We start from the raw sequence: 57,671 nt of genomic DNA on the forward strand, positions 1-57,671 counted from the left end.
GACCTCGGCCTCCGGGGTGGCCGGCAGCGGCAGGACCACGGTGTTGAAGCGGCGGCGCAGCGCGCTGGAGAGGTCGTTGACCCCCCGGTCCCGGTCATTGGCCGTGGCGATCAGATTGAAACCCCGGACGGCCTGCACCTCTTGTCCCAGCTCGGGGACCGGCAGGGTCTTCTCCGACAGGATCGTGATGAGTGAGTCCTGCACATCGGCGGGGATACGGGTCAGCTCCTCGACGCGCGCGGTCATCCCCTCCGACATGGCCCGCATCACCGGACTGGGCACCAGCGCGTCACGGCTGGGGCCGTGGGCGAGCAGCCGCGCGTAGTTCCAGCCGTAGCGGATCGCCTCCTCGGGCGTGCCGGCCGTGCCCTGCACGAGCAGGGTCGAGTCGCCGCTGACGGCCGCCGCGAGATGCTCGGACACCCAGGTCTTGGCGGTGCCCGGCACGCCGAGGAGCAGCAGCGCCCGGTCGGTGGCGAGTGTGGTGACCGCGACTTCGACGATCCGCCGCGGTCCCACGTACTTCGGTGTGATCACCGTCCCGTCGGCCAGCGTGCCACCGAGCAGATACGTGGCCACGGCCCACGGCGACAGCCGCCACCTGACGGGCCGCTGCCGGTCGTCGGCCGCGGCCAGCGCCTTCAGCTCGTCGGCGAACGCGTCCTCGGCGTGCGGGCGCAGCGCCGCCTCGGTCCCGGCGGGCGCGGTGTTTTCGGGCACGGTCATGGATCCCCCTCCAGATCGGTCGACCGGATGTGAGTTCCACGGTGCACCACGCCACTGACAATCGGCCGTCGCCGCGGGCCGGGCGCGACCTCGCGGACGCGCCCGCGTACGAGGGGAGTTACCCGGCGATCGGGGACACCGCGATGCAGCCGCCCGCCGCGGCCTTGCCCGCGTCCGTCTCCTCCTTGATGACCTCACCCTTGTAGATGATCTTGCAGGTGACCTCGGCGCCGGACGGGTCCAGGGCGGTCGGCATGACACCGGGCGGCATGATGCCGCGCAGCGTGACCGTCTTCGTCCAGGGCAGCGTGGGCTTCTCGACCGTCTCGATCTTGGGCTCCATGGCCTCGCCGCCCCCGCCGTGGTAGTCGATCGTGTCGATGTTCTTGCCCGTGACCTCGTAGGTGACCTCGTAGGTCTCGTTGACGGCCTTGTCGACCTCGTCGGTCACGGCCTTGTCGACCCGCTCCGCGGCCTCGGAGCAGGCGCCGAGGCCCAGCGCGAGGCCGGTGACGGCGAGAGTGGAGAGGGCTGTGCGGACAGTGCGGTTCATTGGTGATCCCCCGGATCGTGGCGTAGGAAGCTCGCACGATATAGCAAAGGCAAAGTAAGGTCATACTGCCGCTTGTTCATTGAATCCGCAGGTCAGAGCGATTGTCAGTGGGGCGCTCTAACGTCGTGGACATGAATCAAACGGGGGTGCGCTGGACGACGGAACAGGTGCTCGCTCTGGCTCCTGACGAAGCGTCACGTAAAGCGGGCAACAAACTGGGCGCGGCCGGGCCGTGGTCGGAGACGGGCAGCGGCTCCGCGGGGGCCGTGTGGGGTCTGTGCAAGGGCAGCGGCAGTAAGCCGTATCAGACCATTGTGGACACAACGGGCCCCGCCTACAAGTGCAGTTGCCCGAGCCGGAAGTTTCCGTGCAAGCACGCGCTGGGGCTGCTGCTGCTCTGGGCGGCGGACGAGCGGAGCGTGCCGGAGACGGCGGAGGAGCCCGGCTGGGCCGGGGAATGGCTCGAAGGGCGCCGGAAGCGGGGCGAGGAGCGGGACGAGGGGGAAGCCGGCGCGGCCGGGTCCGGGAAGCCCGCCGATCCCGAGGCCGCGCGGCGCAGGGCGGAGCGCAGGGCCACCCGGATCAGCGCGGGCGCCTCGGAGCTCGAACAGCGGCTGACGGATCTCCTGCGCGGCGGGCTGGCCTCCGCGGAGCAGTCGGGGTACGGGCTGTGGGAGGAGACGGCGGCGCGCATGGTCGACGCGCAGGCACCGGGGCTCGCGGGCCGGGTGCGGGAGCTGGGAGCCATCCCCGGCTCGGGCCCCGGCTGGCCGGTGCGGCTGCTGGAGGAGTCCGCTCTGCTGCATCTGCTGACCACGGCGTGGCTCGGCCGCGACCGGCTGCCGGAGCCGCTGGCGACGACGGTGCGTACGAGGATCGGCCTCCCGTCGCCGGCCGGTGGTCCGCCGGTCAGGGACCACTGGCTGGTGCTGGCGCAGTACGACTCCTCGGACGGCAAGCTCCTCACCCGCCGGATCCGGTTGTACGGACGGGACTCGGGGCGTTCCGCGCTGCTGCTCGCCTTCGGCGCGGCGGGGCGCTCCCCTCAGCTGGGGCTGCCGGTGGGCCTGATGATCGAGGCCGAGATCACCCCGCACGGCGGAGCGGGGCAGCTACGGGCCGACTGGGGGCAGCAGTTCGGCGCCCCGGCCCCGATACCGGGACCGCCGCCCGGCGGCTCCACGACAGCGGCGATAGAGGCGTACGGCGCGGCGCTGCGCGCGGATCCCTGGCTGGACGCGTGGCCGGTGACGCTGACGGACGTCATTCCCGTGCCCGCGCCGGGCGGCGGCTGGCAACTGGCCGACGCGGACGGGGAATCCGCGCTGCCCATCACGGGCTCGGCCCTCTCCCGGCCCGGTCTGTGGAAGCTGGCCGCGCTGTCCGGCGGCGGTCCTGTCACGGTCTTCGGCGAGTGCGGCCACCGCGGCTTCCATCCGCTCGCGGCCTGGGCCGAGGACGGCGCCGCTCAGCCGCCGGTCCCGCTGACCTGACGGTCCCGCCGCCCCGAGGGCCCCGCTGACCCGACGGCCCCGCTCACCCACTGGTCCCGCTCAGCCGACCGCGCCGACAACGGAGGGCTCCATGACGGACACGACTCGCACCATCGCCCCGGCCGGCCCCACCGGCACGCCCCGCGCCACGACTCCCTGGGAAGGACTCGTCACCTCCGCGCTGCTCGGTACGGAGCGCCGCACCCCGCCCGCGGAGATCCTGGCCCCGGGCAAGGAGGCGCCGGTGGCCCTGCTGGACGCCGCCGCGCTGCACACCGTACGGCGCAGGGCCGGGCTCCTTCCGGCGCGCGCCGCCGCCCGCCCGGAGCCCGCGCCCCACGACGGCCGCGCGCGGCTGCCGGAGGCGGCCGGACGACGGCTCGGCCGGCTGCTGGCCGACCGCTCGGGGTCCTCGGGCGGCGGAGGGCGGCGCGGCGCGGCGCCCGACCTCACCGAGCTGCTCCCGCAGTGGCTCGCCGCCGCGAACGAGCACGGCTACCGCGCGCCCGCCGTCGTACTGCCCGCGCTGCTCGACGCGGCCCGCGCGCGTACCGATCTCCGGCCGCAGGCGCTGACGTTCGCCGGGCCGCGCGGGCTCTGGCTGGCCCGGCTCAACCCGGAGTGGAAGTTCGCGCTGCGGGGTGCGTCCGGCGGCGCCCTGCTGCCCGATCCCCGGGACGCCGAGGCGGTCCGACTGCTCTGGGAGGAGGGCCTGTTCGCCGAGCGGGTCGCGCTGCTCGCCGCCGTACGGGCCCACGACGCGGAGGCTTCCCGGGCGCTGCTCGCCTCGACCTGGACCACCGAGCGCGCCGAGGACCGGCTGATGTTCCTCGACTCGCTGCGCACGGGGCTGTCGGCGGCCGACGAGCCGTTTCTGGACCGGGGCCTGTCGGACCGCAGCCGCAATGTCCGCCACACCGCCGCCGAGTTGCTCTCCGCGCTGCCGGGCTCCGCCCTCGCGGCAAGGATGGCGGCCCGCGCCGCGACCTGCGTCAGTATGGACCGTACGGGCGGCGGACAGGTCATCTCGGTCGAGGCGCCGCATGAGTGCGACGCGGACATGCAGCGCGACGGCGTGGTCCCGGCCCCGCCCGCCGGCCGGGGGGAACGGTCCTGGTGGCTCGGCCAGTTGGTCGAGGCGGCCCCGCTGGCCACCTGGCCCGCCAGGCTCGGCGGCCGTACCCCCGAGGAGATCGTCGCGCTGCCCGTCCTGGACGACTGGGCCGCCGAGCTGCACGCCGCGTGGTGCCGAGCGGCCGTACGGCAGCGGGACGCGCGCTGGTCCACCGCCCTGCTGGGCGCCCCGGCCACCTCCCCGGCCGCCGGTCCCGGCACCTCGTCGCTGGCGGAACGGGCGAAGCTCCTGGCCACGCTGGAGCCCGCCGAACGGGCCTCCTGGGTGGCCGCGTTCATAGCCGCCCACGGTCTCTCGGAGGCGTTCCAGCTGCTCGGCGTCTGCGCGGTGCCGTGGGCGGAGCCCCTGGGCCGTGCGGTCGTGGACGCGCTGGACATCGCCCGGGACGCGGGAAGCTACCCCTGGAGCTTCAGCGGGGTCATGGGGCTCGCCGAGCGATGCCTCGACCCCGCCGAGGCGGGCCGGCTGGAGCTGCTCACCGCGGCCCAGGACGAGCCGGAGGACGCGTCACCGGGCGCGGGCGGCTACTGGTCGGAAGCCTTCCTGCGGCTGGTCTCCACGCTGCGGCTGCGCGCCTCGATGCTGGCGGAGCTCAAGGGGCTCAACGGGTCCGGCGACCCCGGTCACGTCACCGAACCCACCGAACCAGCGGCGCCATGAGCGACGCCGCGCGTCACGCGCCCGCGGGCTGGCGGACGTTGGCGTTGACCCACGTGACGATGGAGGTCGTCGTCGCCCCGGGAGTGAAGATCTCGGCCACGCCCAGCTCCTTGAGCGGGGCGATGTCCGCCTCCGGGATGATGCCGCCGCCGAAGACCTTGATGTCCGCCGCGTCCCGCTCCTTGAGCAGTTCGATCACCTTCGCGAAGAGCGTGTTGTGCGCCCCGGAGAGAATCGACAGACCGATCGCCTCGGCGTCCTCCTGGATCGCGGTGTCCACGATCTGCTCGGGCGTCTGATGGAGCCCCGTGTAGATGACCTCCATCCCCGCGTCCCGCAGCGCTCGCGCGATCACCTTGGCCCCGCGGTCGTGTCCGTCGAGTCCCGGCTTCGCCACCACCACCCGGATCGGACCGCCGGCCGCGTGCGCTCCGCTCGTCCCGTCCTGGCTCCGCGACTGATTCTCCGGATGCTGATTCTCCGGATCCCAGGCCACACCCATCACTGCCTCCACATACCGACCGCACTGTCATTGGCACGGGTCCCCGCGCCCCGGTCCGGTCGGGACCGGGCACACGGAAGTGAACGAACGTTATCCACAGCATCCCGCACGCGACTGTTTCGCGGAGGACGGCGAGGGGGAAATCACACGTGGGACATGTTCGCTTTGCGTCGTTCCGGTATGACTCGGCATACCCGGCCGGGTCGGGACGACCGCAAGGGGAGCCGCAGAAGGAGTCGCCACACGGGCGCCGTTCCACCGTGCCGCCAGCCGCGCGGCGCGGTGGCACGGCTCGCGTGTGTAGCGACCCCGGCACTCAGGCGTGCCGGAAGCCATCCGACCCGCCCGGCGGCGCCCCATGAGGGCACTGGGGGTCAGAGCCGCCCCCCGGGTGCCGTTCGGAGGTCGGCCATGAAGGTTTCGCCGTTCTTGCCGCTCTTTCCCTTCGTTCCGCCGCTCCTGCGCCAGGCCGGCCGCGTGTGGAACGCCACGCCGGCCGCCGACCTGCTCCGCGCCACCGCGCTCGATCTGGCGGTGCTCAGCGGCCATCTCGTCCTCTACCCGGCCGGGATCGTCCAGGAGCGCCGCGCCGAGCCCCTGCCCCCGGAAACCGGCCGGCCGCCCACCGAGGGCCACGCACACCCCCCTGTCGTCCTGCTCCACGGCCTCGTCGACAACCGGTCCGTCTTCGTCCTGCTGCGCCGCTCCCTCGCCCGGCACGGCTGGACCCGTCTTGTATCGCTCAACTACTCGCCGCTGACCTGCGACATCCGCACCGCGGCCGAGTCGCTCGCCCAGTGCGTCGAGGAGATCTGCGCCCGCACGGGCCACCGCCAGGTCGATGTGATCGGGCACAGCCTCGGCGGCCTGATCGCGCGGTATTACGTACAGCGTCTGGGCGGTGACACACGGGTACGTACGCTGGTCACGATCGCCACGCCGCACGAGGGCACGGCCGTCGTCCCGCTGGCGAACGCCCACCCCGTCGTACGGCAGATGCGGCCCGGTTCTGACCTGATCGAGGAGCTGCGGCTGCCCGCGCCCGGCTGCCGTACGCGGTTCGTGAGCTTCTGGAGCGATCTCGACCAGTTGATGGCGCCGGCCCTCACCGCGCGTATCACGCACCCCGATCTGCTCGCGGAGAACGTGCTGGTGAGCGGAGTGGGACATCTCGCCATGACGGTGCACCCCGGAGTCGCGGCCGGCATCCGGCACGCGCTCGAATCTCCCGGGCACATAGGCGAATCCGGCCTGGACTCCGCCGCCTGACGCGTGACTTCTGACGCGTGACTTCTGTCGCCTGACGAGCGGGGCTCCCTCGAAATCGCCCCTCGAATTCCCGCTCCCTTCTCGAACAAATTTCGAACGTAGGGCCAAGTCTGCGCCCGTCGTCCGCCGAAACACGGCCGAATGCCCGTTTCAACGGAACGCAAAACCTGCCGAAGATTGTCGCCGTCCTATACCGCCGGGTACAGTCGCGGCCACTGCTTTCACTCAGGGGCCCTGTCCATCTGGCAGGCTCCCGGAGGAAACCCTGGTTCTGCTGCCGAGGCGAGAGAGAAGTTGGTGAACGACCAGCACGCCCACGCCGGGTACGCCGCATATGACGGCTACCAGACCGGCAGCTTCGAGACCGACCCGCTCTTCGGCACCCTGCCGGACGGCTCGGGAGGTTACGAGAACCCCCAGGCCTCCACCGGCCAGTACGACAGCACTCAGTGGCAGACCGGCGCCCATCAGACGACCGGCTACGACGCGTACGCCACACCGCAGTACGACACCAGCGGTCAGTGGGCCACCGTCACCACCGCGCCCGACAACGGTTATCAGCAGACCCCGGGCATCCCGGACCAGTCGGCGGAGCCGGATGTCACGGGCCAGTGGGACGCCGACGCCTGGAACCAGGCGAACCACGCGAACCAGCCGAACCACGCGCATCAGGCCGAGCAGCTGAACGGGACCGGCGGGACAGGCCAGTTCGACTCCACGCAGTTCGACTCGACGCAATTCGATTCCACGCAGTTCGGTTCCACGCAGTTCGGTTACGGCGTCTCGGAGCACACCGCGGCGGCACCGTTCGACCCCGCCGCACAATTCGCGGACGCACAGTTCGAGACCGCGCAGTTCGAGGCGGCGCAGTTCGGGTACGAAGCGACCACGCAGTGGGCGGCGGCGCCCGCGTTCGACACCGGCGCGTACGACGCGACCGCCTGGAACTCCTCCGGTACGGCGGCCGATGCCTCGTACGACGCCGCGCGGGAGCAGTACCCCCAGCAGGACGGCGGCACCGGCTCGTACGAGCAGTACGACCTCTCCCCCGGCGCCGAATACGGCGCTCCGGGACCGGAGCCTGAACACGCCTTCGACGCGGAGCCCGGCTACGAAGCCGAGACCGGCACGGAGAGCGACGCCCACACCGAGGCCGAAAAGGCCGGGCACGAAGGCGATTCGGAAGCGGACTCCGCGCCCGAGGCCGAATCGCTGCACATGGCGGCGACGATGACCACCCCCGCCGTCAGCCTCCCTCCCCGCGGCGAACGCCGTCCCGGCGGCGGCTCGTCCGGCGGGCGGAGCCGGCGCCGTAGCCCCGCCAAGCGCTCCGCGCTCCTCACCGTCGCCGTCCCCTCCGCCTGTGTGATGGGCGTCGCCGGTGTCGCCGCCGCCTCCGTCGGTGGCCTCGGCGCGGGCGAGGAGCCCCAGGCCGACAAGACCACGACCGCCGCGGCCGCCGATCCCGGCTCCGTGAAGCCCGTGGCCGCCAACAACAAGCTGGACACCCAACTCGCCGCGCTCAACGCGGACGCCCGTGACTTCGGTGACCGGGCCAGCCGTACGCAGGAGCGCATCGACCTCCAGGCGCGGCAGGAAGCGGAGAAGAAGAAGCGCGAGGCGGAGGCGGCCCGCAAGGAGGCCGAGCGCCCCAAGTTCGTCCTCCCCGTCTCGCAGCACGGACTCAGCGCGTACTACGGCCAGGCCGGGGTCAACTGGATGTCCATGCACACCGGGATCGACTTCCCCGTGTCGTACGGTACGCCGGTGATGGCCGCGACGGACGGCACCGTACGCACGCAGTACAACAGCGCCTACGGCAACATGGCCATCGTGACCTCGCCCGATGGCACCGAGACCTGGTACTGCCATCTCAGCACCACGAAGATCCGCTCCGGTTCGGTCAAGGCCGGCGATGTGATCGCGTATTCGGGGAACTCGGGCAACTCCACCGGACCGCACCTGCACTTCGAGGTACGGCCCGGCGGTGGCGCCGCGATCGACCCGCTGGCCTGGCTCCGCAGCCACGGCGTCGACCCGACGTAAGCGCGGCCCGGCGCGCTCGGCATCGCCGGGTAAGGCCCGCGCCCGGCGCACGCCGAGCCCCGGCGCACGCCCGGCCCGGGCCGGCCCCTACAGCTTCTCGACGGGCGCGTACCGCAGCAGCAGCCGCTTGGGCTTCGTGTCCCCGAAGTCGACCGTCGCCTGTGTGTCCGCGCCCGCACCCGTCACCGCCATGACCGTGCCGAGGCCGAACTGGTCGTGTGTGACGCGGTCCCCGACCGCCAGCGCGATCACCGGCTTCTCGGTGGTGCGCCGCGTGGCGAAGCCCGAGGGGCCGCCGCCCGACCTCGACCGCGAGGCGGCCGACAAGGACGACGACAGCGAGGACGTGACCCCGGAGGTGGGCCCCGCCGGGATCTGCGCGCCGGTCCGCTTCCACTCCAGATGGTGTCCCGGGATCTCCTCCAGGAACCTCGACGGCGGGTTGTACGAGGGCTGGCCCCACGCGCTCCGCATCGACGACCGGGTCAGGTAAAGACGCTCGCGGGCGCGGGTGATGCCCACGTACGCGAGCCGCCGCTCCTCCTCCAGCTCCTTCGTCTGGCCGAGGGCGCGCATATGCGGGAAGACGCCGTCCTCCATGCCCGACAGGAACACGACAGGGAATTCAAGGCCCTTGGCGGTGTGCAGCGTCATCAGCGTGATGACACCGGAGCCGTCCTCGTCCTCGTCGGGGATCTGGTCGGAGTCGGCGACGAGCGCCACCTTCTCCAGGAATTCGGCGAGCGTACCGGTCGTACCGGTCGCGGCGGCGGTCCCGGCGGCACCAGCGGCGCCAGCCGCACCCTCGCCGCCCGTCGTGCCCTCGCCCGCCGCGTCGCCGTCCGTCGCCTCCGCGGCAGCCTGGCCGCGCTCCTGCTCGAACTCCAGCGCCACCGCGGCCAGTTCCTGAAGGTTCTCGATACGCGTCTCGTCCTGCGGATCGGTCGACGCCTGCAACTCGGCGAGATAGCCGGTCCGTTCGAGCACGGCCTCCAGGATCGTCGCGGGCCCGGCGCCCGACTCGACGACCGTACGCAACTCCTCCATCAGCGTGTTGAACCGCTTGACGGCGTTGGCCGAACGGGCGGCCATTCCGTACGCCTCGTCCACCCGCCGCAGCGCCTGCGGGAAGGTGATCTTCTCGCGCAGCGCGAGCGCGTCGATCATCGCCTCGGCGCGGTCCCCGATACCGCGCTTGGGCACATTGAGGATCCGGCGCAGCGGGACATTGTCCTCCGGGTTGGCCAGAACACGCAGATAGGCCAGCACATCGCGGACCTCCTTGCGCTCGTAGAAGCGCACTCCGCCGACGACCTTGTACGGCAGGCCGACCCGGATGAAGATCTCCTCGAAGACACGGGACTGCGCGTTCGTACGGTAGAAGACCGCGACATCGCCCGCCTTGGCCTCGCCCGCGTCCGTCAGCCGGTCGATCTCGTCGGCGACGAACTGCGCCTCGTCGTGCTCCGTGTCCGCGACATAGCCGGTGATCTGGGCGCCCGCGCCGGCCTTCGTCCACAGATTCTTCGGGCGGCGGCTCTCGTTCCGCTCGATGACCGCGTTGGCGGCGCTCAGAATCGTCTGCGTGGAGCGGTAGTTCTGCTCCAGCAAAATGGTCGTCGCGTCCGGGTAGTCCTCCTCGAACTGGAGGATGTTACGGATCGTGGCGCCCCGGAAGGCGTAGATCGACTGGTCGGCGTCTCCGACGACACACAGCTCCGCCGGGTCGTGCTCCTCGCCGGAGGGGCCCACCAGCTCGCGTACGAGGGTGTACTGCGCGTGGTTGGTGTCCTGGTACTCGTCCACCAGGACATGCCGGAAGCGCCGCCGGTAGTGCTCGGCGACATCGGGGAACGCCTGGAGCAGATGGACGGTGGTCATGATGATGTCGTCGAAGTCCAGCGCGTTGGCCTCGCGCAGCCGCGCCTGGTACATCCGGTAGGCCTCGGCGAGCATCTTCTCGAAGCCGTCGGTGGCCTGGTCGGCGAAGGTCTCCTCGTCGATCAGCTCGTTCTTCAGATTCGAGATCTTGGCGCTGAAGGACTTGGGCGGGTAGCGCTTGGGGTCGAGGTCCAGATCACGGCAGACCAGGGCCATCAGACGCTTGGAGTCGGCGGCGTCGTAGATGGAGAACGACGAGGTGAACCCGAGCCTCTTCGACTCGCGCCGCAGGATCCGTACGCAGGCGCTGTGGAACGTCATGACCCACATGGCGTTGGCGCGCGGGCCGACGAGCTGGCCGACGCGCTCCTTCATCTCGCCCGCGGCCTTGTTCGTGAAGGTGATCGCCAGTATCTGACCGGGATGGGCGCCGCGGCTGCCCAGCAGATACGCGATCCGGTGGGTCAGCACCCGGGTCTTGCCCGACCCGGCCCCGGCCACGATGAGCAGCGGCGTGCCGGTGTGCACGACGGCCGCGCGCTGCTCCTCGTTCAGCCCTTCGAGCAGCGCGGCGGGGTCCACGACCGTGCGCGGGGCGCCGTCGCGGTGGTACTGGTCCCGCGTGGGAGGCATGTCATAGGCCCCCTGGAAGAGGTCGTCGGGCACCTGCTCCGGTGCGTGCTCGGTGTCGTCCTCGGGCGGCGGTGGATGCTCGTCGCCGGAGGGCTGGAGGTCCGCCAGGAAACTGTCGTCAAAGAGGCTGCTCATCGCTCTCCGAGTCTAGGCCCTGTCTGACAAATCCCGCCTGGCTCGCGACGCCTGGCACGCACGCTCGCCGCGTTGTCGGGATCACCCCAGTACGTCCAGTACAGGGGAGACCCTCCGCCTTGCGATCGCACGCACCAGACGCCGCGAGCCCCACCCTTCGGGCGGACGGCGCTATTTGCCAGACAGGACCTAGGCCGCCCTACTGACACACCGCGCCCGGCTCCAGAATTCCCCGGCATGCCCCACCCGTACGGTCACTCGCCTCGCCATCACCACGGGCGGCGCCCCGGTCACTCATCGTGGCGGAAAAGCGTCGCCGACCCGTTTCACACATCGCACGCGCAAATGGTCACGAAAATGTATCGGGCATATCGGCCATCGACCTTCACACCAGCACCACACTTTGGCTAGCGTGCTCGATCAGGCAGCCCGTACCCCCAACGGCGACCCACGCCAAGCGGGCGGCCCACGCCGAATTCGGACTTTCCCCAAGGAAGTTCGAAACCGGGGACCCACAGTGCACAACCGGGGTGAATCGGGCCTTTCGCTCAAGGCCCGTAGGGCAACCTTCCGTTCCGCCCGAACCCGACAGCTAACCCGGTAGGCGGTCCACGGAAGGAGATGCAGACCTTGGCGTCGCATCGCAAGCCGCGCAGTCTCAGCGGAGTACGTACCGCCTCTCCCGCTGTCGGGCTCACGACAGCCGCGCTCGCCTCGGTCACGTTGCTCTCGGCGCAGAGCGCGAGCGCCGCGCCCGTCGAGCCGAAGCCGTCCATGGAGGAGGTACAGAAGAAGGTCGACGATCTGTACCGCCAGGCCGGCAGTGAGACACAGAAGTACAACAGGGCGAAAGAGGCCACGCAGAAGCAGAAGCGCGCGGTCGACCGCGTGCTCGACGAGGTCGCCAAGCGCGCGGACAAGCTGAATGAGGCCCGGCGTACGCTCGGCTCGTTCGCAGCCGCGCAGTACCGGGAAGGCGCGGTCACCCCGACCGCCGCCCTGCTCTTCGCGGACAGCCCGCAGGCGTTCTTCGAGCAGAAGCAGGTGACGGACCGGCTGACGGAGCGTCAGCGCGGTGTCCTCACCGACTACCAGACACAGCAGGCCGCCGCCGCGAAGCAGCGGGCGCGGGCGTCGAAGGACCTGGAGTCGCTCACCGCCTCGCAGGCCGCGCTGCGTACCAGCAAGCAGGGCGTGCAGCAGAAGCTCGGCGCGGCGCGTGCGCTGCTGTCGAAGCTGACCACGGAGGAGAAGGCGCGGCTGGCCGCGCTGGAGCGCAAGAAGGAAGAGGAGGCCCGCCGCAAGGCGGAGGCGCGGGCCAAACTGGAGGCCCGCGCGAAGACGGAGGCCGAGCGCAAGCGCAAGGAACAGCAGGCCAGGACCCCGTCGACCGGCACGGGGACGGGCTCGGGCCAGAGCGGCACAGGCTCAGGCACGGACACCGGCACCGGAACGGGAACGGGCACAGGAACAGGCGCAGGCAGCGGCACAAGCGGCGGCACCGGAGCCTCCGACGGCAGCTACGCCACCAAGGCCGCCAAGGTCCTCTCCTTCGCCCGCGCCCAGATAGGCAAGCCGTACGTCTGGGGCGCCACGGGCCCCAGCTCGTACGACTGCTCGGGCCTGACCCAGGCCGCCTGGAAGGAGGCGGGCGTGGAGCTGCCGCGCACCACCTGGGAACAGGTGAAGGCCGGCACGCGCGTCGCGACCGACGATCTGCTCCCCGGTGACCTGGTCTTCTTCTACGACGACATCAGCCATGTCGGGATCTATATCGGCGACGGCATGATGATCCACGCCCCCAAGCCGGGCGCGAACGTTCGCGAGGAGTCGATCTACTACATGCCGATCTACGGAAGCATCCGCCCCGCCTGACAGCCGGCGAGCGGAGTAGGGCCGCTGGGGACCTGTCGGATTCCCGGCGATCTGTGTCGTCAACTCGCCGTCTGCGACAGCTCGCTCCGAAACCGAAGTGCGGGCCGTTGGGGAGCGCCGGTCCCAGAAAGTTCCGCCACATCAAGAACTGCCTGCGCGGAGCGTGCGTCTGACCTCATGTACAACGTGCGCAGAGCAGAGCTGACGGCCTGTCGGCCGGGGCTCCTCCGCGCGATGAACCGAGGCCCTCAGGCGTGCGAGCCCGGCGCGACATCGATCGGTCACCACGTCGTGTCTCCTCGTGCTGCGGCTTGAGGCATGGGTACGACATAGGGAAGTTCATGCGATTTCGTACATCGATCCCCGCGATAGCTCTCGGGGTGGTGTCACTGACGACGCCCCTCGCCGTCGCGGGAACCAGCACCGCGGCGACGGCGCTTGAGGCGACGGCGGCGGATTCCTCTCAGGTCGAGGACACCACGCTCACCGACAACGTTGGCAAGCCCTCCGGCGTCCTGTCGGCGAAGGCGGGATCAGGGGCCGGGAAGGTGTTCTCCACCGGGGAGATCACCGGGGAGAGCTTCTCCTCGATCGGCCTCAGCTGGAAGAAGGGATCCGCCGTCGACGAGGGGCTGACCGCGGAGACGCGGATCCACCGCGACGGGGCCTGGGAGTCGTGGCGGGAGGTTCCCCTGGAGCTTGACGAGGGCGTGGCCGAGGAGGCGAAGCGGGCCGGCGCGCCCGCCTTCTACACGGACGACGCGGACGGGGTGGAGGTCCGCTTCACCTCCCCGAAGGGCAGCCTGCCGCAGGACCTGCGGCTGTCGTTCATCGACCCGGCCCAGAGCCCGGCCGCCTCTTCCCCGGACAACCAGCCGCGGTCCGCGCGGACCGGACAGCCGGACATCAAGCTGCGGAAGGACTGGGGCGCGGACGAGGCGCTGGCCGATCCCGGGTACAAGACCCAGCCCTCGATCAAGGCCGCCGTCGTCCATCACACCGTGACGGGGAACAACTCCTACACCCAGGAGCAGGTGCCGCAGATCATCAACGGCATCTACGTCCAGCACATCAAGGTCCTGGGCTACGGCGACTTCCCCTACCACTTCATCGTCGACCGCTTCGGCGGCATCTGGGAAGGCCGCAAGGGCTCCATCGAGATGCAGCCCGGCACCGCGATTCCCGGCATCCTCGGCGGCCACGCGTCCGGCTTCAACACCAACACCTTCGGTGTCGCGATGCTCGGCAACTTCGAGCCGAACAACAGCGAGGGCGGCGAGGACACCGGCCCCGACCCGAAGCCGACCGAAGCCATGATCAAGAGCCTGGCCGACCTGCTCGCCTGGAAGAGCGGCCAGTACCAGCTGGACCCGGAAGGCTCCACGCAGCTCGTCTCGGCCGGCGGAGGGGGCACCAACCCGCACCCGGTGGGCACGGTGCTCGACGTACCGGTCATCTCCAGCCACCGTGACGTGAACGTGACGGCCTGCCCGGGCGCCAAGCTCTACGAAGTGCTTCCCGACCTGCGCGAGCAGGTGGCCGACCAGCTCGGCTGAGAAGCGTCAGGGGCGCCTGTGTTCCTCCGGGACACGGGCGTCTCGGCCCGGATCCGAGCGAGGGAGAGCCGCTCCCTCCCGGTATCAGGTCCAGAGCGTGGCGATGAAGATGTTGGCCATCGTCAGCCCGCCCACCGCGCCGAACAGCGGCTTCGGGGCGGTCTCGTCGTCGCGCTTCACGTACACCACGGCCAGGATCACGACCAGCACCGCGAGCTTGATGCCGATCTTGATGTTGTTCACCGTCTGGTCGTCGGCCTGGTTGAGGCCCACCAGGGCCACCCCCGTGACGAGCATCGTCAGCGCGCCGTGCAGCATCGCCTTGTTGAAGCGGGCCGTGCCCGTGCTCATCGACTTCATCTGGGTGAGAAAGCCGCCGAGCAGCGAGGCTATGCCGATGATGTGGAGCGCGACGAAGACATTGATGAGTACGTCCATGCCTGGAGCCTATCGAGAGCCGTATCACCGCCGAGCGGGGAGGTGGGGCTCTGTTCCGATATCGGTCGGGTCCGGCCGGAAAGGCATGCCGAGTTCGCGATCACGCCGGTCATAAGACGGTCCTGTTCTGCCACCTCTCGCCAATACCGGCCATGCCGAGGCCGGACTGTGACCTTGCGCCCTAGCGTCCTTCTCCTGGCGACCGGCCATGACCCACCGTGACCGACTAGGGAAGAGGATCCACCCCCGTGGCAGCGCACCGAAAGCCCAGACAGCGCACGCTCACCGGCCCCGCCGGCCGTACCGCCGCCACCCTCGCGCTCGCCGGAGCCGCGACCGCCACCGCCCTCGACGGCGCCGCACACGCCGAGCCCCAGCTCACCGCTGCCCAGGTGAAGGCCGAGGCCGACGCGTTGTACGAGCAGGCGGAGACCGCCACCGAGCGGTACAACGGCACGAAGGTGGCGGCGGACAAGGCCCGTACCGCGCTCACGCGGCTGCGGGACGAGGCCACGCGCAGGACGGAACGGCTCAACAGCTCGCGCAACGCGCTCGGTTCGATCGCCTCCGCGCAGTACCGGGCCGGTGGGCTCGACCCCGCCGTACAGCTCGCGCTCAGCTCATCGCCCGAGGAGTACCTGGAAGGCGCCTCGCTGGCCGAACGGGCCGGTTCCCGGCAGGCCGCCAGGATCACCGCGATCCGCAAGGAACTCGCCCGGATCGCCGAACTGCGCACCCGGGCCGACGGGCGGCTCACGGAGCTGAGGGCCTCTCAGTCCGAGCTGGCCCGGCACAAGTCCGCCATCCAGGAGAAGATCGGCTCGGCCCAGCGGCTGCTCGACCGCCTCACCGCGCCGCAGCGTGCCCAGTACGGCCAGGGGCAGGACGGCCGGGCCCCGGGCGCCGCGTCCATGGCCCCCGGTGCGGTGCGGGCGCCGAACGCCCGTGCCGCCGCGGCCGTCGCCTTCGCCTACGGGGCGATCGGCAAGCCGTACGTCTGGGGCGCGACCGGCCCCGGTGCCTTCGACTGCTCCGGGCTCACCCAGGCCGCCTGGCGCTCCGCGGGCGTCGCCCTGCCCCGTACCACCTACACCCAGATCAACACGGGACAGCGGGTCTCACGCGGCGATCTCGCCCCCGGCGACCTGGTGTTCTTCTTCTCCGGCATCAGCCATGTGGGGATCTATGTCGGCGGCGGGCAGATGGTGCACGCCCCCCGGCCCGGCTCGGCGGTCCGGCTGGCGCCGATCGACCAGATGCCCTTCGCCGGCGCGAGCCGGCCGGCCTAGAGACACCGGCCGGACCGGGCCGGAAACGCCGGCCGCAGCAGCCCCGAAAAGTTCTCACGGACCCTGCTTAGCCGAACGGCCCACGCCGGAGTGCCGGTTCGCCCTCCCCGGGTCACTATGGCAGCAGTATCCCGTCTGCCCTGAAGGGGGAGCCGTGAGACGTGCCACCGCCGTCAGAGGAACGGTTCTCGCCGTGGGCGCCGTTCTCGTCCTGGCGCCCGTCGGCCTCACCCCCCGGGGGTGCGGCGATCTCTCCGGCGGCCGGCTCTGTATCGAGGGCCCGGTGGGCGGCGCGGGACCGTTCACCGTGCGCTATGTCCAGTACCCGGGCCACCCCAGTGTCGCCGTACGCCTCGGCTACCAGCGCAAGGACGACCGCATCACCGCGTTCCCCGGCTGGCTCGGCACCCAGCAGACATGGCACGGCCGCGCCGAGCAGACCGGCAGCCTCGACACCGCGGCGGGTGAGTGCATCCGCGGCGTGATGGAGCACCGGGACCGGACGTACGTCACCGAGTGGCACTGCTCATAGAGCGGACCTCGCGGACCTCGCGGAGTCGGGGAGTCGCGGAGTCCAGGAGCCTCAGACCAACCGGCGCGCCGTCGCCCACCGCGTCAGTTCGTGCCGGTTGGAGAGCTGGAGCTTCCTCAGTACCGCCGAGACATGGGACTCCACGGTCTTCACCGAGATGAAGAGCTGCTTGGCGATCTCCTTGTACGCGTACCCGCGCGCGATGAGCCGCAGCACCTCGCGCTCGCGCTGCGTCAGCCGGTCCAGGTCCTCGTCCACCGGCGGCGCGTCCGTCGAGGCGAAGGCGTCCAGGACGAAGCCGGCCAGCCGGGGCGAGAAGACCGCGTCGCCCTCCTGGACCCGGAAGATCGAGTCGACCAGGTCCGTGCCGGTGATCGTCTTGGTGACATAGCCGCGGGCGCCGCCCCTGATCACCCCGATCACATCCTCGGCGGCGTCCGAGACCGACAGCGCCAGGAAGCGCACCGGATTCTCGCCCGCCCCCATCATCGGCGCGCAGCGGCGCAGTACCTCCACCCCGCCGCCGCCCGGGAGATGGACATCGAGGAGCACGACCTCGGGCCGGGTGGCCGTGATGACGGTGACCGCCTGGTCGACATCGGCGGCCTCGCCGACGACCTCGACGCCCGTTTCCTCCGTACGGCCGATCTCGGCCTGCACTCCGGTACGGAACATCCGGTGGTCGTCGACGAGCACGACCCGTACGCGCCGGCCGTCCCCTGTCGCGCCGCCGCTCTCCGCACCGGTCGCCCCGGCCTGTGCGCCCTCGCTCATGGTCTCTGCCCCTCGCCCTAGTCGTTCATCGGTCCGTACGGGTCCGGCCCGTACGGACCCGTGCACGCCGTACGCCCGTAAGCGCCCGTCCTCAGTCTGCCCGTTCCATCTCCAGCTCGACCTCCGTGCCGTTGCCGGGTACCGACCGCAGCCGGGCCGTGCCGCCGTTGCGCTGCATCCGGCCGATGATCGATTCTCGTACGCCCATCCGGTCGGCGGGCACCGCGTCCAGGTCGAAGCCGGGGCCGCGGTCCCGTACGGAGAGGAAGACCGTACGGCCCTCCACCTCCGCGAAGACCTGTACCGCGCCGCCCTCGCCACCGTACTTGGCGGCGTTCACCATCGCCTCGCGCGCGGCCTGCATCTGCGCGGCCAGCTTCTCGTCGAGCGGGCAGTCGCCCACGACCACGACCTCGATCGGGACCCCGTGGTAGTCCTCCACCTCCGCCGCCGTGCGCTTCACCGCCTCGGCGAGGGTGGTGGGTTCGTCCTCCTCGTCCTTGCCCGTGCCCTCGGGTTTGTAGAGCCAGGCGCGCAGCTCGCGTTCCTGGGCGCGGGCGAGCCTGCGGACCTCGCCCCCGTCGTCGGCGTTGCGCTGGATGAGCGTGAGGGTGTGCAGCACGGAGTCATGGACATGCGCGGCGACCTCGGCCCGTTCCTGCGCGCGTATGCGCATCAGCCGTTCCTCGGAGAGGTCCTGCGTCATCCGTACGAGCCAGGGCCCGGCGAGCAGCGCGACTCCGGCGACGACCGCGATCGCCCCCGTCAGAATGTTGCCGAACTGGGCCGTCGCGCCACGCACCACCATGAAGACGGCCAGCCCGAGGCCGACCAGCGCGACGCCCGCGAAGCCGCGGGCGAGCTGGAAGATCCGGCGGCGTCTGCCGACCTCGGTCCAGCGGGCACGGCGGGCGTTGTCCGCCTGCCGCCAGACCAGGACGACTCCCGCGCCGATCAGCAGGGTGGGCCAGATATAGCGGTCGGCCTGGCTGCGGCCCAGATTGACGTTGCCGACGAAGACGGACGCGCCGATCAGCAGCGCGATGAGGGCGAAGATCTGGCCCTTGTCGGGTTTACGGAGCCGCCGCCGGCCGTCCGGGCTGATCTCGAAGAGGGAGCGCGGCTGGCTCGCCGTACCGCCGACACCGAGCGGTACGACGATCCAGAAGACGGCGTAGAGCAGCGCGCCGAGGCCCTCGCCGAAGAAGAGGCCGAGGAAGACCAGCCGTACCCAGACGACGGGCAGCCCCAGATGCCCGGCCAGCCCGCGCGCGACACCGCCGAGCATCCGGCCGTCCGCGCTGCGGTAGAGCTTGCGCGGGGCCTGTTCCTCGGGCACCGGGGCGCGGGGGGCTGAGGTCGCGGCGCGTGGCGGGGCGGCTGGCATGTCATCGATGGTCACATGGCGCGGTGTGCGGGGACATCAGGGTCGGGCCCCTGAGGCAACCCTGATCCCTCGGGGATACCTCGGGGACACCTGGGGCGATGTCCGAAGGGGTCCAGGGTGGTGTCGGCTCTGGTACCTAGGGCGAGTCCTGGCCAATATCAGGGACAGACCGGGGTCGGGGCCGCTTGGAGCCCCCGCCCCCGCGCCGTCACCATGGACGTATGACCCAGCCGCCCCCCGCGCCGCCCGCCGCGCCGCCCCCGGCATCGGCCCCAGGCCCCGGCCCCGCGCCGTCTCATACCCTCGCCCAGGACCTGCGGCGCAGCCCCCGGCAGAAGATGGTCGCCGGGGTGTGCGGCGGCCTGGGCCGGTACTGCGACATCGATCCGGTGATCTTCCGGATCGTGATCGGGGTGCTCACGGTGACCGGCGGCATCGGGCTGATCTTCTACGGCTTCGCCTGGCTCCTGATCCCGCTGGAGGGCGAGGACGAGAACGAGCTCCGCAGGCTGCTGTCGGGCCGGGTCGACGGCTCGTCGCTGATCGCGGTGCTTGTCGCGCTGGTCGGCTGCGGACTGCTCCTGTCGACGCTGGGCAACGACGGCACGCTCTCCTTCGCCGTGATGCTGTCGGTCGCGGTCGCGGGCTCGGCCGTCTGGTCGCAGCGCCGCCGCCTCATCGCCTCCGACGGCGCCACCGCCGCCTCCGCGCACGCGCACGCGGCGCCGGAGGCGCCCCCCGAGACCATGGCGCCGCCGACGCCCGGCGGCACCTCTTCGTGGTGGCGTGACCCGATCGTCAAGGACGGCACCACGGGCCGCTCCGCCGACGCTTCCTATCTGTGGGGTCCGCGGGAAGCCGCCGAGGAGCGTACGGGTCGGCGCGATGGCGCGACCCCGCTGCTGAAAGGGGTGCCACGCCCCCGGGGTCCGCGCGGGATCGGCGGCACCGTACTCCTGCTCGCCCTGCTGGCGGGCGGGCTCGGCACGGGCCTGACATGGGACAGCCGGCCGTTCGGTACGAGCCTGGAGATCGGTCTGGCCGCCGCGCTCGCGGTCTTCGGTCTCGGAATGGTCGTCAGCAGCTTCCTGGGCCGTACCGGCCTGGGCACGATCTTTCTGGCGGTGGTCACGGCCGGGCTGCTCGCGGCGAGCGCGGCGGTGCCGAAGGACATCACCACGGACTGGGGCCGCAAGCGGTGGACGCCTGTGTCGATCGCGTCCGTGGAGCCCCGGTACACGCTGGGCTCCGGTATCGGCACCCTCGATCTGGGCGGTCTCGCCGTGCCCGAGGGGCAAACGGTCCGTACGTCCGCCGAGGTGGGCGCCGGGCAGCTCAAAGTCGTCGTACCGGAAGGAGTGACCGTGAAGGTGCGCGCCACGGCCGGTCTCGGGGACGTCCGGCTCCCCGGGGAGCCGCCGAACGATGTGGACATCTCCCCGGACCAGTCACGCGAGCGCACGCTGTCGCCGCGCGCCGGGTCCGCTCCGGCGGGCACTCTGGAACTGCTGCTCGAAGTCGGCCTCGGCCAGGTGGAGGTGACCCGTGTTGCTTCATGACTTCAGGCCGGGACGGCTGCTCATCGGAGTGACGGCGCTCGGCACGGCCGCCGTCTACGCGGGCGACAGCGCGGGCGCCTGGCACACACCGTGGTACGTGGCCTTTCCGCTGGTCTTCGGCGGCCTCTTCGTGGCATCCGTCGTGGCCTGGACCCACTACCGCATCGGCCGCCGCCGGGCGGCCAGGGCCGCGTCCAGGGAGAACATCGGCGCACCGGCCAGCACCAGCGGAAGCCAGGCCATCAGATAGGCGAGGTCATTGCCGTAGTAGTACGGCGTGCTCTGCCAGCTGACCGTCAGCCACAGGCTCAGCGAGATCAGCGCGCCGCCGAACGCGGCGAGCCGGGCGAGCACTCCGAACAGGGTGCCCAGGCCCACGGCGAGTTCGCCGATGGCGATGGCGTATCCGAACCCCGAGGGGCTCTTGAGCGCCAGATCCACCAGCGCGGGGACGGCCGAGCTGTCCCGGACGGCCCGCATCATCTCGCCGACGGATCCCGCGCCGGTCGCCGAGAAGAACCCGCTCTGGGTCAGTTTGTCGATCCCCGCGTAGATGAAGGTGACGCCGAGGAAGATCCGCAGCGGCAGCAGCGCGTGGCGCGAGGCGTTCTCGCGCCACCCCGTCCGCTCGCCGCCGAGCCGCCCATAGGTGTCCGTCCGGTAGCCGTGCGTCATCGCCGGTCCGCCTCTCCGTGTCCCGCGCCGTTGCCGCGAGGGCGACTGTCCCCGCGTGCCTTGTCCATGCATACGCAGCAGGACACGTCCGGCACTCAGTGAACCAGCCAACAGCCTGTCGGAATCGGACAGTCCTCAACAGACCTTGAACGGTATGCGGCCGGATACGTTCACTACCTGACCCGACCGTTCATAACGCTCGTGATCAATACACCTAGTCCATGACCTCGACGATCACACGGTTGGTCTCGATTCCGGCCGCCGTCACCACCTGCACCTCGACGGGGCCCGGCTCCACATCCACCGGTACGGGCACGGTGAGCGAGGTGTCCGACGGATTGGCGAAGCCGCCGGGGACCGGCACCAGCGGGACATGGACATGGACCGCGCCGATCCTGACGACCATCCGGGCCAGCCGGTCCGGGGTGCCCGCGCCCGGCGGTACGAAACCGGCCCCGCGGATCTCGATGTCGTCGCCGGTACGGATCGGGGCGTCCAGATCGCCCGCCTCCCTGGCCCGTACGACCGACAGGACGACGGGCCTGCCGCCCTCCGCGTACTTCCCCGCGAAGTAGGTGGCGGCGGAGACCGCGACCAGCAGCGCCAGCGCCCAGGGCAGATCGGGCAGTTGCTCGGGCCGCCGGGCCAGCCGGACCGCGGAGAAGACCACGGCGACCGCGCTCACCAGCGTGTACTGCACATCCGTGAAGCTGCCGCGCCCGGCGTCGTCGCAGAGCAGATCGGCCAGTCGAGGCCGCTCCGCCCGTACCTTCTGGAGCCGCTGGCCGAGGACCCGTACGGCCACCACCCGGCGGACGACCACGGCGATGGCGCACACCACGGCCAGTACGGTCACCAGGCCCGCGCCCCGGGCCAGTTCGAGGCCGGCGATCAGCTCGTCGCGCCGGCCGGGGCCGGCGGCGCCGGCCAGCTGGAGCGCGAGGACGAGCACGGAGAAGACGGCGAGCAGGACCCAGGCGGAGGCGACGGTCCGCGAGGTCGACAGCCGGTTGTCCTCGCCGATCAGCGGCGCGAGCAGCCCGCCGCGGCTCCGGTGCAGCCGGGCGGCGGCGGTCAGCAGCCCGGCGACGACCAGGGCGGCGAGCAGTCCGGCCGTACGCGCGAGCGTCCAGCCGGCCCCTATCGCGGTCGCGCACTGGACCAGCGCGAGCAGGACGACCCCGCCCCACACCATCAGCAGCGTGCGCCGCCGGACGGCGTGCAGCCAGGCGTCGCCCGCCTCCCGGCTGCGGTCGGCCACCGCGTTGGCGGACTGGGTGAGTTCGTCGGAGACCCACTGGCGGGAGGCCCCCGCCGAGTGCGCCACCGCGGCGGGCAGTCCCTGTCCCGCGGCCAGTTCGTCCCGCTTCACCAGGAACGCGGCCACCGCCCGTCGGTGCCCCTCCCGCGCTCCGTGCGGGCAGTCCCCGCACGTGCAGCCTCCGCCGTGCGCGCCCTGCCTCGCCTCTTGCACCGCCACGCCGAACGCCGCCTTCCCCGCCCCGTCCACCGAACTTCCTTGCAACGCAAGGGAATTCTGCCGCACGGAGGGCAACCCGCGTGCCGTAGAGGCGGCCCGGGCGGGTGACAACAGCGTTACGGTGTTGACGCCGGAGGCGCCTGGCCCGTCACTCCCACTCGATGGTGCCCGGCGGCTTGCTCGTCACATCGAGGACCACGCGGTTGACCTCCGCGACCTCGTTGGTGATCCGCGTGGAGATCCGCGCCAGCACCTCGTACGGCATCCGCGTCCAGTCGGCGGTCATCGCGTCCTCGGACGAGACGGGCCTGAGCACGATCGGATGGCCGTACGTACGCCCGTCGCCCTGCACACCCACGGACCGCACATCCGCGAGGAGGACCACCGGGCACTGCCAGATGTCCCGGTCGAGCCCGGCCGCGGTCAGCTCCTCGCGGGCGATCGCGTCGGCCTCGCGCAGCAGATCGAGCCGTTCGCGGGTGACCTCGCCGACGATCCTGATACCGAGGCCGGGGCCCGGGAAGGGCTGGCGCTGGACGATCTCGTCCGGCAGCCCCAGCTGCTGGCCGACCATCCTGACCTCGTCCTTGAACAGCTTGCGCAGCGGCTCGACGAGCTCGAACTCGATGTCGTCGGGGAGCCCGCCGACATTGTGGTGGGACTTGATGTTGGCGGTGCCGGTGCCGCCGCCCGACTCGACCACGTCCGGGTACAGCGTGCCCTGGACGAGGAACGCGACGTCCTCGCCCTCCGCGCCCGCCTCGGCGACGATCTCGGCCTGCGCCTGCTCGAAGACCCGGATGAACTCACGGCCGATGATCTTCCGCTTCTGCTCGGGGTCGGACACCCCGGCCAGCGCGGCGAGGAACCGCTCCTCGGCGTCGACGACCCTGAGCTGTACACCGGTGGCGGCGACGAAGTCCTTCTCGACCTGCTCGGTCTCGCCCTTGCGCATCAGCCCGTGGTCGACATACACGCAGGTCAGCTGGGAACCGATGGCCTTCTGTACGAGGGCGGCGGCCACGGCCGAGTCCACCCCGCCCGACAGCCCGCAGATGGCGCGCTTGGTGCCGACCCGCTCACGGATGAGGGCGACCTGCTCGTCCACCACATTGGCGGTGGTCCAGGTCGGCTCGATCCCGGCGCCCCGGTAGAGGAAGTGCTCCAGGACCTGCTGGCCGTAGGTGGAGTGCATGACCTCGGGGTGGTGCTGCACCCCGTACAGCCTCTTCTCGTCGTTCTCGAACGCGGCGACGGGGACGACATCGGTGGAGGCCGTGACGGTGAACCCGGCGGGCGCGGCGGAGCAGGCGTCGCCGTGCGACATCCAGACGGACTGCTCGGCCGGGGTGCCCTCGAAGAGGGTGGAGCCGGTCTTGGAGACCCGCAGCTCCGTACGGCCGTACTCGCGCGCGCCCGTGTTGTCGACGGTGCCGCCGAGCGAGGTCGCCATCAGCTGGAAGCCGTAACACATGCCGAAGACGGGGACGCCGGCCTCGAAGAGCGCGCGGTCGACGCTCGGGGCGTTCTCCGCGTACACGGAGGACGGGCCGCCGGAGAGGATGATCGCCCGGGGGTTCTTGGCCAGCATCTCGGCCACCGGCATCGAGGACGGGACGATCTCGCTGTAGACCCGTGCCTCGCGCACGCGGCGGGCGATGAGCTGGGCGTACTGCGCGCCGAAGTCGACGACGAGTACGACGTCGGGAGCGGCGGCGGGGGGTGCTGCTGGCACGGGGGCGGCCTTCCGGCGGTGATGGAACGATGAACGAACGTGGGATGTCGTGCTGCCAATTCTAACGGGGGGCGCGTACCGGCCCGGGACGCCTTCTCGTCTCACCATCCGAACCCGCGTTGCCGCGCGCGGGTGCGCGGGGTCCATACTGTCCGTATGCACACGCAGCTGACCTTCGTCTTTACCTATGGCACCGGCCCGTCCGGCTGCCATGGTCGTGCTGCTTGAGCTGACAAGCGACCTCCCAGGCGCCCCGGGCCGACAAGGCCCGGGGCGTCTGTCGCGTTCGGGGCCCTGTGGCCGCCGGGGCGTCCGACTCCCGACCACTCCCCGAGAAGGAACCCCGCATGACCGTCACGGAGAACACCGGCGCCCGTACCGAAGAGGCCGCCACACTCATCGCGGACGCGCGCGAACGCGTCGACGCGCTGGACGACCGGATCATCGGTCTCGTCCAGGAACGGATGGCGGTCTCGGCCGTCATCCAGGACGCCCGGATCACCTCCGGTGGCCGCCGCGTCAATCTCTCCCGCGAGATGGAGATCCTCGGCCGCTACCGCGAAGCCCTCGGCAAACCGGGTACGGCGCTGGCGATGACCCTGCTCGAACTGAGCCGGGGCCGTGTCTGAGCCGGGCCTGAACCCTGTCGGGGCCGGGCCGCGTCCCCTGGCCTGCCGCATCTGAGTTCGGGTGCCGCTCTCACCCGTACGGCGCGTGACCGGGTCCCGCGAGCCTTCGTTGGACCGTGCGTCCGTGCCCAGCCAGGGGCGGCGAGCGTGCAGGAAATGTTGAGGAAGGCCACGCGTGGCTCCGCCGGGGCGTGCGACGTACCGCAGGTGCGTCGTGGGACCTCGCCCCGGTGTCCGTGACCGGTCGGCAGGGGACAGCAGCCCGGTCACCCATGGGCGGTCGGCTCCGGGGACGCCCGGAACCGACCGCCCTTTCGCGGTCCTGAGCGCTCCGGGCGCTCCGAGCACTCCGAGCGCTTCGGGCGCTTCGGACGCTCATTTCTGTGAAATCCCTGTGACACAGGCCACTTAAAGATTCTGTGAAGAACGCGGCAACCATTCCCACACGTCACAGGTCTTGCTTGCGAAAACAACGGCCTCGCCTGTGAACCCCACGTCTGGGAAGGCCCCACGACTCGCACCGCCCCGGCGGTGTGCCGTACTTCGCTGAGGTCTTCATGAAGCTCCGCCGTGCCATGGCCGTCGCCGCCGCGACCGCCGTCATAGCCCCCGCCGCCTTCTTCTCCGCCCCGGCCGCTTTCGCGACCGACGGGGAGAGCACCCCGCCGCCCGCCACGAGCGACGCCCCCCGGGCGCCCGGGGCCCCCGAGCCCACCGGGTCGGAGACCACCGGGGCGAGCGTGCCCCCGCCCGCCACCGGCGAGACCCCCGAGGCCCCGGAGGCGGGCGATGAGGGTCCGCGCTCCGACGAGGAGACCCCCGCGCCCGGAACGGAAGCCTTCGAGGCGGAGGGTACGAAGCCCGCCAAGCCGACGCCCACGTCGACCGGCGTGGCGACGGAGCCGGGCGACGAGCCCAGCGACGGCCCGGTCGAATGCGTCGAGACCGACGAGGGCATCTTCGACGACCAGCTCAGGACCAGCCTCTCCGGACTGCCTGAGCGCGTGGTCGCGGGCAGCGGCTTCCAGTCCTTCGAGCTCAATGTCTCGAACAAGGGCGAGCACGACTACGAGCGCGTCGACCTCGGTGTCTTCGCGTTCCAGATCGACGAGACGTCCTGGGACCTGAGCACCGGTTATCTCACGCTCCAGTACAAGGACCCCGAGTCCGGCGTCTGGACGCCCATCTCCCTGGGCGAGGACGACGAGGGCTCCGGCTATCTCGGCTACACGGACGTCAAGGCGAAGGAGTCGTTCTCCGTCGACCTGCGTCTGAGCGTGGCCAAGTCCGCCCCGGCCGGGCTCGGTTACGCCTTCAGCGTCGGTGTCTACGCCGACGACGAGGGCAACTGCGTCTCCTCGGGCGACGAGTCGTTCTACGAGTTCGAGATCGTCGCCGCCGGTACGGACCCGGGTGACCCGAACGAGGCCAAGCCCCAGGAGGGCGGCAAGAAGCCCATCCCCGCCAAGCCGGCCGGCAACATCGAGATCAAGCCGCAGGGGCACCTCGCCGAGACCGGCTCGTCCTCGGTGGTTCCCGTCATCGGCATGGCCGGTGGCATCGCCATCGTGGCGGGCGCCGGAGTGATGTTCGCGATGAAGCGCCGCAGGAGCGACGCCGCCGCGTAACGCGCGACAGCGACGCGCACGCACGCACACGCACACGCACAACAAGACGCCACGTCACACAGAGGCCCAGTGAGGCGCTGCACTCGGAGGGGGGTGCAGCGCCTCGCTGCACCCCGCCGTACCCCGGCGCACACCGCCGTACGCCGCCCGCCGTCACGCCCGCTTCGGCGGGACCTTCGGCATCGCCACGAACGGCAGCCGCAGCGCCCCGAACGCCTCCTCCGGCACCGCCGGGAACACCGGCGCGACCGGAGCCTGTCTGACGTACGCGGCCCCCTGCTCGGGACGGGGGTCGGGCTCACCCTTGTTCGGCCAGAACGACATCGCGCGTTCGGCCTGGGCCGTGATCGTCAGGGACGGGTTCACCCCCAGGTTCGCCGAGACCGCGGAGCCGTCGACCACCGAGATGCCGGGGTGTCCGTACAGCCGGTGGTACGGGTCGATCACGCCCTCCTCCGCCGAGGCTCCGATGGCACAGCCGCCCAGGAAGTGCGCGGTCAGCGGCGTACCCATCAGCTCGCCCACATTGCTGCCCGCGAAGCCGTTGATCTCCTCCGCGATCAGCGTCGCGGCCCGGGTCGCCTCGGGTATCTGCTTCGGGTTGGGGGCGCCGTGCCCCTGGCGCGCGGTGAGCAGCCCCTTTCCCACGCCGCCCGGTTTCCGGTAGGTCGTCAGGGAGTTGTCCAGCGACTGCATGACGAGACCGATGATGGTCCGCTCCGACCAGCGGCGGTTGGAGAGCGAACGGAGCAGCAGCAGGGGGTGTCCGGCCGCGTTCCCGAGCCAGCTCCGCACCCGCCGTTCGCTGTACGGCACCTGAAGGAGCGTCAGCAGGCCCATCGCGTTGGAGCCCTTGCCGTAGCGCACCGGCTCGATATGGGTGGTGTCGTTCGGATGGATCGAGGACGTGATGGCGACGCCCCGCGTGAAGTCGGCCTTCGACGCGCCGTGCCGCGCGCGGTAGCGCCGGTTGTCGGTCTGCGCGCCCACCAGGGCCTCGGAGTTGCTCCGGGTCAGCTCGCCGAGCCGGGCCGACAGGCGCGGCAGCAGTCCTCGGTCCCGCATGGTGTGCAGGAGCGTCTGAGTGCCGTACGTACCGGCGGCGATCACCACCCGGCGGGCGCGCAGCACGCGCGCCCTGCCCTTCTGGCGGCCCTTCCCGCGCACCCGCGTGGGTACCGTCGTCACCCGGAAGCCGCCCTCCCCGTCCTCCGTCACCGCGACGACCGAGGTCATCGGGTGGACGACCGCCCCGGCGCGCTCGGCCAGATACAGATAGTTCTCGTTGAGGGTGTTCTTGGCGCCGTGCCGGCAGCCCGTCATGCACTCGCCGCACTGCCGGCAGGCGTTGCGCGAGGGGCCCGCCCCGCCGAAGTACGGGTCGTCCACGGCCGCCCCGGGCCGGGTCCTCGCCGTACCGTCGGCGTCCTCGCCGTCCCCGAAGAAGACCCCGACCGGCGCGAGATGGAAGCTCTCACCGACGCCCATCGCCTCGGCCACCGCTTTCAGATGGACGTCAGAGGGGGTCATGGCCGGGTTGAGCCGTACGCCGAGCATCCGGCGCGCCTGGTCGTAGTACGGCTTCAACTCCTCCTGCCAGTCGGTGATGGCGGCCCACTGCGGGTCGTCGAAGAACGCGGCGGGCGGTACGTACAGCGTGTTGGCGTAGTTGAGGGAGCCGCCGCCGACCCCGGCGCCCGCGAGCACCATCACATTGCCGAGGAGATGGACGCGCTGGATGCCGTACAGGCCGAGGGCGGGGGCCCACAGATAGTTCTTGAGGTCCCAGGAGTTCTTGGGGAGGGTGGCGCGGGTGAAGCGGCGGCCCGCCTCCAGGACGCCGACGCGATACCCCTTCTCGGTCAGCCGCAGCGCGGAGACCGACCCGCCGAAGCCGGAGCCGACGACGATCACGTCGTAGTCGTATGTGGCGTCGTCGTACTGTCCGTCGCGGCCGTCGCGCACCGCGTCCTGATGCTGGGCATGGCTGTCCTGTGCCACTGGCTCTCCTCATTGAGAACGACCGTGTGCTGAACCACCGCGTCACGAACCACCGCGTCACGGACTACCGCAGCCGCAGTGCCTTCATGATCCGCAGACTGCGGCTCATGAGAGCCGCGTGCCTCTCGTCGTCCATCCCGAAGGACGGCGCCATGGGCAGGATCCGCTGCTGGGCGACCGTCTGGGCCTCGGTGAACTTGAGGATCCCCTCGGCGCCGTGCCGCCGGCCGAGACCGGAATCCTTCATGCCGCCCATCGGCGCCCGCACGCTGCCGTACGCCGGCGCGTATCCCTCGTTGATGTTGACCGTGCCCGTGCGCAGCCGGGCCGCGACCGCGTGGCCGCGCCGGGAGTCCTTCGTCCACACGCTCGCGTTGAGGCCGTACGGCGTGGCGTTGGCGAGGCCGATCACCTCGTCCTCGTCGCTGAACCGGTAGACGGAGACGACCGGGCCGAACGTCTCCTCCGCGCACACCGCCATCGGCGCGTCGACCCCGTCCAGGATGGTCGGCTCGTAGAAGAGCGGCCCGATATCGGGCCGCGCGACCCCGCCCGCGATGACCGTGGCGCCCTTGGCGACGGCCTCCTCGACATGGCGGGTGACCGTCTCCAGCTGGCGTTCGCCCACCAGGGAGCCCATGTCGGCGCCGTACGCGAGGGAGTTGCCGAGCCGCATGGCCTTCGTACGGGCGGCGAACCGCTGGAGGAACACATCGGCGACCGAGTCATGGACGTACAGCCGCTCGATGGAGATACAGAGCTGTCCGGCGGAGGAGAAGCAGGCGCGCACCGCGCCCGCCGCCGCCTTCTCCACATCGGCGTCCGCGAGGACCAGCATGGCGTTCTTGCCGCCGAGTTCGAGCGAGACGCCGACGAGCCGGTCTGCGGCTCCCCTGGCGACCTCGCGGCCGGTACGGGTCGAACCGGTGAAGGACACATAGTCGGCGTGCCTGACGACCTCCGGGCCGATGACCGGGCCCTCGCCGAGCACCACCAGGAACACCTCGGGCGGCAGCCCGGCCTCGATCAGCAGATCACGGGCCCACAGCGCGGTGAGCGCGGTCTCGGTGTCGGGCTTCATCACGACGGCGTTGCCCGCCACGAACGCGGGCAGCGCGTCGCCCGCGGACAGCTCCAAGGGGTAGTTCCAGGGCGCGATCTGGCCGATGACACCGCGCGGCTGACGCAGCTCGGTGACCTTCGTCAGGGTCGGTACGACGCCGGTGTGGCGCTTCGGCCGCAGATATGACGCCGCGGCCCGCCCGTAGTGCCGGGCTTCGACGGCCAGCCCCTGGACCTCTTCGTGCGCGTGCAGCCTGGCCTTGCCGGTCTCCAGCTGGATCAGATCGAGCACCTCGGCCTGGCGCTCCAGCAGGAGATCGTGGAAGCGCAGCAGCACCGCGGCCCGCTGCCTGATGGGCAGCGCCGCCCAGTGGGGCTGGGCCGCGCGGGCGCGCTCGAAGGCCGTCACCACGTCCTCGGGCGTGGACTCGGGCAGCTCCGCCAGCCGCTCCCCGGTGAAGGGGGCGTGGTTGGCGGTACGGCCGGAGCCCACGACACCGCGTATGAGCCGGGCGACCACCTCGGGGGTGACCACATCGGCCGCGGTGCGCACTCCGGCCGGAGCGGTGGCCACCGGATTGGTGCCGAGGGAGCCGGAGGGGGCGGCGGAGGGGGCGGTGGATGCCTGCGAGTCCGTCATGGGCCGAGCGTATGCCGCATCCGAAACTTTGGATACCCGGCGGTAACACCCTCGTTGCCCTTGCTGCCCTTGCTGTTGCCCATGCGGCCCTCGCTGCCCTCGTCGCTCAGGACTCCTCGACGACAAGATGATCGACGACGTCCGAGAACAGTTCCTCGCCGTCCCGCACGGCCGCGCCCTCCGCGGGCATGGCCACCCTCAGCCGCAGATAGGTGTTGTCCTTGCCGGGGATGACCAGTTCGTGCCAGCGGTGGCGGACGGGAAAGTCGTCCGAATCGCTGTAGTCGGTGAAGTCGGTGACCGTCTCGAAGCCCGGTTTGCCCTGGTGCTCGACATCCTTGGTGGTGACCTCGGCGTCCTTGATCTCCGTACCGTTCTTGCCACCGCGCTCGTAGTGCCTCTGCCAGACGTCCGCCTTCGGTTCCAGCAGATCGTCGTCCGGCAGCTTCTGCTGCCGCTCGATGAAGATGCCGAAGACGCCACTGGGGTCGTAGTACGTGACGCCGGTGTCATCGGTCGTCTGCTCGCGTCGGTAGTCGCTGGGCACCCCGACGTTCGCGCGGAGGATCTCCTTCTCCGGACGGACCCCCCAGCCCTCCGGGAGCTCGCCGCCGCCGAAGGGGTTGGCGAGGATCAGTACGAGGGCGACGGCCACGGCCAGCACCCCCGCGCCCAGCCCGTACCGCGCCGGACGGCTCCGCCGAAGCACCGGCGGTACCCAGCCGCCGAGGCCCGTGGGAACGGGCTCGGCGCCGCTCCCCGCGTACGGCCGGGCCGCGGCCGACGGGCGCGCCTCCGACTCCAGGATCGCCCGGATCTCCGCCGAGTCCGGCCGCGCCGCCGGGTCCTTGCGCAGCAGCCTCATCACGAGCGTGCCGAACGCCCCCGCCCCGCGCGCGGGCATCTGCGGCTCCGCCGACAGCACGGCCTGGAGCGTGGCCGGGACGTTGGAGCGGCGGTACGGCGACATGCCCTCGACCGCCGCGTACAGCACGACACCGAGCGACCACAGGTCCGACTCCGGCCCCGGCTGCCGGCCGAGCACCCGCTCGGGCGCGATGAACTCGGGCGAGCCGACGAACGCGCCGGTCTCGGTCAGCCCCTGCTCGCCCTCGACCTGCGCGATCCCGAAGTCGCTGAGGACGACCCGGTCGCCGCGTCCGAGGAGCACGTTGTCCGGCTTGACGTCACGGTGCAGTACGCCCTTCTCGTGGGCCGCCGTGAGCGCGTCCAGTACGGCGAGCCCGATCCTGGCCGCCTCGCGCGGGTCGAGCGTGCCCTCCTGGAGCCGGTCGGCGAGCGACTGACCGCGCACCAGCTCCATCACGATCCACGGCTTGGCGTCCTCGATCACCACATCGTGCATGGTGACGACGGCGGGGTGCTCGATCCTGGCGGCGGCACGGGCCTCTCGCCGCATCCGCAGATACACCCGGTCCCGGTCGCGGGCGCCCACGTTGTCCGGGACCCGCGGCTCCTTGATCGCCACCTCGCGGTCCACGACCTCGTCGTGTGCCAGCCAGACCGTGCCCATCCCGCCGTGTCCGAGCCGGGAGACCAGCCGGTAGCGGTCGCCGAGCAGACGGCGGGCGGCCGGGTCGGCCGAGTGGGCGGCGGCCGGCGCGGGGGCCGACGCGGCGGCCTGTGCGGCTGCCGGTGTGGGTGCCTGCGAGTGTTCCGGGTGGTGCGGGTGTTCCGGGTGGTGCGGGTGGTGCGCGGCCTGCGTGGCCGGATATCCGGCCTGTCCTGCCGGCTCGGCGGCCTGTGGCGGCGCTTGTGACGGCACCTGCGGCGGTACCTGTGGCGCGCCCGGCGGCCTCAGTTCGTAACTCGTGGGCTCGTTCACCCGTCCCCCGTCGTCGGTCATGTACTCAGGGCCTTTCGAATTCCGGCCGCGATCGCGCGGCGTTATCACTGGCCCGTATCGCTCGGTGGCGCCTGCCAGCTGCGCAGTACGGCGTCGAACTGCTTGCGCGTCGTCTCCCAGTCCTCCTCGGGACCGGCCATATAGATCGCGTACTCCGTACCGCTGTCGTCGGAGAAGTAGATCTGGTCGATCGCGTGCCGCTTGCCGGGCTGCCCGGTCTTCTCGGTCCAGGTGAACTCCCAGAGAGCGGCCTTCGCCTTGTCGCGGTAGGCGTTGGGGGCCAGTTCGAGCCTGAGGTAGTCCGGAAACTTCTGGACGGTCTTCTCCATGCTCAGCAAGTGCAGATACGGAGTCTCGAAGTCGGGTGAGCCGATGCTGATCCGTATGAGATGACGGCCGTTGTCCGGAGTGAAGTCGATCTGGTCGCCGCTCGTCCGGCGTTCCCAGCCCTCGGGGACGTTGAGGCTGAAGCCCTCCTCGGCCTCGACACGGGTCCAGCCCTCGGGCGCGGTCCCGCCGCCGGCGTCTCCCGCACCCGCCGTATCGCCCGCAGCGCCGTCGGCCGTGCCACCGTCCGCCGTGGTGTCGTCCGCCGCACTGTCCTTTGCCGGGACGTCGTTGGCGGACCGGCCGCCCGCGCTGTCGGCGGAGGCACCGTCATCGGCGTACTTCAGCGCGGCGAAGCCGATGCCGCCGCCGAGGACCGCCGCGACGACCACGGCCGCCAGCGTCGTACGCCAACGGCCCCGGCGGCGGCCGGTGCCCGAGGGCGCGGCCGACTGCGCGGGGAGCGTCGGGGAGGAGCCCGGAGCGGAGCCGGTGGCGACATGTGCCGGGCCGGTGGTGGCGTAGGCCGGGCCGGTGGTGGAGTACGCCGGGCCGGTGGCGACAGGCGCGGTGCCGGACTCGGCGGACGTGACGGACGTGACGGACGGTCCGGCGGGCGGCGGCTGCGAGGCGGCCGACTGCCGCTCCCCGTACGGGAGATGGCGCGTCGTCGCGTGCTCCTCCTCCCCGGCGGCCGTCCGGCCCTCGGACACATCGCGCAGCATGCGCACGGTCCGCTCGGCGTCGGGCCGTCCGTCCGGGTCCTTGCGCAGCAGCCCGGCGATGACGGGCGCGAGCGGACCGGCCTGGTCGGGGTGGTCGGGCTCGTCCGTCACCACGGCCTGCATGGTGGTCAGCGGTGAACTCCGGCGGAACGGCGAGACCCCCTGCACCGCCGTGTAGAGCGTCGCCCCGAGCGACCAGAGGTCGGAGGCGGGGCCGGGATCGCCGCCCCGTACCCGCTCGGGCGCCAGATAGTCGATGGAGCCGACGAGTTCACCGGTCCTGGTGATGGTCGAGTCGCCCTCTATCGCCGCGATCCCGAAGTCGGTGAGCAGCACCCGGCCGTCGCGCGCGAGCAGGACATTGCCCGGCTTCACATCGCGGTGCAGCACCCCGGCCGCGTGCGCCGCGCGCAGCGCGTCGAGGACCGCGAGACCGATCCTGGCCGCCTCGCGGTAGTCGACCGGGCCGGACTCCTTCGCGGCGTCGGCGAGCGAGGGGCCGTCGACGTACTGCATGACGATCCAGGGCCGGCCGTCGTGCTCCAGCACATCGTGGACGGTGACGACACCCGGGTGGCTGATCCGGGCCGCGGCCCGCGCCTCCTTCTGGGTCCGCTGGTGCAGTACGGCACGGTCGGCCTCGGAGACATAGCGCCCCGCCGTCAACTCCTTGATGGCGACGACCCGGTGGAGCACTTCGTCATGTGCCCGCCACACCTTGCCCATGCCGCCGCGGCCGATGCACTCGGCCAGTCGGTAACGCCCGGCGAGCAGCGGCCCCGCGCCGCTCGCGTCCCCGTCCGAGCCCGCGCCCGCGCTCGTCCCCGTGCTCTGTATGTGCTCCACGTCCCAGCCCCGATCCTTGGGATCACAGATTACGGAGGGGGTATACGGACACGGAACCTCGGGTCGGTCACGGAAACCGCACTGTGATGCGTAACCGGCGTTGTACGGGGCACAAGTTGGGACTCTTGCCTCAGCGGGTGATCCGGTAGGCGCCGGTCGCCTGCTGGTAGATCTCGTCGACCTTGTCCCGCTGCCCGTCCGGGCCGATGACCTGGATGACGTGATACCGGCCGTCGACGATCATCGCGAGATTCCGTACGAACACCGGGCGCCCGCTGCTGTCCTGCCAGGTGTACTGCCCCTCCGCCATGGCCTGCCGGCCCACATCGATCCGGCGTACACCGGAGGCGCTGGACCAGGACGAGTCACGGAACGGCTGCAACTCCCGCTCCGTGTCGCGCTGGTAGGCGATCGGGTCGTCGCCGTTCTCCGCCACGCTGTCCCGGCCGGGGACGACGATCAGGGTGAAGTCGCCCCCGACATAGCGGACTTGCCCGCTGTCGTTGATGGGGCGTCGCTGCCAGCTCTTGTCGACCCCGATCCGGAAGCCCTCGGAGTCCGTACGCAGGACATAGCCGTCGGCGAGATCGGCGTCGGACCCCGAGGTCTGGGGCGCGGAGGCATTGGACGGGGTCGATCCCGTACTGCCGGGAGCCGGTGTTTCCGGCGCGGCGGACGAGCTGGGGCCCGCCTCACCGACGCTCTGGCTCTGCTGCCCCTGATCCGCCTTGGGCAGGAACAGCACGGCGTAGACGATGGCCGCCACGAGCAGCAACAGGATCAGGATGAGCAGGTTCCGGCCGAGGGAACGGGGGCCGCGGCCGGGGCCCTTCCCGTCCCTGTCGAACCGGTCCGCGCTCTCGAACCGTTCCGCACCGTCGAACCTGTCCGTACCGTCGGACCGGCCGGACCTGCCGGACCTGCCGGACCTTTCCGACCGGTCCGCCCGGTCCGCTCTGTCGAGCCGCTCCGGTCCCGCCGTTCGCTCGGGCCCGTCCAGCAGGCTGTCCAGTCGTTCCGTGATCTCGCGTTCCGCGCGCTCGTGGGGCGCGTCGGCCCCGAGCGCGTGCCCGTGCTCCTGCTCGTACTGCCGTCGCTCGTCGAGACCGGCCCCCCGGCCGCCCTTCTCCTTGCGCTCCTTGCCCTTCTTGTGGCGGTGGCGTCCGCCCAGATCGCGGCCACGCCCGCGGCGCCTGCGCACCAGCTCGCCCCGGCGGCGCACGATCGGCAGCCGGGTCTCGTCCGCCGGCAGCGGTACGACATCGAGACCGGCCTCCGGCTCGGGCGCGGACCGTACGAGCGAGCGCAGCCAGCCGCGCAGCTCCTCGAAGTCCGGCCGCTCGGTCGGGTCCTGACGCAGCAGCGACTCGACGACGGGGCGCAGCGGGCCGCACTCCTCGGCGAAGGCGGGCGGTTCGGCGCAGACGAGCTGCACCAGTTCGATGGCGCTCTCCTCGGGGTACGGGGCATGGCCCTGCACCGCGCGGTAGAGGAGCGCACCGAGGGCCCAGAGGTCGGTGGCGGGCCCGATGGGCGGTGCCAGCTGCCAGTTCTCATGGACGGGACCGGCCTGCTCGGGCGCCCAGCGCTCGGTGACGGCGCCGACGACCGCGATACGGGCCTGCCGGGCGCGTTCGGCGGCGAGCGGGGTGGCGGGGCCGCGGTACGCGGGCAGTGAGCCGCTCGCGACTATCTCGTCCCAGCGCCCGGCGCCCGCACCCTGCCCGGCGACGGCGGGCAGGTGGGCGGACTGCCGCTGCGAGTCGGCGCGGAACGCGTCGCGCGCCCCGCCGGCCTGCCAGTTGCCGCTTCCTCCGCCGCTGCCGCTGCCGGGTCCGGAGTAGGGGGTGTCGCCACCGCGGGCCACGACGGCACCGGAACCGGTACCGGAACCGGCACCGGACCCGCCGGGCGGCAGCGCGGGAATGCCGGACGTACCACCGGCGGACGTGCCACCGGCGCTTCTACCACCGGCGTTTCTGCCACCGGCGTTCGTTCCCTCGCCGCCCGCGCCGGAGCCGCCCCCGAAGGGGCCCGCGGAGTCCGGGCCGTACGGGCTGCCGCCGCCGCCCGCCGGTACGGAGCCCGAGGCGTCGTTCCAGGGAGCCGGGCCGTCGCGCCAGACACCGGCCAGCTGGGCACGGTAGGGGGTGGGCGGGTCGTCGTCCTCGTCGGTATCGGCGTCGGCGTCCGTGTCCGCGAAGGTGCGTGGCCGGGCCCACCAGTCCGGGTCGAGGCTCGCGCCCTGCGGACCGCTGCCGGTGCCGCTCCGGGGAGGTTCCTGCGCATCCGAACCGGCGGTCGTACCCGCCGTGCCCGCCGTACCCCCCGTCGTGCCCGCCGTACCGCCCGAGGCTCCCGGGACAGCCGGGACGCCCGTACCGCCCGTACCGCTCGTACCAGAAACCTGGTCCTCGGTGGCGCGCGCGGCGGCGCGCGCCCCGGCGCGGTACGCGGCGATGGCTCCGGCGCGCGCGGCGCGGATATCGCCGGAAGCGCTCCCGCCCGGCAGCGCCGGCTGACCGCCGTACGGCGCCGGGATCCCGGGGGTGCCGTGATGCGGACGCGGCATCGCGCCGGACGTACCGGACGAGGTGCCGTCGTCGTAGGGACTGTCCGCGCCGTGGCCCGTCCCCAGGGCGGCGCGGCCCGGCGCGCCCGGCACCCCCGCCGTCGGCCCGGGGTCGTACGGCAGCGAGGCCGTCCGCGAACCGGAGGGCCCTTCCGTCGGCGCGTACTGTCCGGGCGCCCCGAGCTGTTCGTAGGGGCCCTGTTCTCCCCGCGCCCCCAGCTCCTCGTGCGGCGCGTGGGGCTCATGCAGTCCGTGGGGCTCATGGAGTCCGTGAGGCTCCCGCTGTCCCTGGTGGTCCGGCTCCTCGAACCGGTCCGGCGGCTCGGGCACCGGCGCGTATCCGCACAGCGCCTCTTCCGCCGCACCCGCGGCGAGCCCGGTCAGCACCACGCGCCCGTCGTCGCAGACGAGCACCGTACGGACGGTGATGTTCCGGTGCGTCCAGCCGTGCGCGTGCACCACCCGTACCGCGGTCAGCACATCGGAGGCGATCTCGGCGGCCCGGAAGGGGTTCAGCGGACGCTCGGCGAGCAGCGCGGCGAGCGGCCTGGCCGCGACCAGTTCACTCACTATCCACAGCGAACCGGCCTCCGCGAACACGTCGAAGACCTGGTCGAGCCGGGGATGATCGGGGATCTGGGCGGCGCTCTGCGCGGCCTCGATGGCCCGCCGTACCGCTGGATCCGTATGCCGGCGTGCCGAGCGCCCCGACGTCCGGCGCGGCGCCGCGGCGCCGTCCGCGTCCACCACCTCCGCGTCCACGACCTCCGGCAGCGGCACCTGCCTGACGAGGACTTCCTGCCCGCTGTACGTATCGAAGGCGCGGGTCTCGACGAGGTCGTACTCATCGGAGGGTGGCAACGGCAGGCGATAGCGGTCGGCGAGCACCCGTCCCGCGTAGTCGTCCACAACGCCTCCCCACCACACGCCGTCTCCCGGTACCGGAGACCCGCGAAACCGCCAATTCCGGTCGTTTACCGGCTCATTGTGGATGCGTACGGTTCGCGAGCTCTCACGATACGTGGCCACGGGCCAACATGCCGCCGGGTCACGGTAACCCGCTGCGTAACGTTCCGCTCTCCTACGCCGAACTACCCACCACAGCGGCCGGAACTCATCGCTCCGCCCACTTGCTCGTCACCATTCAGGGCAGCCAGACGGTCACTCAGGCCATCGCTCAGGCCGTCGGCTCAAATGTCTCGAACGCCGTCTTGCGCAGCGTCTCGCACTCCGAGTCGCTCCACTCGCTCGCCTCGCAGCTGACCATGATCGAGTAGCCGCGCTTGGCATCGATCTTGAAGCCCCGGTTGAGGACCCTGATCCGCTCGCCGCGCTGATCGCGCTCGAACTCCCAGTCGGCGACGGTCTGATAGCCGTTGTAGTCGACCTTCTTGATGCCGAGCAGCTTGTAGTTGTCGCTGCTGCCCCTGACCGCCGACTGGAGCCCCCGCCAGGCCGCCACCGCGTCATCGGTCGGGCTGTCGTTGAAGTCGACCTGGACCCGGGGGAATTCGCCGTCCTCGCTGTAGATGCCGCCGGAGTTGCTGCCCGCTATGCCGGTTCTATGGAACCCCTCGGGCATCGCCATCGAGAAGCGGAACCGGTCGTCGGCGACCTTGGCATAACCGTCGGGCAGCGCGCCGCCCTTCTTTCCGCCGCCCTCCTTCCCGCCGCCCGAGTCGCCCGACGGATCGGAACCGGAACCGGAATCGCGGGACCCCTGCCCGTTCGTGGCGGCGGTGTCCCCCTGGCCGTCCCCCGCCGCGCTCGCGCCCGGCGCCGGGCTCTGCCCCTTGCCGTCGCCCGACGCGTCCTCACCGGCGGTGGCCCCGGCCGAGGCGGTCGAGGGGTCCTTGCCCTGGTTGCTCCCTGACGAGTCGTCGGAGTTCCCGTTCAGCGCGACGATCAGGACGGTGGAGATGAGCGCGAGCGCCGCGACAACCGCGATGATCACCAGCGTGCGCCGGGGCACCACATCGGTGAGCGACGCGCGCGGCGGCGCGGGCCGCTGCGGAACAGCGGACTCCGGGGCCGGCCGGCTCTCGGGCCTGCCGGCCGCCGCGTTCCGCACGGAGCGCAGCGCGCCGCGCACCCGGTCCGCGTCCCCGGCGGAGCCCGTGGGCGACTGTGCGGCCGGAGCCTCTCCCGGCAGCGGCGGCAGCGGCACGACGCGGGTGGCGTCCGCCGCCGGCTCCGGGGCGCGGTGGGGCTGCTCGGGCGCGTCGATGATCTCCTCAAGGAGCGCCCGCGCGCCCGCGTCGTCGAGCCGCTGCTCGGGATCCTTGGCGAGCAGCCCGTAGATGACCTCTTCGAGCGGCCCCGCGTTCTTGGGCGGGTCCAGTGGCTCGGTCATCACGGCGGTGAGCGTGGCGATGGCGGAGCCCTTGTCGTACGGAGGGCATCCCTCCACCGACGCGTACAGCAGACCGCCGAGCGACCAGAGGTCGGCCGCGGGTCCGGGCTTGTGGCCGCGGGCGCGCTCCGGCGAGATGTACGAGGGGGCGCCGACGAGCATGCCCGTCGAGGTGACCGACGGGTCGCCCTCGACCTGGGCGATACCGAAATCGGTGAGGACCACGCGCCCGTCCTCGGCGATCAGCACATTGGACGGCTTCACATCGCGGTGCAGGATGCCCTCGCGGTGTGCGGAGCGCAGCACATCGAGGATCGCGAGCCCGACCTCGGCGGCCCGCCTGGGCGTCAGCAGCCCGTCCTCCCGGACGGCTTCGGCGAGCGACTTGCCCTCGACCAGCTCCATGACGATCCAGGGCCGGTCGTCCTCGTCCACGACGTCATAGACCGTCACCGCGCCGTTGTTGCGGATCCGCGCGATCGCCTTGGCCTCGCGCAGCGTGCGTGTGATCAGCCGGCGCTTCTCGTCCTCGTCGATGCTGGAGGGAAAGCGCAGTTCCTTCACCGCGACCGTACGGCCGAGCGTCTCGTCGAGCGCCCGCCAGACCGTGCCCATGCCACCGCGCCCCAGCACCCCGCCGAGCCGGTACCTGCCCGCGAGCAAGCGCCCTTCCGGAGTGCCGTCGGCGCTCTTCCTCGCGTCCTGCTGGGGCTCCTGCGCCGTGTCCCGCGACTGCTCCGACTGCGACATGCGTCCCCTCTGCGATCCCTGATCCTGGCCCGCGACTCCACCCGCCCGCGCGGTGCCGTAACGCGCCCTGGCAGAGGCTTCATTGTCCCTCACTCCGGGACCGTCACCGCTCCCGGGTCCGGCGTCCACGAGGATGGTGCCGGACGAAGCCGACCCCCACCATGCACTCCCCCTGGCCCGGGTGACCACCCCGTCGGTCATAACCCTGTTCGAAACGGGCACCCGCGTTCCAGGCATCGGCGTTACGGATGTGCCGAACGGGTCCGCTGTGGTGCGTAAGGAGGCAGCGTACGGAGGCAGCGCACGGAGGCAGCCGTCCCACGCTCTCCCTTACGGCGGGACCACCCGTCTTGTCTCAGTCCTCGCCCACATCCGCTGTCCCCCCTGCTGGACACCGCCGCCACCCGCGGCGTCCACGGCCCGCGCATCTACCCGGAGCGGCTCCCCCGCGGCCCCACCGTCGATCGAACGGGCCCTGCTGGAAGCGGAGTTCCGCCGAGCCGGAGGAGCCCGCCCCTGACCGGGCCCGCCCGGCGGCGCACACCGGCCACGGCGCGTCAGATCGGCACGATGTCCGGCGCGCCGAGCCGCGCCGCGTCCGCCGTCTGGTCGTCCGGCTGCCGCTGCGACTCCCGCTCCGCCTCCACCCTCTTCTCGTAGTGCCCGACCTCCCGCTCGATCCGATCCTTGTCCCAGCCGAGCACCGGCGCCATCAGCTCCGCGCACTCCCGCGCACTGCGGGTGCCCCGGTCGAACGTCTCGATCGAGATCCGGGTACGCCGGGTCAGTACGTCGTCGAGATGGCGCGCCCCTTCGTGCGAGGCCGCGTAGACGATCTCGGCGCGCAGATAGTCGTCGGCGGCGGCCAGTGGCTCACCGAGACCCGGGTCCGCCGCGATCAGTTCGAGCAGTTCCTCGACGAGCGTCCCGTACCGGTTCAGCAGATGCTCCACGCGGGCGACATGGATCCCGGTCCGCGCGGCCATCCTCGCCCGCGCGTTCCACAGCGCGTGATACCCCTCGGCGCCGAGCAGCGGCACGTCCTCGGTGACGCACTCCGCCACCCGCTGGTCGAGGCCGTGCACCGCCTCGTCCACCGCGTCCTTGGCCATCACCCGGTACGTCGTGTACTTGCCGCCGGCGACGACCACCATGCCGGGCACCGGGTGCGCGACGGTGTGCTCGCGCGACAGCTTGCTGGTGGCGTCGGACTCCCCGGCGAGCAGCGGACGCAGTCCGGCATACACCCCCTGTACGTCGTCCCTGGTCAGAGGCGTGTGCAGCACCGAGTTCACATGCTCGAGCAGATAGTCGATATCGGCGCTGGAGGCCGCCGGATGGGCCTTGTCCAGATCCCAGTCGGTGTCGGTGGTGCCCACGATCCAGTGCCGGCCCCAGGGGATGACGAACAGCACCGATTTCTCGGTCCGCAGGATCAGTCCCGTCGTCGAGTGGATCCGGTCCTTGGGCACGACCAGATGGATGCCCTTGGAGGCCCGGACATGGAACTGCCCGCGCTCGGCGATCAGCGCCTGGGTGTCGTCCGTCCAGACCCCGGTGGCGTTGACGACCTGCTTGGCCCGGATCTCGTACTCCCCGGCCCCTTCGCTCTGCGAGCTCTCCACGTCCCGCACGCGCGCCCCGACGACCCGCTCGCCCTCGCGCAGGAAGCCGACGACCCGCGCCCGGCTGGCGACATGCGCGCCATAGGTCGCGGCCGTACGCACCAGCGTCGCCACATAGCGCGCGTCGTCCATCTGCGCGTCGTAGTACTGCAACGCCCCCACCAGCGCGTCCTTCTTGAGGCAGGGCGCCACCCGCAGCGCGTGGCGCCGGGAGAGATGGCGGTGGACCGGCAGCCCGCGGCCGTGTCCGGACGAGACGGACATCGCGTCGTACAGCGCGACGCCCGAGCCCGCGTAGAGCCGCTCCCAGCCCTTGTGCCGCAACGGGTAGAGGAAGGGCACGGGCTTCACCAGATGGGGCGCCAGCTTCTCCAGCAGCAGTCCACGTTCCTTGAGGGCTTCACGGACGAGCGCGAAGTCGAGCATCTCCAGATAGCGCAGCCCGCCGTGGATCAGCTTGCTCGACCGGCTGGAGGTGCCGGACGCCCAGTCGCGCGCCTCGACGAGACCGGTCGCCAGCCCTCGGGTCACGGCGTCGAGTGCGGTCCCCGCCCCGACCACGCCCGCGCCCACGACCAGCACGTCCAGTTCACGCTCGGCCATCGCCGCGAGCGCCTGGCCGCGCTCCGCAGGTCCCAGTGTCGCTGTTCTCACCGCTGCCTCCCGTCGTCCCCCGTGTGGTCGGGCTCACACCATCGATTCTGTCCGCACTCCACGACTTCAGCCACCGCCTGTGGATAACACCGGTCACACAGCTGTCGACGAATAACGCCGTCCCTCTCGCGAAACGGACTTCCCCGGCCACGCAATGCCGCATAACGGTCATATTTACGCCTAGTCTGACATTGCGCGTGCCCATTCTGTCCACAGGGTTTGCGCTCTCTGTCCACTCCGGCTAAGGGAAGGGCGGTCATCGCCGTGCCCGCAGATCTCGCCGTCATCGGACTCGGCCATCTCGGCCTGCCCCTCGCCCACGCCGCCGTGGCCGCCGGTATCGAGACCATCGGCTACGACACCGACCCGCGGCCCGTCGCCGAGCTGGCCGCCGGCCGCTCCCCGGTCGACGGTCCGCTCACCGCCTCCGACGTACGCCGGATGCTCTCGGGGGGCTTCCGGCCAACCACCAACCCCACCGATCTCGGCCGGGTCCGTACGGCCGTCATCTGCGCGCCCACCCCGCTCGGCGCCGACCGCACCCCCGATCCGACCGCGATCGGCGACGCGGCCCGCGCGCTGGCCACCCGGCTGCGCCCGCACACCACCGTGCTGCTGGAATCACCCGTCGCGCCCGGCACCACCGAGGGCTTCCTCCGCACCATCCTGGAGGAGGGCTCAGGACTGCGTGCCGGACGCGACTTCCATCTCGCGTACTCCCCCGGCCGGCTCGACCCCGGCAACCGCACCCACGGCTTCGCCAACACCCCCAAGGTGATCGGTGGTCTCACCCCCGCCTGCACCGAGTCGGCGGCGGCCTTCTACAGCCGCCTCACCGACAAGGTCGTCCGGGCGCGCGGCCCGCGCGAGGCCGAGACGGTCAAGCTCCTCGAAACCAACTTCCGGCACGTCAACATCGCCCTGGTCAATGAGATGGCCGTGCTCTGCCACGACCTCGGCGTCGACCTCTGGGACGTCATCCGCTGCGCCGAGACCAAGCCCTTCGGCTTCCAGGCCTTCCGGCCGGGCCCCGGCGTCGGCGGCCACGGCGTGCCGATGGACCCCAGCTATCTGCCGCACGCGGGCCGCACCCCGGGCCATCCGCTGCGGATGGTCGGCCTCGCGCAGGAGATCAACTCCCGGATGCCGCAGTACGTCATCCAGCGCAGCGCCACCCTCCTCAACGAGCACGGCAAGTCCGCGCGCGGCGCCCGCGTACTGCTCCTCGGTGTCACCTACAAGCCCGACCTCGCCGACCAGGAGAGCTCACCGGCCACCGAGATCGCCTGCCGGCTGATGGATCTGGGCGCCACCGTCAGCTACCACGATCCGTACGTCCCGGACTGGCGCGTACGCGAACTCCCCGTGCCCCGCGCGGACTCGCTCTACGAGGCCGCCGCCAACGCGGATCTGACGGTGCTGCTCCAGCACCACCGCACGTACGACCTCCAAGGTCTGGCGGTCAAGGCGCAGTTGCTGCTGGACACCAGGGGCGCGAGCCCGGCGGGCGCCGCGTACCGCCTCTGAAACCGGGCGTACCACGCTGAAACCGGTACGGGACTGTCCGAGATGACTGCTACTGTCCAGGGCCATCGAGCGCAGATCATGCGCACGACACTTTCCCTGGGGGGGATTTTCAGCATGAGCCAGTCCGTTCCACCACCCGGCAATCCGTTCGCGGGCGGCGCCGTTCCGCCCGGCCCGTACACGCCGCCTCCGCCGCCCGCGCCCGTGCGCGAGAATCTCACGCTCGCCCTGCTGGCGGCCGTGGTCGCCGCGGTCGTCGGCTGCGCGGTCTACGGCGGGATCGCCGGCGCCCTTGAGCGCGAGATCGGCTTCGCCGCCATCGGTGTCGGCTTCCTCGTCGGGTTCGCCGCGGGCAAGGTCGGCGGGCCCAGCCCCGTACTGCCGGTCGTCAGCGCCGTCCTGTCCCTGGGCGCGGTCTACGTGGGCCAGCTCCTCGGTATCGCGATCATCGTCGCCAAGGAACTGAACGTGTCCACGACGGATGTCTTCCTCGACAACTTCGGTCTGCTGACCGAGGCGTGGAACGAGGGCAAGGACATCATGACGTTCCTGTTCTTCGCGCTCGCCGCCTTCGCGGCCTTCTCGGGTGCGAAGAAGGCCGCCGGATAAGGCGGCCCCTCAGAAGACACGGCACGACACAGCGGAGTGCCCCGGACCGCGCGACGCGGTCCGGGGCACTCCGCCTCTTGAGTCATGAGTCATGGGCCATGAGTCCGACGGTCCTCAGCGGCGGTGCTGCGAGTCCGCCACCGTCACCTCGACGCGCTGAAACTCCTTCAGCTCGCTGTAGCCCGTCGTCGCCATGGCCCGCCTCAGCGCGCCGAAGAAGTTCATCGACCCGTCCGGGATGTGCGAGGGGCCGGTGAGGACCTCCTCCGTCGTCCCGACGATGCCCAGATCCACCAGCTTGCCGCGCGGCACGTCCTCGTGGACCGCCTCCATGCCCCAGTGGCGTCCCTTGCCCGGCGCGTCCGTGGCCCGCGCCAGCGGCGAGCCGATCATCACCGAGTCCGCGCCGCACGCGATCGCCTTGGGCAGATCGCCCGACCAGCCGACCCCGCCGTCCGCGATGACATGCACATACCGGCCACCGGACTCGTCCATGTAGTCCCGGCGGGCCGCCGCGACATCCGCGACGGCGGTCGCCATCGGGACCTGGATGCCCAGCACATTGCGGGTGGTGTGCGCGGCGCCGCCGCCGAAGCCGACCAGCACACCCGCCGCGCCCGTACGCATCAGATGCAGGGCCGCGGTGTACGTGGCGCAGCCGCCGACGATGACCGGCACATCCAGCTCGTAGATGAACTGCTTCAGGTTCAGCGGCTCCGCGGCCCCCGAGACATGCTCGGCGGAAACGGTCGTCCCGCGGATGACGAAGATGTCGACCCCGGCGTCCACCACGGCCTTGGAGAACTGCGCCGTGCGCTGCGGTGAGAGCGCGGCGGCCGTGACCACGCCCGATTCCCGCACCTCCTTGATGCGCTGCCCGATCAGTTCTTCCTTGATCGGCTCGGCGTAGATCTCCTGGAGCCTGCGGTTGGCGGTGGCCTCCTCAAGACCGGCGATCTCGTCGAGCAGCGGCTCCGGGTCCTCGTACCGGGTCCACAGGCCCTCCAGGTTGAGCACCCCCAGACCGCCCATCTCACCGATCCGGATCGCGGTCCGCGGGGAGACGACGGAGTCCATGGGAGCGGCCAGGAAGGGCAGCTCGAACCGGTAGGCGTCGATCTGCCAGGCGATCGAGACCTCCTTCGGGTCCCGGGTGCGCCGGCTCGGGACGACGGCGATGTCGTCGAAGGCGTACGCCCTGCGGCCGCGCTTGCCGCGCCCGATCTCGATCTCAGTCACGATGTGTGGCCTTTCCCTCTACGTCTGCCCGTCCAGTATCCCCGACGCGCCAGTGAGGGGCGGTCCCGGAAACCGGGGCCGCCCCTCACGGAAACATGTGCTTACCGCACGATCTCAGTTCACGGTGTAGTTCGGTGCCTCGACCGTCATCTGGATGTCGTGCGGGTGGCTCTCCTTGAGGCCCGCCGATGTGATCCGTACGAAGCGGCCCTTGCTCTCCATCTCGTCGATGGAGGCGGCGCCCACGTACCCCATGGTCTGGCGCAGCCCGCCGACCAGCTGGTGCAGTACGGCGGCGAGCGGCCCCCGGAAGGGGACCTGGCCCTCGATGCCCTCGGGCACCAGCTTGTCGTCCGAGGACACCTCGGCCTGGAAGTAGCGGTCCTTGGAGAACGAACGCCCCTGGCCACGCGACTGCATCGCGCCGAGCGACCCCATGCCCCGGTACGACTTGAACTGCTTGCCGTTGATGAACTGGAGCTCGCCCGGCGACTCCTCGCAGCCCGCGAGCAGGCTGCCCAGCATGACCGTGCTGGCTCCGGCGGCGAGCGCCTTGCCGATGTCGCCGGAGTACTGGAGGCCGCCGTCGCCGATGACCGGGATACCGGCGGCCTGACACGCCACCGCCGCCTCGTAGATCGCCGTGACCTGCGGGACCCCGATACCGGCGACCACGCGGGTGGTACAGATCGAGCCGGGTCCGACGCCGACCTTGACGCCGTCCACCCCCGCGTCGATCAGCGCCTGGGCGCCCTCACGGGTGGCGACATTGCCGCCGATGACATCGACCGGGACACTCGACTTGATCTTGGACATCCAGCTGAGCGCGTTGCTGTTGTGACCGTGCGAGGTGTCCACGACCAGGAAGTCCACTCCCGCCGCGACCAGCGCCTGGGCGCGCTCCAGCGCCTCCGGGCTGGCCCCCACGGCGGCACCGACCAGCAGCCGGCCCTCCGCGTCCTTGGCCGCCTGCGGGTACTTCTCCGCCTTGACGAAGTCCTTGACCGTGATCAGGCCCTTGAGGATGCCCGCGTCGTCGACCAGCGGCAGCTTCTCGATCTTGTGACGGCGCAGCAGCCCCATGGCGTCCACACCGGAGATGCCGACCTTGCCGGTGACCAGCGGCATCGGGGTCATGACCTCGCGCACCTGGCGCGAACGGTCCGCCTCGAAGGCCATGTCACGGTTGGTGACGATGCCGAGCAGCTTGCCCGCGCGGTCGGTGACCGGGACACCGCTGATCCGGAACTTGGCGCAGAGCTGATCGGCCTCGGCGAGCGTCGCGTCGGGGTGCACCGTGATCGGGTCGGTGACCATGCCGGACTCGGAGCGCTTCACCAGATCGACCTGGTTGGCCTGGTCCGCGATGGAGAGATTGCGGTGCAGCACACCCACGCCGCCCTGCCGCGCCATCGCGATCGCCATCCGGGCCTCGGTGACCTTGTCCATCGCCGCGGACAGCAGCGGGATGTTCACCTTGACGTTCCGCGAGACCAGTGAGGCGGTGTCCACCTGGTTCGGCAGCACCTCCGAGGCCCCCGGAAGCAGCAGCACGTCGTCGTATGTCAGCCCGAGCGTCGCGAATTTCTCGGGCACTCCGTCGACGTTTGCAGTCATGACACCTTCCCCAAATGGCCTTGATCGGTGCGGATGTCCATGCTAACGGGCTCCGCGGGCCACTCATTCCACGATCGAGATCACCGATCGGCTTCGTATGTTCATACGTTCGCGTACCTCCGAACGCCGCTCACGGCGACCGCCGGGGCGGGGAAGCGCCGGTACGACCGTCCGTCAGGGGCCCGGACGACCACGCGGTTCACTGCTCGGCCAGGGCCCGCAGCCTGCTGAGCGCGCGGTGCTGGGCGACCCGTACGGCACCCGGCGACATCCCCAGCATCTGCCCGGTCTCCTCGGCGGTCAGCCCGACCGCGACCCGCAGCACCAGCAGCTCGCGCTGGTTCTCCGGCAGATTGGCGAGCAGTTTCTTGGCCCACTCCGCGTCACTGCTGAGCAGCGCGCGCTCCTCTGGCCCCAGGGAATCGTCCGGCCGCTCGGGCATCTCGTCGGACGGCACGGCCGTGGATCCCGGGTGCCGCATGGCGGCCCGCTGGAGATCGGCGACCTTGTGCCCGGCGATGGCGAAGACGAACGCCTCGAAGGGCCGGCCGGTGTCGCGGTAGCGCGGCAGCGCCATGAGGACGGCGACACAGACTTCCTGCGCGAGGTCCTCCACGAAGTGCCGCGCGTCACCGGGCAGCCGGTTCAGTCGCGTACGGCAGTAACGCAGCGCGAGCGGATGGACCCGGGCCAGCAGATCGTGCGTGGCCTGTTCGTCGCCGTCGACGGCACGGTGAACGAGCGCACCAATCACCGTGGTCTCGTCATCGCGCATCGGTCCATGGTGCCTTGGCGGCTGTTGATCGGTGGCACCGCGTCCATAGTTGTGCACCGAAGCGTTATGAGCGGGTGCGGCAGAACTCATTTCCTGCGCTCTCCCCTCGCGCTCGTCCGACTCGTCCCCGAGGAACTCCACATCTCAAGGATGCGGCATCGCGCGGGAAACGGGTGTGTACGAGCGTACGTTGCCCCGCCCGCCGGGTTCTGTCGCGACAGACGCGACAGAACCGGCGGCGGGCGGGGACGGCTACGGCGTGTCAGCGGACAAGGCCCCAGCGGAAGCCGAGCGCCACCGCGTGCGCCCGGTCCGAGGCGCCGAGCTTCTTGAAGAGCCGCCGGGCGTGCGTCTTGACCGTGTCCTCGGAAAGGAACAGCTCACGGCCGATCTCCGCGTTCGACCGGCCATGGCTCATGCCTTCGAGCACCTGGATCTCGCGCGCGGTGAGCGTGGGCGCGGCGCCCATCTCGGCCGAGCGGAGCCGGCGCGGCGCGAGCCGCCAGGTCGGATCGGCGAGCGCCTGTGTGACGGTCGCGCGCAGTTCCGCACGCGAGGCGTCCTTGTGGAGATAGCCGCGGGCACCGGCGGCGACCGCGAGCGCGACCCCGTCCAGGTCCTCGGCGACCGTCAGCATGATGATCCGGGCGCCGGGGTCCGCCGAGAGCAGCCGGCGGACCGTCTCGACACCGCCCAGCCCCGGCATGCGTACATCCATCAGAATCAGGTCGGACCGGTCGGCGCCCCAGCGGCGGAGGACTTCCTCGCCGTTGGCCGCGGTCGTCACGCGCTCGACACCGGGCACGGTCGCGACCGCGCGGCGAAGCGCCTCTCGGGCAAGCGGGGAGTCGTCGCAGACGAGGACGGATGTCATGACCGTCCTCCGCAGCTGATGCGCGTCACCTTGAGCCTCCAGGCTGGGTACATATCGTCACCTGTGCGATTGACGCTCTCGGACATGCGCCCGAGCGCTCGTTCTCTCAACCGCCTCGCACATTCAACGACGGTCACTCGAAAGAGTTACGGGTCGGACAACCCTCTTCGACACTCCCTGTGAGGGGTCGCACACGGAGGAGAGCGCAAGGGGTTGACCGGTACCCAATCGGAGGTATGCCCCATTTAGCGGCTTTTCTTCACTTTTACTGGTGTCTGTGGCTAGATTCGCAATGAGTCATATTTACATCTACTTACATAGTAGATGTACGGTCGTGAGCACCGGTGCGTGTACGCGCCGGGCTCGTACCCGGCGTCCAAGCGGCCCGTATCCGCCTCAGCACGGTTTCAAGGGGACATGAGCAATGGCAGATTTCTCCCGCCTTCCCGGACCGAACGCAGACCTGTGGGACTGGCAGCTCCTCGCGGCATGTCGGGGTGTCGACAGTTCGCTCTTCTTCCACCCGGAAGGGGAAAGAGGCGCGGCACGAAGCGCGCGTGAGAACTCGGCGAAAGAGGTGTGCATGAGGTGCCCCGTCCGCGCGGAGTGCGCGGCACACGCCCTGGCGGTGCGGGAGCCGTACGGCGTGTGGGGCGGACTGACCGAGGACGAACGCGAGGAGCTGATGGGGCGGGCGCGGACCCGGCTGATCACGGCATCGACCTCGGGTCACGGCGGCGGCACCGGTCACAGCCACAGCCACAGCCACGGCCACGGCCACGGGGGCCACGAGAACGGCTGAGTGTCCGACGGCCCGTCATTAGCGAAGAAACGTTCCTGCAAGCACAGCAACGCCACACCACCCCTCCCGCACCACCCCTCCCGCGGCGCCCTCTCAGCGCGCGCCGGCCAGGACCAGCTGATCCAGCGTCGCCGCCACGGCCGGGACCCGCGCGAGATCGGGCAGGGTCAGCGCGACGATCTCCCGGTGAACGGACGGCTCGACCGTGAGCGTACGAACGCCCTCCGTACGTACGGACTCCATCGCCAGCTCCGGCAGCACCGCCACCCCAAGCCCCGCCGCGACCAGGCCGATCACGGCCGGGTAGTCATCCGTCGCGAAGTCGATCCGGGGCGTGAATCCCGCCGCCTCACACGCGTCGACCAACTGGGTACGGCAGCGGGGACAGCCCGCGATCCAGGGCTCCGCGGCCAGCTCGGCGATCGCGACCGTACCGGCGTCCGCGAGCCGGTGGCCCTCGGGGACCAGACCGACGAGCCGGTCCACGAGCAGCGGGCGTACGACGAGGTCGTCCCACTCGGCGCCGGAGCCGCCGTACCGGAACGCCAGCGCCACATCGCACTCACCGTCCCGCAGCATCACCGCCGAACTCGGCGGCTCGGCATCGACCAGCGAGACCCGCGTGCCCGGATGGGCCGCGCGCAGGGCGGCCAGAGCGGTCGGCACCAGCGTGGAACTGCCGCTGGGGAAGGACACCAGCCTGACCCGGCCGGCCCGCAGCCCGGCGATGGCCGCGATCTCCTCCTCCGCCGCGGTGAGGCCGGCGAGGATGCCCGTCGCGTGCCGCACCAGCGCCTCGCCGGCCTGCGTCAGCCGCATCTCGCGGCCGGTGCGGATGATCAGCGGGGTGCCCGCTGACGATTCGAGCGCCTTCATCTGCTGGCTGACGGCCGGCTGCGTACAGCCCAGCTCGCGGGCCGCGGCGGAGAAGGAGCCCGTGGCGGCCACGGTGCGCAGGACACGGAGATGACGGGCTTCGATCACCCTGTGAGTATAAGCGAGTCTTTGGGGTACCGATAATTAACGGGTGGAATCTTTGAGGGTGGGGTGGTTAGCGTGGCGTGTATGAAGCTTCTGACCGTAAATGTGGGGCGGCCGACGGCCGTGGAGTACACGGACACCCCGGGCGGGCTCACCGGGATCGACAAACGTCCGACCGACCGTCCCGTCCGGGTGTCGGATCCCGGGGCGAAGGGCGAGGGCGGGAGCGGCGTCGCCGGTGACACGGTCTGCGATCTGCGCCATCACGGCGGCACCGACCAGGCGGTGTACGCCTTCGCCCGGGAGGATCTGGACTTCTGGGCGCGGGAGCTGGGACGGCCGCTGGCCAACGGCGCCTTCGGGGAGAACCTCACCACGTCCGGCCTGGACATCATGGGCGCCAGGATCGGCGAGCGCTGGCGTATCGGCTCCGACGTGGTGCTGGAGACGACGAGCGGGCGGATTCCGTGCCGTACGTTCCAGGGCTGGCTCGGTGAGAAGGGCTGGGTGCGGCGGTTCACCGGGCAGGCCGTGACCGGGGTGTATCTGCGGGTCATCACCCCCGGCGAGATACGCGCGGGCGATCCGATCGAGATCGTCCACCGGCCGGACCATGACGTGACGGTCTCCCTGGCCTTCCGCGCCGTCACCACCGAGCGCGAGCTGCTGCCACGGGTTCTCGCCGCCGGTGAGGCCCTGCACGCCGAGGAGTTGAGGACAGCGCGGGAGTACGTCGAGAAATACGCCACGGAGAGCGCCGCGAAGTAACCCATTCCCGGGCGTCGCCGGGTCCGCCCGCGCAGGCACTAACGTGCCTGCCTATGACGACTGCTTTGATTACCGGCGCGACGGCTGGGATCGGCGCCGCCTTCGCTCGGCGGCTGGCCGCGGACGGACACAATCTCGTCCTGGTCGCCCGCGACACCGAGCGTTTGCGGGCCCAGGCCACCGAACTGCACGACCGGCACGGCATCGAGGCCGAGGTGCTGACCGCCGACCTCTCCACCGACCACGGGATCGCCTCGGTGGAGAAGCGGCTCTCGGACCGCAAGCAGCCGATCGATCTGCTGGTCAACAACGCGGGGTTCGGCAACAAGGGGCGGTTCCTCGATGTCTCGATGGCCGACGAGCTGACGATGCTGAAGGTGCACTGCGAGGCGGTACTGCGGCTGACCTCGGCGGCGGTCCCCGGGATGAAGTCGCGCGGCCGGGGCGGGGTCGTCAATGTGGCGTCCGTGGCCGCGTTCGTACCGCGCGGGACGTACGGCGCCTCGAAGGCCTGGGTCGTGCAGTTCACCCAGGGCGTGGCGCGGGATCTGGCCGGGACGGGCCTACGGCTGATGGTGCTGTGCCCGGGTTTCGTACGGACCGAGTTCCATGAGCGGGCCGGGATGGGCACGGATAACATCCCGGGCTGGATGTGGCTTGACGCGGACAAGCTGGTGGCCGCCGCGCTGGCGGACCTGGCGCGCGGGAAGACCGTGTCCGTACCGGATCCGCGCTACAAGGCGCTGATGGGAGCGGTGAAGCTGGCTCCGCGCGGGCTGCTCGGCGGGATCACCTCGAAGACGGGCCGCAAGTACGGCCCGCGGTAAGCCGTCGAAGCCGTCACGCACGAGGCCCGGTACCCCTGTGGAGGGATACCGGGCCTCGGTGTGTCCGTTCGGCCGGACGTCTACACGTCAGTGGCTGTGGCCGTGGCCGCCGTGACCGGCGTCGGCCTCTTCCTCGGCCGGCTTCTCGACGACCAGGGTCTCGGTCGTGAGCAGCAGCGAGGCGATCGACGCGGCGTTCTCCAGGGCGGAGCGCGTGACCTTGACCGGGTCGATGACGCCGGCCTTCACCAGGTCGACGTACTCGCCGGTCGCGGCGTTGAAGCCGTTGCCCTTCTCCAGCTCCGCCACCTTGGAGGTGATGACGTAGCCCTCAAGACCGGCGTTCTCGGCGATCCAGCGCAGCGGCTCGACGACGGCGCGGCGGACGACGGCGACACCGGTGGCCTCGTCGCCCTCCTTGCCGAGGTTGCCCTCCAGCACCTTGGCGGCGTGCACCAGAGCGGAGCCACCACCGGAGACGATGCCCTCCTCGACCGCGGCGCGGGTCGCGGAGATGGCGTCCTCCAGACGGTGCTTCTTCTCCTTCAGCTCCACCTCGGTGGCGGCGCCGACCTTGATCACGCACACGCCGCCGGCCAGCTTCGCGAGGCGCTCCTGGAGCTTCTCGCGGTCCCAGTCGGAGTCCGTGGACTCGATCTCGGCCTTGATCTGGTTGATCCGGCCGGCGACGTCGGTGGAGTTGCCGCCACCGTCGACGATGGTCGTGTCGTCCTTGGAGATGGTGACGCGGCGGGCGGAGCCCAGCACGTCCAGACCGGCCTGGTCGAGCTTGAGGCCGACCTCCTCGGCGATGACGGTCGCACCGGTGAGGGTGGCGATGTCGCCGAGCATGGCCTTGCGGCGGTCACCGAAGCCGGGGGCCTTCACCGCGACGGCGTTGAACGTGCCGCGGATCTTGTTGACGACGAGGGTGGAGAGCGCCTCGCCCTCGACATCCTCGGCGATGATCAGCAGCGGCTTGGAGCCACCCGCCTGGATGACCTTCTCCAGCAGCGGCAGCAGGTCCTGGATGCTGGCGATCTTGCTCTGGTGGATCAGGATGTACGGGTCGTCGAGGACGGCCTCCATACGCTCCTGGTCGGTCACCATGTACGGGGACAGGTAGCCCTTGTCGAAGGCCATGCCCTCGGTGAAGTCCAGCTCCAGACCGAAGGTGTTGGACTCCTCGACGGTGATGACACCGTCCTTGCCGACCTTGTCCATCGCCTCGGCGATCAGCTCGCCGACCTGCTCGTCCTGGGCGGAGAGCGCGGCGACGGCGGCGATGTCGGACTTGTCGTCGATCGGGCGGGCGGTCGCGAGGAGCTCCTCGGACACGGCCTTGACCGCGGCGTCGATGCCCTTCTTCAGGGCGGCCGGGGAAGCGCCCGCGGCGACATTGCGCAGGCCCTCGCGGACCAGCGCCTGGGCCAGCACGGTGGCGGTGGTGGTGCCGTCACCCGCGATGTCGTTGGTCTTGGTCGCCACCTCCTTCACCAGCTGGGCGCCGAGGTTCTCGTACGGGTCCTCGATCTCGACCTCACGGGCGATCGTGACACCGTCGTTGGTGATGGTGGGGGCGCCGAACTTCTTGTCGATGACGACATTGCGGCCCTTGGGGCCGATCGTCACCTTCACCGTGTCGGCAAGCTTGTTGACGCCGCGCTCAAGGGCGCGACGGGCGTCCTCGTCGAACTTCAGGATCTTCGCCATGGGAGCTTCTCTGTCCTCTCAATGAACCGCGCCCCTGTCCGCCCGGCAATCGCAGGGCGGCCAGGGGCGCGGTCCAAAAGCAATTAGGTGAATTACTTCTCGATGATCGCGAGAACGTCGCGAGCCGAGAGGACGAGGTACTCCTCGCCGCTGTACTTCACTTCGGTGCCGCCGTACTTGCTGTACAGAACGACATCGCCGACGGAGACGTCGAGCGGAAGCCGCTCGCCGTTCTCGAATCGGCCCGGGCCCACGGCCAGGACGACGCCCTCCTGGGGCTTCTCCTTGGCGGTGTCCGGGATAACCAGGCCAGAGGCCGTGGTCTGCTCGGCGTCGAGCGGCTGGACCACAATGCGGTCCTCAAGCGGCTTGATGGCAACCTTGGTGCTGGCGGTCGTCACGATCCGACCTCCCCCTTCGGAGATCTCACGGGGTTAACTGTCTGAGGGTGGCGACCAAATAGATCCGTCGTCGCGGGTGCCGGACCTGTCAGTCGCGCTTTGGCACTCTCCAGTGGGGAGTGCCAGACCCGAGACTATGACTGCGATTAGCACTCGGTCAAGCGGAGTGCCAATGAGCGTGGTCGTGGCGGATCTTTCCCCGCTACGGAAACGCGGCTCCGGGGGCCGGGTTCCTTACAGGTCGGGCAGGACCGAGGGGCAGTGCCGCAGTGGTGGCGACGGCGGCAACGGGGTGGAGAACGGCGGCGACGGCGGGAACGGCGGCGAGGGCGGTGGTGCGGGCGACATCTCGTGCAGCCCGCAGACGGGGCGTACGGGAGCGCCCGGTGCGGACGGGGACGAGGACGGAGGAACGGACGTCGCCCCCGCGCCCGATCCCGGACCCGGCGCCGCCGACCCCGACGCCGATCCAGGTCCGGGGCCCGGCAACGGCAGGGGCACCCGGGGCGGTACCGAGTCATGCGGATTCACCCGCTGCGCCGCCTTGCGGCCGAGTCGTTCGATCGGGTCCATCGGGTCCATCGCGCCGGACGACTGGGCGCAGCCGGCCGCGAGGAGCGCACCGGCTGCCAGCACCCCGGCCAGCAGCCGGTGCGCGGGTCTCATACGTAGTCCTCCAGCCGGCCCACGGCGTATCCCTTGTCCGTGACGACCTTCATCACATGGCGGATCATGTCGGGCATGGAGCCCTTCCACTCGTCCCGTCCACGGAAGTGGGTCAGGATGATGTCGCCGGGGTGCATGTCCCGGTCCCACTCGCGCCACTCCATGTGGTCGGGGAACGCCTCGGACGCCCAGATCGGCGCGGCCTTGATCCCGCACTCCTTCGCGGCGCGCAGCGTGTCGGCGTTGTAGTTGCCGTACGGCGGCCGGAAGAGCGTGGGCCGCTTCCCGTAGTTCTTCTGCAGCAGATCCTGCTGGCCGCAGATCTCCCGCTTCTGCTCCTCGTACGACAGCCCCGGCATATACGGGTGGTTGAGGGTGTGGTTCTGGATGGCGACCCCGCGGTCCCGCATCTGCCCGAAGTAGCCGTAGTTGTCGTTGATGACGTAATCGCTGAGGAAGGCGGTGTAGGGGATCTTCAGTTCGCTCATCATCCGCAGCAGTTCGGGGTCCTTCTCCGAACCGTCGTCCATCGTCAGGAAGACGACCTTCTCGCCGTCGACCGGGACGGTGGTGAACAGCGGCGGCAGATCCTCGCCGCCCTCGACCTCGAAGCCCTCGCGGGTGCTGATCGTCGGCTTGACGGCGGGCGGCCTGGGCGCGGCCAAGGGCGTGCTCGCGAGCCCCCACCTCTGCGCGGCGACGGCGCGCTCGGCCTGGACACGGCGTACGTTCTCGGGCGAGTAGAGCGCGTCGAGTTCTGCCGCCGTCTGCTCGCCCGGCGCCCCGGGGGCGGCGGCCCGGCCCGGCTTCCCGGCGGCGGGCGTGTCGGGCGCGTGCTTCTCCGGTGCGCCGGACTGGGCGGCACATCCCGAGCCGAGGGCTGCGACCAGCAGTGCGGCCAGAACCGTACGGCCGCGCCATCGCCTGGCTACTGGTGCGCGATATGCGGCCTGTGTGGACATCTCTTCTTTTTGTCGTACTAGCTGCATGGCGTCGCATCCTGTCAGCGCGCGGAGCCCGCGAGCGCCCGACACCGCCGCCCCGACGTGTACCGTCCCCCGGCTGGCCCACAATGGGGCGGGTGACCGACCGCGCCTCCTCCCCCGCCGACTCGCCCCCTCCCGGACCGGCTCCCGCCACGCCGCTCCTCGCGCCCCTCCTCTCCGCCGAAGGGCAGGCGCTGCTCGCCGAGTTGCGCGATCACGACCCGGCTCAGGAGCTCGCCCTCGCCACCCGGCTGCGCCGTGAGCATCCGGCCGACCTGGTGTCGGCGGCGCTGGCGCAGGCGCGGCTGCGCCAGCGCGGGGTGGCGAAGTTCGGCGCGGACGACGCGTACCGCATGTACTTCACGCCGAACGGCGTCGAACAGGCCACGCGCGGCAGCGTCGCCGCCCACCGGGCCGCCCGGTTCCGCGCCCTCGCGCCGGCCCCGGAGACCTCCGGGGCCTCCGGAGCCTCCGGGGTCACGGACCTCTGCTGCGGCATCGGCGGCGACGCGATCGAACTGGCCCGTGCGGGACTCGCCGTGACGGCGGTCGATCTCGACCCGCTGACCTGCGAGATCGCCCTCACCAATGTGCGCACCCTGGCGCCGGACGGTCCGCCCGTGACGGTGACCCGGGCGGATGTCCTGGAGTACGACACGACCGGGGCCGACGCCCTCTTCATCGACCCCGCGCGGCGCGGCGGCCGGGGCAGGATCTTCGATCCGGAGGCGTACTCACCGCCGCTGTCCTGGGCGGTCGACGCGGTACGACGGGTCGGCGCGGGCGCGGTCAAGATCGCGCCCGGCATCCCGCACGAGCTGATCCCCGACGACTTCGAGGCCGAGTGGATCTCGGACGGCGGCGATGTGAAGGAAGCGGTGCTCTGGTACCGGCGCGAGGGCGGACAGCGCGAGGGCGGACTGGGCGGGGGCGAGCCCCGGCCCGAACGCGGGCGCGGTGGCCCGGAGGCCGTCGTCCCCGGCACGCGCCGAGCCACCCTCCTGCCGTCCGGCGCCACCCTCACCGGCCGCGGACTCCCCGATCCGCCCGTGCGACCCGTCGGCCGTTTCCTGTACGAGCCCGACGGCGCCGTCATCCGCGCGCATCTGGTCGCCGAGGTCGCCGAGGATCTGGACGGCGGACTGCTCGACGAGACGATCGCGTACATCACGGCCGACGCTCCACGCCCGACACCGTTCGCCACCGCCTACGAGATCACCGACCAACTCCCCTTCGGGCTCAAGAAGCTGAAGGCCCTGCTGCGCGAGCGCGAGGTCGGCGTACTGACCGTGAAGAAGCGCGGCTCGGCGGTGGAACCCGAGGAGTTGCGCCGACGGCTCAAACTCAAGGGCCCCCACACCGCCACGGTCTTCCTCACCAGGGTCGCGGGCGCCCCGACGATGCTCATCGGCCACCCGGTGGAGCAGGCCCGGAACGGGGGACGTTGACGGCGGGAAGGACGAGCGGCCGGATCAGTCCAGGTCGGTCAGCTCGTCCGCGTAGATCTGGGAGAGCGGCTGCGGGCCGATGTACTGCTGGCAGTTGCACCGCCGGCGCTCGTACCGCAGGGGCTTCTTGTTCTCGTCCCACTCCATCGGCACCTCCATGTCCTCATGACATTTGCCCTGCTTGTCATGTTTCGCCAGATGGTGGGTGCAGCCGCAGACGGGCTCCGGGGGCTTGTTGGCCTCTTCAAGGGCCAGCCGCTCGTGCTCCTGGAGTTTGAAGCGCTCGATTCTTCGTTCGTGCCGGGTTCGGAGCGCTGTGCGGCCGGTGTCGGCGATCCAACCGAAACCGCCCACGATGAAGAAGACGAATATCCACCAAATCCATTCCATCCGCCGCCCCTTAACCCTGAATGGCGCATGCGTTCC

At 71.0% G+C, this 57,671-nt stretch carries 44 protein-coding genes and 1 riboswitch (1 of these 45 cut by a window edge); of the genes, 17 read left to right on the forward strand and 27 right to left on the reverse strand.

All coding sequences use genetic code 11. The features are described 5' to 3' along the window. A protein-coding gene (locus tag AB0M67_RS30820) for an AAA family ATPase (RefSeq protein ID WP_365750836.1) crosses the window boundary here: on the reverse strand, positions 1–726 show its 5' portion. Its footprint begins 390 nt before the window's first position; 726 of the gene's 1,116 nt are visible here — the first part of the coding sequence; it begins with the start codon at positions 724–726; the stop codon falls past the left edge of the window. A gap of 118 nt (positions 727–844) precedes the next feature. Beyond that, positions 845–1,279, reverse strand: a complete 435-nt coding sequence (locus tag AB0M67_RS30825) for an MmpS family transport accessory protein (protein ID WP_365750838.1) — start codon at positions 1,277–1,279, stop codon at positions 845–847. 131 nt (positions 1,280–1,410) lie between these two features. Here AB0M67_RS30825 and AB0M67_RS30830 point away from each other — a divergent pair, with 131 nt between their 5' ends. Both AB0M67_RS30830 and AB0M67_RS30835 read left to right on the forward strand, forming a co-directional pair. Further along, positions 1,411–2,772: an SWIM zinc finger family protein gene (locus AB0M67_RS30830; protein WP_365750840.1), complete on the forward strand. Its 1,362-nt coding sequence runs from the start codon at positions 1,411–1,413 to the stop codon at positions 2,770–2,772. Positions 2,773–2,863: 91 nt separating this feature from the next. Beyond that, a complete protein-coding gene (locus AB0M67_RS30835) occupies positions 2,864–4,567 on the forward strand; it encodes a DUF5691 domain-containing protein (RefSeq protein WP_365750842.1) in 1,704 nt (567 codons plus the stop codon). Positions 4,568–4,580: 13 nt separating this feature from the next. On the opposite strand, the gene AB0M67_RS30840 is transcribed toward AB0M67_RS30835, so the two are convergent. Further along, positions 4,581–5,069 carry a cobalamin B12-binding domain-containing protein gene (locus tag AB0M67_RS30840; protein ID WP_365750844.1) on the reverse strand — a complete coding sequence of 163 codons (489 nt, stop codon included), beginning with the start codon at positions 5,067–5,069 and terminating at the stop codon, positions 4,581–4,583. 411 nt (positions 5,070–5,480) lie between these two features. On the opposite strand from AB0M67_RS30840, the gene AB0M67_RS30845 reads away from it, so the two are divergent. Both AB0M67_RS30845 and AB0M67_RS30850 read left to right on the forward strand, forming a co-directional pair. Further along, positions 5,481–6,338 (forward strand): alpha/beta fold hydrolase, encoded by an 858-nt coding sequence (locus AB0M67_RS30845; protein ID WP_365750846.1) that lies wholly within the window; start codon positions 5,481–5,483, stop codon positions 6,336–6,338. 297 nt (positions 6,339–6,635) lie between these two features. Next, complete coding sequence (locus tag AB0M67_RS30850; protein ID WP_365750848.1) at positions 6,636–8,384, forward strand: peptidoglycan DD-metalloendopeptidase family protein; 1,749 nt, start codon at positions 6,636–6,638, stop codon at positions 8,382–8,384. Positions 8,385–8,471: 87 nt separating this feature from the next. Here AB0M67_RS30850 and AB0M67_RS30855 read toward each other — a convergent pair whose 3' ends face one another. Beyond that, complete coding sequence (locus AB0M67_RS30855; protein WP_365750850.1) at positions 8,472–11,033, reverse strand: ATP-dependent DNA helicase; 2,562 nt, start codon at positions 11,031–11,033, stop codon at positions 8,472–8,474. Between the two features lie 459 nt (positions 11,034–11,492). Then, a riboswitch (cyclic di-AMP (ydaO/yuaA leader) is annotated at positions 11,493–11,656 on the forward strand. 7 nt (positions 11,657–11,663) lie between these two features. Here AB0M67_RS30855 and AB0M67_RS30860 point away from each other — a divergent pair. After that, positions 11,664–12,908: an NlpC/P60 family protein gene (locus AB0M67_RS30860; RefSeq protein WP_365750851.1), complete on the forward strand. Its 1,245-nt coding sequence runs from the start codon at positions 11,664–11,666 to the stop codon at positions 12,906–12,908. 341 nt (positions 12,909–13,249) lie between these two features. Continuing rightward, positions 13,250–14,464 (forward strand): N-acetylmuramoyl-L-alanine amidase, encoded by a 1,215-nt coding sequence (locus AB0M67_RS30865; protein WP_365750852.1) that lies wholly within the window; start codon positions 13,250–13,252, stop codon positions 14,462–14,464. 84 nt (positions 14,465–14,548) lie between these two features. Here AB0M67_RS30865 and AB0M67_RS30870 read toward each other — a convergent pair whose 3' ends face one another. Next, on the reverse strand, positions 14,549–14,902 hold the full coding sequence (locus AB0M67_RS30870; protein ID WP_365750853.1) for a hypothetical protein: 354 nt from the start codon (positions 14,900–14,902) through the stop codon (positions 14,549–14,551). Between the two features lie 248 nt (positions 14,903–15,150). Here AB0M67_RS30870 and AB0M67_RS30875 point away from each other — a divergent pair, with 248 nt between their 5' ends. Together AB0M67_RS30875 and AB0M67_RS30880 are read left to right on the forward strand one after the other, a co-directional pair. Then, positions 15,151–16,191 (forward strand): NlpC/P60 family protein, encoded by a 1,041-nt coding sequence (locus AB0M67_RS30875; RefSeq protein ID WP_365750854.1) that lies wholly within the window; start codon positions 15,151–15,153, stop codon positions 16,189–16,191. 154 nt (positions 16,192–16,345) lie between these two features. Beyond that, complete coding sequence (locus tag AB0M67_RS30880; protein WP_365750855.1) at positions 16,346–16,723, forward strand: hypothetical protein; 378 nt, start codon at positions 16,346–16,348, stop codon at positions 16,721–16,723. Between the two features lie 51 nt (positions 16,724–16,774). On the opposite strand, the gene AB0M67_RS30885 is transcribed toward AB0M67_RS30880, so the two are convergent. Both AB0M67_RS30885 and AB0M67_RS30890 read right to left on the reverse strand, forming a co-directional pair. Further along, a complete protein-coding gene (locus AB0M67_RS30885) occupies positions 16,775–17,497 on the reverse strand; it encodes a response regulator transcription factor (RefSeq protein ID WP_365750856.1) in 723 nt (240 codons plus the stop codon). Positions 17,498–17,588: 91 nt separating this feature from the next. After that, complete coding sequence (locus tag AB0M67_RS30890) at positions 17,589–18,884, reverse strand: PspC domain-containing protein (RefSeq protein WP_365750857.1); 1,296 nt, start codon at positions 18,882–18,884, stop codon at positions 17,589–17,591. 221 nt (positions 18,885–19,105) lie between these two features. On the opposite strand from AB0M67_RS30890, the gene AB0M67_RS30895 reads away from it, so the two are divergent. Then, a complete protein-coding gene (locus AB0M67_RS30895) occupies positions 19,106–20,443 on the forward strand; it encodes a PspC domain-containing protein (protein WP_365750858.1) in 1,338 nt (445 codons plus the stop codon). Between the two features lie 156 nt (positions 20,444–20,599). On the opposite strand, the gene AB0M67_RS30900 is transcribed toward AB0M67_RS30895, so the two are convergent. The 3 genes from AB0M67_RS30900 to guaA form a co-directional block, all read right to left on the reverse strand. Further along, complete coding sequence (locus tag AB0M67_RS30900; RefSeq protein WP_365750859.1) at positions 20,600–21,118, reverse strand: DoxX family protein; 519 nt, start codon at positions 21,116–21,118, stop codon at positions 20,600–20,602. A gap of 214 nt (positions 21,119–21,332) precedes the next feature. Next, positions 21,333–22,598 carry a hypothetical protein gene (locus tag AB0M67_RS30905; protein ID WP_365750906.1) on the reverse strand — a complete coding sequence of 422 codons (1,266 nt, stop codon included), beginning with the start codon at positions 22,596–22,598 and terminating at the stop codon, positions 21,333–21,335. Between the two features lie 148 nt (positions 22,599–22,746). Further along, positions 22,747–24,333 carry a glutamine-hydrolyzing GMP synthase gene (guaA, locus tag AB0M67_RS30910; protein ID WP_365750860.1) on the reverse strand — a complete coding sequence of 529 codons (1,587 nt, stop codon included), beginning with the start codon at positions 24,331–24,333 and terminating at the stop codon, positions 22,747–22,749. Between the two features lie 296 nt (positions 24,334–24,629). On the opposite strand from guaA, the gene AB0M67_RS30915 reads away from it, so the two are divergent. Both AB0M67_RS30915 and AB0M67_RS30920 read left to right on the forward strand, forming a co-directional pair. Further along, entirely contained in the window at positions 24,630–24,962 is a 333-nt protein-coding gene (locus tag AB0M67_RS30915) for a chorismate mutase (RefSeq protein WP_365750861.1), read from the forward strand. Between the two features lie 557 nt (positions 24,963–25,519). Next, a complete protein-coding gene (locus AB0M67_RS30920) occupies positions 25,520–26,590 on the forward strand; it encodes a hypothetical protein (RefSeq protein ID WP_365750862.1) in 1,071 nt (356 codons plus the stop codon). Between the two features lie 153 nt (positions 26,591–26,743). Here the strand turns inward: AB0M67_RS30920 and AB0M67_RS30925 are convergent, their stop codons facing one another. The 7 genes from AB0M67_RS30925 to AB0M67_RS30955 form a co-directional block, all read right to left on the reverse strand. Further along, a complete protein-coding gene (locus AB0M67_RS30925) occupies positions 26,744–28,555 on the reverse strand; it encodes a GMC family oxidoreductase (protein WP_365750907.1) in 1,812 nt (603 codons plus the stop codon). A gap of 100 nt (positions 28,556–28,655) precedes the next feature. Beyond that, positions 28,656–30,293 carry a succinic semialdehyde dehydrogenase gene (locus tag AB0M67_RS30930; protein ID WP_365750863.1) on the reverse strand — a complete coding sequence of 546 codons (1,638 nt, stop codon included), beginning with the start codon at positions 30,291–30,293 and terminating at the stop codon, positions 28,656–28,658. Positions 30,294–30,399: 106 nt separating this feature from the next. Then, positions 30,400–32,160: a serine/threonine-protein kinase gene (locus AB0M67_RS30935; RefSeq protein ID WP_365750864.1), complete on the reverse strand. Its 1,761-nt coding sequence runs from the start codon at positions 32,158–32,160 to the stop codon at positions 30,400–30,402. Positions 32,161–32,204: 44 nt separating this feature from the next. Continuing rightward, positions 32,205–33,986, reverse strand: a complete 1,782-nt coding sequence (locus tag AB0M67_RS30940; protein ID WP_365750908.1) for a serine/threonine-protein kinase — start codon at positions 33,984–33,986, stop codon at positions 32,205–32,207. A 202-nt stretch (positions 33,987–34,188) separates the two neighbouring features. Beyond that, positions 34,189–37,539, reverse strand: coding sequence for a serine/threonine protein kinase (locus tag AB0M67_RS30945; protein ID WP_365750865.1), 3,351 nt, complete (start codon positions 37,537–37,539; stop codon positions 34,189–34,191). 268 nt (positions 37,540–37,807) lie between these two features. Continuing rightward, on the reverse strand, positions 37,808–39,733 hold the full coding sequence (locus AB0M67_RS30950; protein WP_365750866.1) for a protein kinase: 1,926 nt from the start codon (positions 39,731–39,733) through the stop codon (positions 37,808–37,810). 557 nt (positions 39,734–40,290) lie between these two features. Continuing rightward, positions 40,291–42,012, reverse strand: a complete 1,722-nt coding sequence (locus tag AB0M67_RS30955; RefSeq protein WP_365750867.1) for a glycerol-3-phosphate dehydrogenase/oxidase — start codon at positions 42,010–42,012, stop codon at positions 40,291–40,293. A 264-nt stretch (positions 42,013–42,276) separates the two neighbouring features. Here AB0M67_RS30955 and AB0M67_RS30960 point away from each other — a divergent pair, with 264 nt between their 5' ends. Further along, positions 42,277–43,539 carry a nucleotide sugar dehydrogenase gene (locus tag AB0M67_RS30960; RefSeq protein ID WP_365750868.1) on the forward strand — a complete coding sequence of 421 codons (1,263 nt, stop codon included), beginning with the start codon at positions 42,277–42,279 and terminating at the stop codon, positions 43,537–43,539. Positions 43,540–43,653: 114 nt separating this feature from the next. After that, complete coding sequence (locus AB0M67_RS30965; protein ID WP_365750869.1) at positions 43,654–44,148, forward strand: hypothetical protein; 495 nt, start codon at positions 43,654–43,656, stop codon at positions 44,146–44,148. A gap of 114 nt (positions 44,149–44,262) precedes the next feature. Here AB0M67_RS30965 and AB0M67_RS30970 read toward each other — a convergent pair whose 3' ends face one another. The 4 genes from AB0M67_RS30970 to AB0M67_RS30985 form a co-directional block, all read right to left on the reverse strand. Beyond that, the gene (locus AB0M67_RS30970) at positions 44,263–45,387 is read right to left on the reverse strand and encodes a GuaB3 family IMP dehydrogenase-related protein (RefSeq protein WP_249948291.1); all 1,125 of its coding nucleotides are present in this window, start codon (positions 45,385–45,387) and stop codon (positions 44,263–44,265) included. Between the two features lie 114 nt (positions 45,388–45,501). Continuing rightward, positions 45,502–47,004, reverse strand: coding sequence for an IMP dehydrogenase (gene guaB / locus AB0M67_RS30975; protein ID WP_365750870.1), 1,503 nt, complete (start codon positions 47,002–47,004; stop codon positions 45,502–45,504). A 199-nt stretch (positions 47,005–47,203) separates the two neighbouring features. Then, the gene (locus AB0M67_RS30980) at positions 47,204–47,779 is read right to left on the reverse strand and encodes a sigma-70 family RNA polymerase sigma factor (protein ID WP_030351487.1); all 576 of its coding nucleotides are present in this window, start codon (positions 47,777–47,779) and stop codon (positions 47,204–47,206) included. A gap of 262 nt (positions 47,780–48,041) precedes the next feature. After that, positions 48,042–48,653, reverse strand: coding sequence for a response regulator transcription factor (locus tag AB0M67_RS30985; RefSeq protein ID WP_003948568.1), 612 nt, complete (start codon positions 48,651–48,653; stop codon positions 48,042–48,044). Between the two features lie 424 nt (positions 48,654–49,077). On the opposite strand from AB0M67_RS30985, the gene AB0M67_RS30990 reads away from it, so the two are divergent. Then, on the forward strand, positions 49,078–49,455 hold the full coding sequence (locus AB0M67_RS30990; RefSeq protein WP_365750871.1) for a WhiB family transcriptional regulator: 378 nt from the start codon (positions 49,078–49,080) through the stop codon (positions 49,453–49,455). 93 nt (positions 49,456–49,548) lie between these two features. Here AB0M67_RS30990 and AB0M67_RS30995 read toward each other — a convergent pair whose 3' ends face one another. Further along, entirely contained in the window at positions 49,549–50,439 is an 891-nt protein-coding gene (locus AB0M67_RS30995; RefSeq protein WP_365750872.1) for a LysR family transcriptional regulator, read from the reverse strand. 81 nt (positions 50,440–50,520) lie between these two features. Here AB0M67_RS30995 and AB0M67_RS31000 point away from each other — a divergent pair, with 81 nt between their 5' ends. Then, entirely contained in the window at positions 50,521–51,204 is a 684-nt protein-coding gene (locus tag AB0M67_RS31000; protein ID WP_365750873.1) for an MOSC domain-containing protein, read from the forward strand. Between the two features lie 53 nt (positions 51,205–51,257). Next, positions 51,258–52,031 (forward strand): SDR family oxidoreductase, encoded by a 774-nt coding sequence (locus AB0M67_RS31005; RefSeq protein WP_365750874.1) that lies wholly within the window; start codon positions 51,258–51,260, stop codon positions 52,029–52,031. Between the two features lie 87 nt (positions 52,032–52,118). On the opposite strand, the gene groL is transcribed toward AB0M67_RS31005, so the two are convergent. The 4 genes from groL to AB0M67_RS31025 form a co-directional block, all read right to left on the reverse strand. Further along, positions 52,119–53,744 carry a chaperonin GroEL gene (gene groL / locus AB0M67_RS31010; protein WP_365750875.1) on the reverse strand — a complete coding sequence of 542 codons (1,626 nt, stop codon included), beginning with the start codon at positions 53,742–53,744 and terminating at the stop codon, positions 52,119–52,121. A 92-nt stretch (positions 53,745–53,836) separates the two neighbouring features. After that, complete coding sequence (gene groES / locus AB0M67_RS31015; RefSeq protein ID WP_023539274.1) at positions 53,837–54,145, reverse strand: co-chaperone GroES; 309 nt, start codon at positions 54,143–54,145, stop codon at positions 53,837–53,839. A 234-nt stretch (positions 54,146–54,379) separates the two neighbouring features. Continuing rightward, positions 54,380–54,811 (reverse strand): hypothetical protein, encoded by a 432-nt coding sequence (locus tag AB0M67_RS31020; protein WP_365750876.1) that lies wholly within the window; start codon positions 54,809–54,811, stop codon positions 54,380–54,382. Continuing rightward, complete coding sequence (locus AB0M67_RS31025; protein ID WP_365750877.1) at positions 54,808–55,773, reverse strand: polysaccharide deacetylase family protein; 966 nt, start codon at positions 55,771–55,773, stop codon at positions 54,808–54,810. Before AB0M67_RS31025 ends, AB0M67_RS31020 begins: the two co-directional genes overlap by 4 nt. Before the next feature lie 110 nt (positions 55,774–55,883). Between AB0M67_RS31025 and AB0M67_RS31030 the strand changes: the two genes are divergently transcribed. Further along, a complete protein-coding gene (locus AB0M67_RS31030) occupies positions 55,884–57,245 on the forward strand; it encodes a class I SAM-dependent methyltransferase (protein ID WP_365750878.1) in 1,362 nt (453 codons plus the stop codon). A gap of 24 nt (positions 57,246–57,269) precedes the next feature. On the opposite strand, the gene AB0M67_RS31035 is transcribed toward AB0M67_RS31030, so the two are convergent. Beyond that, positions 57,270–57,635, reverse strand: coding sequence for a hypothetical protein (locus AB0M67_RS31035; RefSeq protein WP_365750879.1), 366 nt, complete (start codon positions 57,633–57,635; stop codon positions 57,270–57,272). Positions 57,636–57,671: the final 36 nt, after the last annotated feature.

Origin of the sequence: Streptomyces sp. NPDC051662, assembly GCF_040681655.1 — a bacterium.
In the GTDB taxonomy this organism is placed as follows: domain Bacteria; phylum Actinomycetota; class Actinomycetes; order Streptomycetales; family Streptomycetaceae; genus Streptomyces.

Coding starts and splice junctions, on each gene's coding strand:
- AB0M67_RS30825 (WP_365750838.1), bottom strand. CDS start 1,279: ATGAACCGCACTGTCCGCACAGCCCTCTCCACTCTCGCCGTCACCGGC.
- AB0M67_RS30830 (WP_365750840.1), top strand. CDS start 1,411: ATGAATCAAACGGGGGTGCGCTGGACGACGGAACAGGTGCTCGCTCTG.
- AB0M67_RS30835 (WP_365750842.1), top strand. CDS start 2,864: ATGACGGACACGACTCGCACCATCGCCCCGGCCGGCCCCACCGGCACG.
- AB0M67_RS30840 (WP_365750844.1), bottom strand. CDS start 5,069: ATGGGTGTGGCCTGGGATCCGGAGAATCAGCATCCGGAGAATCAGTCG.
- AB0M67_RS30845 (WP_365750846.1), top strand. CDS start 5,481: ATGAAGGTTTCGCCGTTCTTGCCGCTCTTTCCCTTCGTTCCGCCGCTC.
- AB0M67_RS30855 (WP_365750850.1), bottom strand. CDS start 11,033: ATGAGCAGCCTCTTTGACGACAGTTTCCTGGCGGACCTCCAGCCCTCC.
- AB0M67_RS30865 (WP_365750852.1), top strand. CDS start 13,250: ATGCGATTTCGTACATCGATCCCCGCGATAGCTCTCGGGGTGGTGTCA.
- AB0M67_RS30870 (WP_365750853.1), bottom strand. CDS start 14,902: ATGGACGTACTCATCAATGTCTTCGTCGCGCTCCACATCATCGGCATA.
- AB0M67_RS30885 (WP_365750856.1), bottom strand. CDS start 17,497: ATGAGCGAGGGCGCACAGGCCGGGGCGACCGGTGCGGAGAGCGGCGGC.
- AB0M67_RS30890 (WP_365750857.1), bottom strand. CDS start 18,884: ATGCCAGCCGCCCCGCCACGCGCCGCGACCTCAGCCCCCCGCGCCCCG.
- AB0M67_RS30895 (WP_365750858.1), top strand. CDS start 19,106: ATGACCCAGCCGCCCCCCGCGCCGCCCGCCGCGCCGCCCCCGGCATCG.
- AB0M67_RS30900 (WP_365750859.1), bottom strand. CDS start 21,118: ATGACGCACGGCTACCGGACGGACACCTATGGGCGGCTCGGCGGCGAG.
- AB0M67_RS30920 (WP_365750862.1), top strand. CDS start 25,520: ATGAAGCTCCGCCGTGCCATGGCCGTCGCCGCCGCGACCGCCGTCATA.
- AB0M67_RS30930 (WP_365750863.1), bottom strand. CDS start 30,293: ATGACGGACTCGCAGGCATCCACCGCCCCCTCCGCCGCCCCCTCCGGC.
- AB0M67_RS30935 (WP_365750864.1), bottom strand. CDS start 32,160: ATGACCGACGACGGGGGACGGGTGAACGAGCCCACGAGTTACGAACTG.
- AB0M67_RS30950 (WP_365750866.1), bottom strand. CDS start 39,733: ATGTCGCAGTCGGAGCAGTCGCGGGACACGGCGCAGGAGCCCCAGCAG.
- AB0M67_RS30965 (WP_365750869.1), top strand. CDS start 43,654: ATGAGCCAGTCCGTTCCACCACCCGGCAATCCGTTCGCGGGCGGCGCC.
- guaB (WP_365750870.1), bottom strand. CDS start 47,004: ATGACTGCAAACGTCGACGGAGTGCCCGAGAAATTCGCGACGCTCGGG.
- AB0M67_RS30980 (WP_030351487.1), bottom strand. CDS start 47,779: ATGCGCGATGACGAGACCACGGTGATTGGTGCGCTCGTTCACCGTGCC.
- AB0M67_RS30985 (WP_003948568.1), bottom strand. CDS start 48,653: ATGACATCCGTCCTCGTCTGCGACGACTCCCCGCTTGCCCGAGAGGCG.
- AB0M67_RS30990 (WP_365750871.1), top strand. CDS start 49,078: ATGGCAGATTTCTCCCGCCTTCCCGGACCGAACGCAGACCTGTGGGAC.
- AB0M67_RS31000 (WP_365750873.1), top strand. CDS start 50,521: ATGAAGCTTCTGACCGTAAATGTGGGGCGGCCGACGGCCGTGGAGTAC.
- AB0M67_RS31005 (WP_365750874.1), top strand. CDS start 51,258: ATGACGACTGCTTTGATTACCGGCGCGACGGCTGGGATCGGCGCCGCC.
- groL (WP_365750875.1), bottom strand. CDS start 53,744: ATGGCGAAGATCCTGAAGTTCGACGAGGACGCCCGTCGCGCCCTTGAG.
- AB0M67_RS31020 (WP_365750876.1), bottom strand. CDS start 54,811: ATGAGACCCGCGCACCGGCTGCTGGCCGGGGTGCTGGCAGCCGGTGCG.
- AB0M67_RS31025 (WP_365750877.1), bottom strand. CDS start 55,773: ATGTCCACACAGGCCGCATATCGCGCACCAGTAGCCAGGCGATGGCGC.
- AB0M67_RS31030 (WP_365750878.1), top strand. CDS start 55,884: ATGGGGCGGGTGACCGACCGCGCCTCCTCCCCCGCCGACTCGCCCCCT.
- AB0M67_RS31035 (WP_365750879.1), bottom strand. CDS start 57,635: ATGGAATGGATTTGGTGGATATTCGTCTTCTTCATCGTGGGCGGTTTC.